Origin of the sequence: Streptomyces sp. NPDC056738 (assembly GCF_042790435.1) — a bacterium.
Taxonomy (GTDB): Bacteria; Actinomycetota; Actinomycetes; order Streptomycetales; family Streptomycetaceae; genus Streptomyces.
In genome coordinates, this window is record NZ_JBHTZF010000003.1 from 327,470 (window position 1) to 379,845 (window position 52,376).

65 protein-coding genes (2 of these 65 running past the window's edge) are annotated in these 52,376 nt (G+C 71.4%); 45 read left to right on the forward strand and 20 right to left on the reverse strand.

Annotated features, from left to right (window positions below; genetic code table 11):
- From ACFRIC_RS08910 to ACFRIC_RS08930, 5 genes are all read left to right on the forward strand, one after another.
- Nucleotides 1–514, forward strand: the final stretch of a protein-coding gene (locus tag ACFRIC_RS08910) for an energy-coupling factor transporter transmembrane component T (protein ID WP_382781647.1). It extends 815 nt beyond the left edge of the window; 514 of the gene's 1,329 nt are visible here — the last part of the coding sequence; its start codon lies off the left edge, out of view; the stop codon is at nucleotides 512–514.
- Nucleotides 511–2,259: an ABC transporter ATP-binding protein gene (locus ACFRIC_RS08915; protein ID WP_382781650.1), complete on the forward strand. Its 1,749-nt coding sequence runs from the start codon at nucleotides 511–513 to the stop codon at nucleotides 2,257–2,259. The genes ACFRIC_RS08910 and ACFRIC_RS08915 overlap by 4 nt, the downstream gene beginning before the upstream one ends.
- Complete coding sequence (locus tag ACFRIC_RS08920; RefSeq protein WP_382781653.1) at nucleotides 2,256–3,113, forward strand: ECF transporter S component; 858 nt, start codon at nucleotides 2,256–2,258, stop codon at nucleotides 3,111–3,113. Before ACFRIC_RS08915 ends, ACFRIC_RS08920 begins: the two co-directional genes overlap by 4 nt.
- Before the next feature lie 378 nt (nucleotides 3,114–3,491).
- Complete coding sequence (locus tag ACFRIC_RS08925) at nucleotides 3,492–3,911, forward strand: transglycosylase SLT domain-containing protein (RefSeq protein WP_382781656.1); 420 nt, start codon at nucleotides 3,492–3,494, stop codon at nucleotides 3,909–3,911.
- Nucleotides 3,912–4,559: 648 nt separating this feature from the next.
- Nucleotides 4,560–5,234, forward strand: a complete 675-nt coding sequence (locus ACFRIC_RS08930; protein WP_382781659.1) for a YoaK family protein — start codon at nucleotides 4,560–4,562, stop codon at nucleotides 5,232–5,234.
- A gap of 79 nt (nucleotides 5,235–5,313) precedes the next feature.
- Here ACFRIC_RS08930 and ACFRIC_RS08935 read toward each other — a convergent pair whose 3' ends face one another.
- Nucleotides 5,314–6,483, reverse strand: coding sequence for a steroid 3-ketoacyl-CoA thiolase (locus tag ACFRIC_RS08935; RefSeq protein ID WP_382781662.1), 1,170 nt, complete (start codon nucleotides 6,481–6,483; stop codon nucleotides 5,314–5,316).
- Nucleotides 6,484–6,790: 307 nt separating this feature from the next.
- Between ACFRIC_RS08935 and ACFRIC_RS08940 the strand changes: the two genes are divergently transcribed.
- Complete coding sequence (locus ACFRIC_RS08940; protein ID WP_382781665.1) at nucleotides 6,791–8,035, forward strand: cytochrome P450; 1,245 nt, start codon at nucleotides 6,791–6,793, stop codon at nucleotides 8,033–8,035.
- A 101-nt stretch (nucleotides 8,036–8,136) separates the two neighbouring features.
- On the opposite strand, the gene ACFRIC_RS08945 is transcribed toward ACFRIC_RS08940, so the two are convergent.
- The gene (locus tag ACFRIC_RS08945; protein WP_382781669.1) at nucleotides 8,137–10,182 is read right to left on the reverse strand and encodes a bifunctional glycosyltransferase 87/phosphatase PAP2 family protein; all 2,046 of its coding nucleotides are present in this window, start codon (nucleotides 10,180–10,182) and stop codon (nucleotides 8,137–8,139) included.
- 456 nt (nucleotides 10,183–10,638) lie between these two features.
- On the opposite strand from ACFRIC_RS08945, the gene proP reads away from it, so the two are divergent.
- The gene (proP, locus tag ACFRIC_RS08950; protein ID WP_382781672.1) at nucleotides 10,639–12,036 is read left to right on the forward strand and encodes a glycine betaine/L-proline transporter ProP; all 1,398 of its coding nucleotides are present in this window, start codon (nucleotides 10,639–10,641) and stop codon (nucleotides 12,034–12,036) included.
- Nucleotides 12,037–12,162: 126 nt separating this feature from the next.
- Entirely contained in the window at nucleotides 12,163–12,834 is a 672-nt protein-coding gene (locus ACFRIC_RS08955; protein ID WP_382781675.1) for an O-methyltransferase, read from the forward strand.
- Between the two features lie 44 nt (nucleotides 12,835–12,878).
- Here ACFRIC_RS08955 and ACFRIC_RS08960 read toward each other — a convergent pair whose 3' ends face one another.
- Nucleotides 12,879–13,274, reverse strand: a complete 396-nt coding sequence (locus ACFRIC_RS08960) for a hypothetical protein (RefSeq protein ID WP_382781678.1) — start codon at nucleotides 13,272–13,274, stop codon at nucleotides 12,879–12,881.
- Between the two features lie 120 nt (nucleotides 13,275–13,394).
- Here ACFRIC_RS08960 and ACFRIC_RS08965 point away from each other — a divergent pair, with 120 nt between their 5' ends.
- Nucleotides 13,395–13,823, forward strand: coding sequence for a DUF1992 domain-containing protein (locus ACFRIC_RS08965; protein ID WP_382781681.1), 429 nt, complete (start codon nucleotides 13,395–13,397; stop codon nucleotides 13,821–13,823).
- A 109-nt stretch (nucleotides 13,824–13,932) separates the two neighbouring features.
- Here ACFRIC_RS08965 and ACFRIC_RS08970 read toward each other — a convergent pair whose 3' ends face one another.
- On the reverse strand, nucleotides 13,933–14,796 hold the full coding sequence (locus ACFRIC_RS08970) for a hypothetical protein (protein ID WP_382781684.1): 864 nt from the start codon (nucleotides 14,794–14,796) through the stop codon (nucleotides 13,933–13,935).
- 14 nt (nucleotides 14,797–14,810) lie between these two features.
- Nucleotides 14,811–15,653 (reverse strand): hypothetical protein, encoded by an 843-nt coding sequence (locus ACFRIC_RS08975; protein WP_382781686.1) that lies wholly within the window; start codon nucleotides 15,651–15,653, stop codon nucleotides 14,811–14,813.
- Between the two features lie 178 nt (nucleotides 15,654–15,831).
- Here ACFRIC_RS08975 and ACFRIC_RS08980 point away from each other — a divergent pair, with 178 nt between their 5' ends.
- On the forward strand, nucleotides 15,832–16,353 hold the full coding sequence (locus tag ACFRIC_RS08980) for a GNAT family N-acetyltransferase (protein ID WP_382781689.1): 522 nt from the start codon (nucleotides 15,832–15,834) through the stop codon (nucleotides 16,351–16,353).
- 11 nt (nucleotides 16,354–16,364) lie between these two features.
- Here ACFRIC_RS08980 and ACFRIC_RS08985 read toward each other — a convergent pair whose 3' ends face one another.
- Nucleotides 16,365–18,539, reverse strand: coding sequence for an MDR family MFS transporter (locus ACFRIC_RS08985; protein ID WP_382781692.1), 2,175 nt, complete (start codon nucleotides 18,537–18,539; stop codon nucleotides 16,365–16,367).
- Between the two features lie 167 nt (nucleotides 18,540–18,706).
- Between ACFRIC_RS08985 and ACFRIC_RS08990 the strand changes: the two genes are divergently transcribed.
- Nucleotides 18,707–20,089, forward strand: coding sequence for a peptidoglycan-binding protein (locus ACFRIC_RS08990; RefSeq protein WP_382781694.1), 1,383 nt, complete (start codon nucleotides 18,707–18,709; stop codon nucleotides 20,087–20,089).
- A gap of 427 nt (nucleotides 20,090–20,516) precedes the next feature.
- Here the strand turns inward: ACFRIC_RS08990 and ACFRIC_RS08995 are convergent, their stop codons facing one another.
- The gene (locus ACFRIC_RS08995; protein ID WP_382781697.1) at nucleotides 20,517–21,185 is read right to left on the reverse strand and encodes an HAD-IA family hydrolase; all 669 of its coding nucleotides are present in this window, start codon (nucleotides 21,183–21,185) and stop codon (nucleotides 20,517–20,519) included.
- A gap of 647 nt (nucleotides 21,186–21,832) precedes the next feature.
- Nucleotides 21,833–22,414 (reverse strand): TMEM165/GDT1 family protein, encoded by a 582-nt coding sequence (locus tag ACFRIC_RS09000; RefSeq protein WP_382781699.1) that lies wholly within the window; start codon nucleotides 22,412–22,414, stop codon nucleotides 21,833–21,835.
- 481 nt (nucleotides 22,415–22,895) lie between these two features.
- Here ACFRIC_RS09000 and ACFRIC_RS09005 point away from each other — a divergent pair, with 481 nt between their 5' ends.
- The 3 genes from ACFRIC_RS09005 to ACFRIC_RS09015 all read left to right on the forward strand — a co-directional run bounded on the left by ACFRIC_RS09005 (nucleotide 22,896) and on the right by ACFRIC_RS09015 (nucleotide 26,186).
- Nucleotides 22,896–23,540, forward strand: coding sequence for an HNH endonuclease family protein (locus tag ACFRIC_RS09005; RefSeq protein ID WP_382781702.1), 645 nt, complete (start codon nucleotides 22,896–22,898; stop codon nucleotides 23,538–23,540).
- Nucleotides 23,541–23,685: 145 nt separating this feature from the next.
- Nucleotides 23,686–25,356, forward strand: a complete 1,671-nt coding sequence (locus tag ACFRIC_RS09010) for an alkaline phosphatase D family protein (protein WP_382781705.1) — start codon at nucleotides 23,686–23,688, stop codon at nucleotides 25,354–25,356.
- A gap of 200 nt (nucleotides 25,357–25,556) precedes the next feature.
- Nucleotides 25,557–26,186, forward strand: a complete 630-nt coding sequence (locus ACFRIC_RS09015) for a DedA family protein (protein WP_382781707.1) — start codon at nucleotides 25,557–25,559, stop codon at nucleotides 26,184–26,186.
- 225 nt (nucleotides 26,187–26,411) lie between these two features.
- On the opposite strand, the gene ACFRIC_RS09020 is transcribed toward ACFRIC_RS09015, so the two are convergent.
- Entirely contained in the window at nucleotides 26,412–26,642 is a 231-nt protein-coding gene (locus ACFRIC_RS09020) for a DUF2277 domain-containing protein (RefSeq protein ID WP_382781710.1), read from the reverse strand.
- A 103-nt stretch (nucleotides 26,643–26,745) separates the two neighbouring features.
- Here ACFRIC_RS09020 and ACFRIC_RS09025 point away from each other — a divergent pair, with 103 nt between their 5' ends.
- Both ACFRIC_RS09025 and ACFRIC_RS09030 read left to right on the forward strand, forming a co-directional pair.
- On the forward strand, nucleotides 26,746–27,519 hold the full coding sequence (locus ACFRIC_RS09025; RefSeq protein WP_382781712.1) for an MBL fold metallo-hydrolase: 774 nt from the start codon (nucleotides 26,746–26,748) through the stop codon (nucleotides 27,517–27,519).
- Nucleotides 27,520–27,662: 143 nt separating this feature from the next.
- The gene (locus ACFRIC_RS09030; protein ID WP_382781714.1) at nucleotides 27,663–28,577 is read left to right on the forward strand and encodes a ketopantoate reductase family protein; all 915 of its coding nucleotides are present in this window, start codon (nucleotides 27,663–27,665) and stop codon (nucleotides 28,575–28,577) included.
- Nucleotides 28,578–28,727: 150 nt separating this feature from the next.
- Here the strand turns inward: ACFRIC_RS09030 and ACFRIC_RS09035 are convergent, their stop codons facing one another.
- From ACFRIC_RS09035 to ACFRIC_RS09050, 4 genes are all read right to left on the reverse strand, one after another.
- The gene (locus ACFRIC_RS09035) at nucleotides 28,728–29,639 is read right to left on the reverse strand and encodes a LysR family transcriptional regulator (RefSeq protein ID WP_382781716.1); all 912 of its coding nucleotides are present in this window, start codon (nucleotides 29,637–29,639) and stop codon (nucleotides 28,728–28,730) included.
- A 37-nt stretch (nucleotides 29,640–29,676) separates the two neighbouring features.
- Nucleotides 29,677–30,264: a hydrolase gene (locus ACFRIC_RS09040; RefSeq protein WP_382781719.1), complete on the reverse strand. Its 588-nt coding sequence runs from the start codon at nucleotides 30,262–30,264 to the stop codon at nucleotides 29,677–29,679.
- Nucleotides 30,265–30,266: 2 nt separating this feature from the next.
- On the reverse strand, nucleotides 30,267–31,637 hold the full coding sequence (locus ACFRIC_RS09045) for an MFS transporter (RefSeq protein WP_382782746.1): 1,371 nt from the start codon (nucleotides 31,635–31,637) through the stop codon (nucleotides 30,267–30,269).
- A gap of 89 nt (nucleotides 31,638–31,726) precedes the next feature.
- Nucleotides 31,727–32,251, reverse strand: a complete 525-nt coding sequence (locus ACFRIC_RS09050; RefSeq protein ID WP_382781722.1) for a MarR family winged helix-turn-helix transcriptional regulator — start codon at nucleotides 32,249–32,251, stop codon at nucleotides 31,727–31,729.
- A 159-nt stretch (nucleotides 32,252–32,410) separates the two neighbouring features.
- On the opposite strand from ACFRIC_RS09050, the gene ACFRIC_RS09055 reads away from it, so the two are divergent.
- Nucleotides 32,411–32,743 carry a hypothetical protein gene (locus ACFRIC_RS09055; RefSeq protein ID WP_382781725.1) on the forward strand — a complete coding sequence of 111 codons (333 nt, stop codon included), beginning with the start codon at nucleotides 32,411–32,413 and terminating at the stop codon, nucleotides 32,741–32,743.
- A 15-nt stretch (nucleotides 32,744–32,758) separates the two neighbouring features.
- Here ACFRIC_RS09055 and ACFRIC_RS09060 read toward each other — a convergent pair whose 3' ends face one another.
- Complete coding sequence (locus ACFRIC_RS09060) at nucleotides 32,759–33,547, reverse strand: DUF3761 domain-containing protein (RefSeq protein WP_382781728.1); 789 nt, start codon at nucleotides 33,545–33,547, stop codon at nucleotides 32,759–32,761.
- Between the two features lie 343 nt (nucleotides 33,548–33,890).
- Here ACFRIC_RS09060 and ACFRIC_RS09065 point away from each other — a divergent pair, with 343 nt between their 5' ends.
- Nucleotides 33,891–34,121 (forward strand): hypothetical protein, encoded by a 231-nt coding sequence (locus ACFRIC_RS09065; protein WP_382781731.1) that lies wholly within the window; start codon nucleotides 33,891–33,893, stop codon nucleotides 34,119–34,121.
- A 257-nt stretch (nucleotides 34,122–34,378) separates the two neighbouring features.
- Here ACFRIC_RS09065 and ACFRIC_RS09070 read toward each other — a convergent pair whose 3' ends face one another.
- The gene (locus tag ACFRIC_RS09070) at nucleotides 34,379–35,269 is read right to left on the reverse strand and encodes a prohibitin family protein (protein WP_382781734.1); all 891 of its coding nucleotides are present in this window, start codon (nucleotides 35,267–35,269) and stop codon (nucleotides 34,379–34,381) included.
- A 297-nt stretch (nucleotides 35,270–35,566) separates the two neighbouring features.
- Between ACFRIC_RS09070 and ACFRIC_RS09075 the strand changes: the two genes are divergently transcribed.
- Entirely contained in the window at nucleotides 35,567–36,067 is a 501-nt protein-coding gene (locus tag ACFRIC_RS09075; RefSeq protein WP_382781736.1) for a hypothetical protein, read from the forward strand.
- Nucleotides 36,068–36,295: 228 nt separating this feature from the next.
- Here ACFRIC_RS09075 and ACFRIC_RS09080 read toward each other — a convergent pair whose 3' ends face one another.
- Entirely contained in the window at nucleotides 36,296–36,838 is a 543-nt protein-coding gene (locus ACFRIC_RS09080; protein WP_382782749.1) for a DinB family protein, read from the reverse strand.
- Nucleotides 36,839–37,287: 449 nt separating this feature from the next.
- On the opposite strand from ACFRIC_RS09080, the gene ACFRIC_RS09085 reads away from it, so the two are divergent.
- The 3 genes from ACFRIC_RS09085 to ACFRIC_RS09095 all read left to right on the forward strand — a co-directional run bounded on the left by ACFRIC_RS09085 (nucleotide 37,288) and on the right by ACFRIC_RS09095 (nucleotide 38,809).
- Nucleotides 37,288–37,497: a hypothetical protein gene (locus tag ACFRIC_RS09085; RefSeq protein ID WP_382781739.1), complete on the forward strand. Its 210-nt coding sequence runs from the start codon at nucleotides 37,288–37,290 to the stop codon at nucleotides 37,495–37,497.
- A gap of 388 nt (nucleotides 37,498–37,885) precedes the next feature.
- Nucleotides 37,886–38,092, forward strand: a complete 207-nt coding sequence (locus ACFRIC_RS09090; protein ID WP_382781742.1) for a hypothetical protein — start codon at nucleotides 37,886–37,888, stop codon at nucleotides 38,090–38,092.
- Nucleotides 38,093–38,335: 243 nt separating this feature from the next.
- Nucleotides 38,336–38,809: a hypothetical protein gene (locus tag ACFRIC_RS09095; RefSeq protein ID WP_382781744.1), complete on the forward strand. Its 474-nt coding sequence runs from the start codon at nucleotides 38,336–38,338 to the stop codon at nucleotides 38,807–38,809.
- Between the two features lie 168 nt (nucleotides 38,810–38,977).
- Here the strand turns inward: ACFRIC_RS09095 and ACFRIC_RS09100 are convergent, their stop codons facing one another.
- The 4 genes from ACFRIC_RS09100 to ACFRIC_RS09115 form a co-directional block, all read right to left on the reverse strand.
- On the reverse strand, nucleotides 38,978–39,184 hold the full coding sequence (locus tag ACFRIC_RS09100; protein ID WP_382781747.1) for a hypothetical protein: 207 nt from the start codon (nucleotides 39,182–39,184) through the stop codon (nucleotides 38,978–38,980).
- A gap of 610 nt (nucleotides 39,185–39,794) precedes the next feature.
- Complete coding sequence (locus tag ACFRIC_RS09105; RefSeq protein WP_382781750.1) at nucleotides 39,795–41,051, reverse strand: hypothetical protein; 1,257 nt, start codon at nucleotides 41,049–41,051, stop codon at nucleotides 39,795–39,797.
- A 21-nt stretch (nucleotides 41,052–41,072) separates the two neighbouring features.
- The gene (locus ACFRIC_RS09110; protein ID WP_382781753.1) at nucleotides 41,073–41,480 is read right to left on the reverse strand and encodes a hypothetical protein; all 408 of its coding nucleotides are present in this window, start codon (nucleotides 41,478–41,480) and stop codon (nucleotides 41,073–41,075) included.
- Nucleotides 41,481–41,577: 97 nt separating this feature from the next.
- Nucleotides 41,578–42,078 carry a helix-turn-helix transcriptional regulator gene (locus ACFRIC_RS09115; protein WP_382781756.1) on the reverse strand — a complete coding sequence of 167 codons (501 nt, stop codon included), beginning with the start codon at nucleotides 42,076–42,078 and terminating at the stop codon, nucleotides 41,578–41,580.
- Nucleotides 42,079–42,290: 212 nt separating this feature from the next.
- Between ACFRIC_RS09115 and ACFRIC_RS09120 the strand changes: the two genes are divergently transcribed.
- The 23 genes from ACFRIC_RS09120 to ACFRIC_RS09230 form a co-directional block, all read left to right on the forward strand.
- Entirely contained in the window at nucleotides 42,291–42,500 is a 210-nt protein-coding gene (locus ACFRIC_RS09120; RefSeq protein ID WP_382781759.1) for a helix-turn-helix domain-containing protein, read from the forward strand.
- Complete coding sequence (locus tag ACFRIC_RS09125; RefSeq protein ID WP_382781762.1) at nucleotides 42,497–42,751, forward strand: hypothetical protein; 255 nt, start codon at nucleotides 42,497–42,499, stop codon at nucleotides 42,749–42,751. The genes ACFRIC_RS09120 and ACFRIC_RS09125 overlap by 4 nt, the downstream gene beginning before the upstream one ends.
- An 86-nt stretch (nucleotides 42,752–42,837) precedes the next feature.
- Nucleotides 42,838–43,224 (forward strand): hypothetical protein, encoded by a 387-nt coding sequence (locus tag ACFRIC_RS09130; RefSeq protein WP_382781765.1) that lies wholly within the window; start codon nucleotides 42,838–42,840, stop codon nucleotides 43,222–43,224.
- Nucleotides 43,221–43,808: a hypothetical protein gene (locus tag ACFRIC_RS09135; RefSeq protein ID WP_382781767.1), complete on the forward strand. Its 588-nt coding sequence runs from the start codon at nucleotides 43,221–43,223 to the stop codon at nucleotides 43,806–43,808. The genes ACFRIC_RS09130 and ACFRIC_RS09135 overlap by 4 nt, the downstream gene beginning before the upstream one ends.
- The gene (locus ACFRIC_RS09140) at nucleotides 43,805–44,563 is read left to right on the forward strand and encodes a hypothetical protein (protein WP_382781770.1); all 759 of its coding nucleotides are present in this window, start codon (nucleotides 43,805–43,807) and stop codon (nucleotides 44,561–44,563) included. The genes ACFRIC_RS09135 and ACFRIC_RS09140 overlap by 4 nt, the downstream gene beginning before the upstream one ends.
- Complete coding sequence (locus ACFRIC_RS09145; RefSeq protein ID WP_382781773.1) at nucleotides 44,560–44,709, forward strand: hypothetical protein; 150 nt, start codon at nucleotides 44,560–44,562, stop codon at nucleotides 44,707–44,709. The genes ACFRIC_RS09140 and ACFRIC_RS09145 overlap by 4 nt, the downstream gene beginning before the upstream one ends.
- Nucleotides 44,706–44,897 (forward strand): hypothetical protein, encoded by a 192-nt coding sequence (locus ACFRIC_RS09150; protein ID WP_382781775.1) that lies wholly within the window; start codon nucleotides 44,706–44,708, stop codon nucleotides 44,895–44,897. The genes ACFRIC_RS09145 and ACFRIC_RS09150 overlap by 4 nt, the downstream gene beginning before the upstream one ends.
- Complete coding sequence (locus tag ACFRIC_RS09155) at nucleotides 44,894–45,046, forward strand: hypothetical protein (protein ID WP_382781778.1); 153 nt, start codon at nucleotides 44,894–44,896, stop codon at nucleotides 45,044–45,046. Before ACFRIC_RS09150 ends, ACFRIC_RS09155 begins: the two co-directional genes overlap by 4 nt.
- Before the next feature lie 165 nt (nucleotides 45,047–45,211).
- Nucleotides 45,212–46,039: a phiSA1p31-related protein gene (locus ACFRIC_RS09160; protein ID WP_382781781.1), complete on the forward strand. Its 828-nt coding sequence runs from the start codon at nucleotides 45,212–45,214 to the stop codon at nucleotides 46,037–46,039.
- A gap of 120 nt (nucleotides 46,040–46,159) precedes the next feature.
- Nucleotides 46,160–46,858, forward strand: coding sequence for an exonuclease domain-containing protein (locus tag ACFRIC_RS09165; protein WP_382781783.1), 699 nt, complete (start codon nucleotides 46,160–46,162; stop codon nucleotides 46,856–46,858).
- 146 nt (nucleotides 46,859–47,004) lie between these two features.
- Nucleotides 47,005–47,442 (forward strand): hypothetical protein, encoded by a 438-nt coding sequence (locus tag ACFRIC_RS09170; protein ID WP_382781786.1) that lies wholly within the window; start codon nucleotides 47,005–47,007, stop codon nucleotides 47,440–47,442.
- The gene (locus tag ACFRIC_RS09175; RefSeq protein WP_382781788.1) at nucleotides 47,439–47,810 is read left to right on the forward strand and encodes a hypothetical protein; all 372 of its coding nucleotides are present in this window, start codon (nucleotides 47,439–47,441) and stop codon (nucleotides 47,808–47,810) included. Before ACFRIC_RS09170 ends, ACFRIC_RS09175 begins: the two co-directional genes overlap by 4 nt.
- On the forward strand, nucleotides 47,807–48,079 hold the full coding sequence (locus ACFRIC_RS09180; protein WP_382781791.1) for a hypothetical protein: 273 nt from the start codon (nucleotides 47,807–47,809) through the stop codon (nucleotides 48,077–48,079). Before ACFRIC_RS09175 ends, ACFRIC_RS09180 begins: the two co-directional genes overlap by 4 nt.
- Nucleotides 48,076–48,576: a hypothetical protein gene (locus ACFRIC_RS09185; RefSeq protein WP_382781793.1), complete on the forward strand. Its 501-nt coding sequence runs from the start codon at nucleotides 48,076–48,078 to the stop codon at nucleotides 48,574–48,576. Before ACFRIC_RS09180 ends, ACFRIC_RS09185 begins: the two co-directional genes overlap by 4 nt.
- A gap of 17 nt (nucleotides 48,577–48,593) precedes the next feature.
- Entirely contained in the window at nucleotides 48,594–49,478 is an 885-nt protein-coding gene (locus ACFRIC_RS09190; protein WP_382781796.1) for a helix-turn-helix domain-containing protein, read from the forward strand.
- 193 nt (nucleotides 49,479–49,671) lie between these two features.
- Entirely contained in the window at nucleotides 49,672–50,013 is a 342-nt protein-coding gene (locus ACFRIC_RS09195; RefSeq protein WP_382781799.1) for a hypothetical protein, read from the forward strand.
- A 3-nt stretch (nucleotides 50,014–50,016) separates the two neighbouring features.
- Nucleotides 50,017–50,328 (forward strand): hypothetical protein, encoded by a 312-nt coding sequence (locus tag ACFRIC_RS09200; RefSeq protein WP_382781802.1) that lies wholly within the window; start codon nucleotides 50,017–50,019, stop codon nucleotides 50,326–50,328.
- The gene (locus tag ACFRIC_RS09205; protein ID WP_382781805.1) at nucleotides 50,325–50,516 is read left to right on the forward strand and encodes a hypothetical protein; all 192 of its coding nucleotides are present in this window, start codon (nucleotides 50,325–50,327) and stop codon (nucleotides 50,514–50,516) included. The genes ACFRIC_RS09200 and ACFRIC_RS09205 overlap by 4 nt, the downstream gene beginning before the upstream one ends.
- Nucleotides 50,513–50,815, forward strand: coding sequence for a DUF6011 domain-containing protein (locus ACFRIC_RS09210; protein WP_382781808.1), 303 nt, complete (start codon nucleotides 50,513–50,515; stop codon nucleotides 50,813–50,815). The genes ACFRIC_RS09205 and ACFRIC_RS09210 overlap by 4 nt, the downstream gene beginning before the upstream one ends.
- The gene (locus tag ACFRIC_RS09215; protein ID WP_382781811.1) at nucleotides 50,812–51,480 is read left to right on the forward strand and encodes a hypothetical protein; all 669 of its coding nucleotides are present in this window, start codon (nucleotides 50,812–50,814) and stop codon (nucleotides 51,478–51,480) included. The genes ACFRIC_RS09210 and ACFRIC_RS09215 overlap by 4 nt, the downstream gene beginning before the upstream one ends.
- Nucleotides 51,481–51,521: 41 nt before the next feature.
- A complete protein-coding gene (locus ACFRIC_RS09220; protein WP_382781813.1) occupies nucleotides 51,522–51,758 on the forward strand; it encodes a hypothetical protein in 237 nt (78 codons plus the stop codon).
- A gap of 103 nt (nucleotides 51,759–51,861) precedes the next feature.
- Entirely contained in the window at nucleotides 51,862–52,263 is a 402-nt protein-coding gene (locus ACFRIC_RS09225) for a hypothetical protein (RefSeq protein ID WP_382781815.1), read from the forward strand.
- Nucleotides 52,260–52,376: the 5' portion of a hypothetical protein gene (locus tag ACFRIC_RS09230; protein WP_382781818.1), read on the forward strand. 30 nt of this gene lie beyond the right edge of the window; only the first 117 of its 147 coding nucleotides appear in the window; the start codon lies at nucleotides 52,260–52,262; the stop codon falls past the right edge of the window. The genes ACFRIC_RS09225 and ACFRIC_RS09230 overlap by 4 nt, the downstream gene beginning before the upstream one ends.

Consider the following 52,376-nt stretch of genomic DNA (forward strand, 5'->3'; position numbering starts at 1 on the left):
CGTGGGACTCCCCGTCCTGGAGGGCGCGTTGGAGCGTTCGGTCGCACTGGCGGCGGCGATGGACGCACGCGGCTACGGGCGTACGGCACAGGTCCCGGCCGCCATCCGCCGGACCACCGGCGCCCTCACCCTGGGCGGCCTGCTCGGTGTCTGCGCCGGAACGTACGGACTGCTGACCGCGGCGGGCGACACCTACGGCCTTCCGGTCCTGCTGGCCGGGCTCGGCGCGGCGCTCGGCGGCCTGTGGCTGGGCGGCCGCCGCTCACCGCGCACGCGGTACCGGCCGGACCTCTGGGGCGTCCGGGCCTGGCTGGTCGCCGGGTCGGGCGTGGCGGTCGCGGCCCTGATGATCGTGGCCGCCTCCCAGGACCCCGTGGCGCTGCGCCCCGGCGTCATCCCCCTGGTCGCCCCCGACCTCCCGCTCCTGCCCGCCGCCGCGATCCTGCTCGGCCTGCTCCCCGCCTTCGCGGCCCCGGCCGCCCGGCGAACCCCTGCCCCCGAGGAGTCATCGTGATCCGCTTCGAGGATGTCTCCGTGACGTACGCGGGAGCGGCCGAACCCGCCGTCCGGGGCGTGGACTTCGAGGTGCCCGAGGGCGAACTGGTGCTGCTGGTCGGCCCGTCCGGGGTCGGCAAGTCGACGGTACTGGGCGCGGTGAGCGGGCTGGTCCCGCACTTCACGGGCGGAACGCTGCGCGGCCGGGTCACCGTCGCGGGGCGGGACACCCGGACCCACAAGCCGCGCGAACTCGCGGACGTGGTCGGCACGGTGGGCCAGGACCCGCTCTCCCACTTCGTGACGGACACGGTGGAGGACGAACTCGCCTACGGCATGGAGTCGCTGGGCCTCGCACCGGCCGTGATGCGCCGCCGGGTCGAGGAGACCCTCGACCTGCTCTCGCTGGCCGACCTCCGCGACCGCCCGATCGCCACGCTGTCCGGCGGCCAGCAGCAGCGGGTCGCGATCGGTTCGGTGCTCACCCCGCACCCGCGGGTCCTGGTCCTCGACGAGCCCACCTCGGCCCTGGACCCCGGCGCCGCCGAGGAGGTCCTGGCCGTCCTGCAGCGCCTGGTCCACGACCTCGGCACCACGGTCCTGATGGCCGAGCACCGCCTGGAACGGGTCGTCCAGTACGCCGACCGGATCGCCCTGCTGCCCGCTCCGGGAGCGCCGCTGACGCTCGGCACCCCGGCCGAGATCATGGCCGTCTCCCCGGTGTGCCCGCCGGTCGTGGAGCTCGGCCGCCTGGCCGGCTGGTCCCCGCTCCCCCTGACCGTGCGCGACGCACGCCGCAGGGCGGGAACCCTGCGCGAACGCCTCACCGCCACACCCTCACCCGAACCCACGCCCCCTTTCCCCCTCCCCCAGTCACAGTCACAGTCACAGTCACCGGCACCGAAACCCCCAGCCACCCCCACCCCCCTCCTCTCCCGCCTCTTCCGCGGACGGGGACGGGAACGCGGAGGAGGCGGGAGCGCGCCGACGACCACGCCCCCTCCCCCGCCGTCGGAGGTGGCCGTCGTCGAGTCGCTGGCGGTCCGGCGCGGGCGCGTCGAGGCGCTGCGGCGGGTCGACCTGACCGCGGGGCCGGGCGAGACCATCGCGCTGATGGGCCGCAACGGCGCAGGGAAGTCGACCCTGCTCGGAGCACTGGTCGGGCTCGTCGAACCGGCGGCGGGATCCGTCCGGGTCGGCGGGGCGACACCGCACCGCACGGCGCCGCGTGACCTCGTACGCCGCGTGGGACTCGTACCGCAGGAGCCGCGGGACCTGCTGTACGCGGACACGGTGGCCGCCGAGTGCGCGGCGGCCGACGAGGACGCCGGGGCCGCCGCCGGAACCTGCCGGGCGCTGGTGTCCGAGCTGCTGCCGGACATCGCGGACGACACGCACCCGCGTGATCTGTCGGAGGGGCAGCGGCTGGCGCTGGCGCTGGCCGTCGTCCTCACGGCGCGTCCCCCGCTGCTGCTGCTCGACGAGCCGACCCGGGGCCTCGACTACGCGGCCAAGGCCCGGCTGGTCTCCTTGCTGTGCGGGCTGGCCGCCGGCGGGCACGCCATCGTGCTGGCCACCCACGACGTGGAACTCGCCGCCGAACTGGCCGACCGTGTGGTGATCCTCGCGGACGGTGAGGTCGTCGCCGACGGTCCCACCGCCGAGGTGGTCGTCGCGTCCCCGTCGTTCGCCCCGCAGGTCGCCAAGATCCTGGCCCCCGAGCCGTGGCTCACCGTCGCCCAGGTCGGAAGGGCCCTCGCATGACCTCCACCGACCCCTCCGCCCGCCCCCGTTCCCGCCCTCAGCCCCAGGCCCAGGCCCGGGCCGTCCGTCTCGGCCCGCGTTCCGTCGCCGCCCTGGTCCTGGTCAGCGCGACCGGAGCGGCCGGATTCGGCTGGCCGCTCTTCGCGGGTCCCGGCTCGCAGGTCAGCGCGCACGCCCAGGACGCGCCCTGGCTGTTCGCGGGGCTCCTCGTCCTGCTGGTCGCGGTGGTCGCGGCGACGATCTCCGAATCGGGCCTCGGCCCTAAGGCGGTCGCCATGCTGGGTGTGCTGGCCGCGACCGGCGCCGCGCTGCGCCCGCTGGGGGCCGGGACAGCCGGGATCGAGCCCATGTTCTTCCTGATGGTGCTGAGCGGCCGGGTGCTCGGGCCGGGTTTCGGCTACGTCCTCGGGTCCGTGACCATGTTCGCGTCGGCGCTGCTGACGGGCGGGGTGGGGCCCTGGATGCCGTTCCAGATGCTGGCCATGGGCTGGTTCACGATGGGGGCCGGGCTCCTGCCGGGCCCGGACCGGCTGCGCGGCCGCGCGGAGCTGCTGATGCTCGCCGGGTACGGCTTCCTCGCCGCCTTCGCCTACGGCACCGTCATGAACCTGGCCGGCTGGCCCTTCATGGACGCGCTGGCCTCGAACATCGCCTTCGACCCGCACGCCGCCGTACCCGCCAACCTCGCCCGCTTCCTCGCATACTGCCTGGCGACCTCGCTCGGCTGGGACCTGGGGCGGGCGGTGGTCACGGTCGTCCTGACCCTGACGATCGGCACGGCCCTCCTCAAGGCGCTGCGCAGGGCCACGCGCCGGGCGGCTTTCGAGAGCCCGGTCACGTTCGACCCGCGGTGATCAGGGACCCACGTCACAGCGCCGGTCAGCACCGCGTGGCCTCCCCCGCACCGTCCGTCAGGGGCGGGGTGAACCGGCCCACAGGGCGCAGGTCACATACGAGGCGCCCTAGTAGACACAGCACCTGACATGCCCGCACCAATACACCCTCTGACCTGCACATTGAGATCCACGTCACACCGCACCCACTCCCCTCGAATGCGACCACAACTAGTAAAAAGGGTCATTGCGGACGGGCTCGGATCCTGTTTGTCTTGAGGACGTCGCCAGGCGCCACGAGCCCCCACGGGCCGCGGCGCCGACGTACGCCGCTCCTTCCACACACCACGTGGTCACGGCGCACCAGCGACTCCATGTCCCCGAGGAAACAGGTTCTCCGTGTCCGTCTCCGTCATCCGCCGCATCGTCTCTTCCCCGAAGAAGGCCCTCGCCGGTACCGCCGTGGCCGCCGCCACCGCCGGTATGGTCCTGGCCGCGGCGCCTGCCCAGGCCGCCACTCCGACCAGCGCCTCCGCCGCGAAGTCGATCGCCCACACGATGATTCCGGACGCCTCGCAGTTCAACGCCTTCAGCAAGATCGTCGAGCACGAGAGCGGCTGGAACGTCAGCGCGACCAACTCGTCCTCCGGTGCGTACGGCCTGGTCCAGGCGCTTCCCGGCTCCAAGATGGCCTCCGCCGGTTCCGACTGGAAGACCAACCCCAAGACCCAGATCAAGTGGGGTCTGGACTACATGAACTCCCGCTACGGCAGCCCGGCCGGTGCCTGGAGCTTCTGGCAGGCCAACGGCTGGTACTGATCAGCCCCGCAAACACAAGGCGGCACCCCGTTCCGGGGCTGCCGCCTTCGTCGTACCCCGGCCTTCCGCCCCCCTCTCCCCCCCCCGTCCGGCCACAACCTTCTTTCGCCCCCTCCGCCCCTACCCGACCCGAACCTGGGGCTCCGCCCCAGACCCCGCTCCTCAAACGCCGGAGGGGCTGAAACTTTCGCCGCCCGGAGCTGAAAGCGTTGGTGGACCGGGCTGAGAGCTTTGGCGGTCCGGGTTGGAGCTTCCCCCGACCGAGGCTGGAAGCCGTGACCGGCCGGGGTTGGAACTTTCGCCGACCGGGGCCGGAAGCCTTGCCCGGCCGGGGCCGGAAGCTTTGGCCGGCCGGGGCCGGAAGCTTTGGCCGGCCGGGGCCGGAAGCGTTGGCCGGCCGGGCTGGAAGCTCTGGCCGCCGGGGTTGGGACTTTCGTCGGCCGGGGTTGGAACCGTCTGGATCATGCACCCGCAGCCGGGATCGCGCCGTCGGGGACGTGCCGGTACATCAATGGCCGTCGCCACCGACGCCCACATCTCACCCAACGGCGACGGGCTGATGCACCGGCACGGCCCCGACCCACCCACCGGAGCGACACCGCGAACGCGGACACGACCGGGACCCGCCCCCGTGGTGGACTGGCCCGCATGACCCCGCCGCACGACCCCGAGTCAAGAGGCCTCCGCCTCGTGCCCGCGCTGTTGTCACTGACCGTCGTCAGCGGCCTCATCGACGCGGTGAGCTACCTCGGCCTGGGCCACGTCTTCACGGCCAACATGACCGGCAACGTGGTGGTCCTCGGCTTCGCCGCCGCCGGCGCCCCCGGCTTCTCCGTCCCGCACACCCTCACCTCCCTGTGCTGCTTCGTGGCCGGCGCCACAGCCGGCGGACGGACGACCGTCCGCCTGAGCGACGGCCCCCGCCGCACCTGGGCCCGCGCCGTCTTCGGAGCCGAGGCGATCCTGACGGCCGCCTGCGCGGCGGTGGCCTTCGCCGCCCCGCACGCGACCGCCACCACCTACACCGTGATCGCCGTCACGGCCTTCGCGATGGGCCTGCGCAACGCGACGGTCCGCAGGCTCGGCATCGCCGACCTGACGACCACCGTCCTGACGATGACCCTCACGGGCCTGGCCGCCGACAGCCGCGCCGGCGGCGGCGCGGGCCACCACTCCCCGCGCCGCACCGCCTCCGTCCTGGCGATGGCGGCCGGCGCCCTGCTCGGCGCGTGGCTGGTCCTGAACCACGGCCTCGCCCTCCCCCTGCTGATCGCGGCCCTGATCCCCGCAGCCCTGGCGGCAACCGTCTCCGGCCGGGAGTAGCGCCGCAAGCCCGCGGCAAACCCGCCGCAAGCCCGCGGCAAACCCGCCGCGAGCCCACGGCAAACGCACCGCGCCCCCCTCACACCCGCTGAATGATCGTCCCCGTCGCGAGCCCCCCACCCGCACACATCGTGATCAACGCGAACTCCTTGTCCGCCCGCTCCAGTTCATGCAGCGCGGTGGTGATGAGCCGCGCCCCCGTGGCCCCCACCGGATGCCCGAGCGCGATCCCGCCCCCGTTCACGTTCACCTTCTCCAGGTCCTGCTCGAAGACCTGGGCCCAGCTCAGCACCACGGACGCGAACGCCTCGTTGATCTCGACGAGGTCGATGTCCTTCAGCGACATCCCGGCCTTGCCGAGCACGGCCCGGGTCGCGTCGATCGGCCCGTCCAGGTGGAAGTGCGGGTCCGAACCCACCAGCGCCTGGGCCACGATCCGCGCCCGCGGCCGCAGCTTCAGCGCCCGCGCCATCCGCTTGGAGGCCCACAGGATGGCCGCCGAACCGTCGGAGATCTGGGAGGAGTTGCCGGCCGTGTGAACGGCCGTCGGCATCACCGGCTTCAGCTTCGCCAGCGCCTCCATGGACGTGTCGCGCAGCCCCTCGTCCCGGTCGACGAGCCGCCACATGCCCTGCCCGGCCCGCTGTTCGTCCTCGGTGGTGGGCACCTGCACGGCGAACGTCTCGCGCTTGAAGCGCTCCTCGGCCCAGGCCACGGCGGCCCGTTCCTGCGAGATGAGCCCGAGGGAGTCGACGTTCTCCCGGGTCAGTCCGCGGTGGCGCGCTATCCGTTCGGCCGCCTCGAACTGGTTCGGCAGATCGACGTTCCACTCGTCGGGGAACGGCTTGCCGGGCCCGTGCTTGGACCCCGAGCCCAGCGGCACCCGCGACATCGCCTCGACACCGCAACTGATCCCGACGTCGATGACACCCGCGGCGATCATGTTGGCGACCATGTGGGAGGCCTGCTGCGAGGACCCGCACTGGCAGTCGACGGTCGTCGCGGCCGTCTCGTAGGGCAATCCCACGGTCAGCCAGGCGGTGCGCGCGGGGTTCATGGACTGTTCGCCGGCGTGGGTCACCGTGCCGCCGACGATCTGCTCGACGCAGTCGGCGGGGATGCCGGTGCGGCCGAGGAGTTCACGGTAGGTCTCGCCCAGGAGATAGGCGGGGTGCAGATTGGCGAGCGCGCCTCCGCGCTTGCCGATGGGGGTCCGTACGGCTTCGACGATCACGGGTTCCGCGGCCATGGGGGCTCGTCCTCTCCTCAGGCCTGCCCGGCGGCCAGGCCCTGGCTGAACCGCGCAGCGCGGGGCGTCCCGGCCCACCCACCGCGCAGAACTAGAACGCGTACCAGTTCTGCGTGCAGTTTGCTGAGCGAACCCCCCGCGCCGCAAGGGTCGTGCAGCTCCCGAAGTCGTGATCTGCACCAATCCCGCACGGAATTGGGAGGGCCGCGCCTCTTGCCACTTGTAGAACCCGTTACTACCTTCACGGCGATTCCATGTTCCTGATGACCCGTCAGAATTACGTGCGAGAAAGAGCCGGGAGTTGCCGATGTCCTGTCCAGCGCTGCCCGACGGGTTCGACTTCACCGACCCCGACGTGCTGCACCACCGCGTGCCCCTCCCGGAGTTCGCCGAGCTGCGCCGGGCCGAGCCGGTCCACTGGGTCCCCCAACAGCCCGGTGTGGCGGGCTTCGAGGACGACGGCTACTGGGCCGTCACCCGGCACTCGGACGTCAAGTACGTCTCGACGCACCCCGAGTTGTTCTCCTCGTTCCTCAACACGGCCGTCATCCGCTTCAACGAGCACATCCAGCGCGAGCAGATCGAGGTCCAGCGCCTCATCATGCTGAACATGGACCCGCCCGAACACACCCGGGTCCGCCAGATCGTGCAGCGTGGCTTCACCCCGCGCGCCATCCGCTCACTGGAGGACGCGCTGCGCGCCCGGGCCGGTTCGATCGTCGCGAACGCGCTCGCGCAGGCCGCCCCCGACGGCTCCTTCGACTTCGTCACCCAGGTGGCCTGCGAACTGCCGCTCCAAGCCATAGCCGAGCTCATCGGCGTCCCGCAGGAGGACCGCGTCAAGATCTTCGACTGGTCCAACAAGATGGTGGCGTACGACGATCCGGAGTACGCGATCACCGAGGAGATCGGCGCCGAGTCGGCCACCGAACTCATCTCGTACGCGATGAACATGGCGGCGGACCGCAAGCAGTGCCCGGCCAAGGACATCGTCAGCACCCTGGTGGCGGCGGAGGACCAGGGGAATCTCGCCTCCGACGAGTTCGGCTTCTTCGTCCTGCTGCTGGCGGTCGCCGGCAACGAGACGACCCGCAACGCCATCACCCACGGGATGCACGCCCTGCTCACCCACCCCGATCAGTGGGATCTCTACAAGAGGGAGCGGCCGAAGACCACCGCCGAGGAGATCGTCCGCTGGGCGACCCCCGTCGTCGCCTTCCAGCGCACCGCGACCCAGGACACCGAACTGGGCGGGCAGCGGATCAGGAAGGGCGACCGCGTCGGCATCTTCTACTCCTCCGCGAACAACGACCCCGAGGTGTTCGAGAACCCCGAGGTCTTCGACATCACCCGTGACCCCAACCCGCACCTCGGCTTCGGCGGCGGCGGCCCGCACTTCTGCCTCGGCAAGTCCCTGGCCACGCTGGAGATCGACCTGATCTTCAACGCGATCGCCGACGCGATGCCGGAGCTGCGACTGGCGGGCGACCCCCGCCGCCTCCGCTCCGCCTGGCTGAACGGGGTCAAGGAGCTCCAGGTCCGTCACGCGTAGCGGGGCCGCGCACGCTCGGGCCGGCGGCCTCCCGGCACCGCCGGCCCGTCCCGAGGGAGGCAGGGGCACCCCCGCGTCCGCCTCTGCCTCCCCCGAGGTGATCAGCCCGGCGTACGGCCCGCCACGCCGACCGGTCGTCCCACCGCGGCCCCGGCCGGTGCCACGGCCGCCCGGACCCGCGGGCCGCTGACGAGATACGTGAGGCCGAAGCCCGCGGCGACGACAGCCGCTCCGCCGACGGCGTCCAGGACCCAGTGGTTTCCGGTCGCCACGATCGAGGAGACCGTGAGGAGCGGGTGCAGCAGGCCCAGTGCCTTCATCCACCACCTGGGCGCCAGCACGACGATGACGATCCCGCACCACAGGGACCAGCCGAAGTGCAGCGAGGGCATCGCCGCGTACTGGTTGGTCAGCTCGGTCAGCGTTCCGTAGTCGGGCTTGGAGAAGTCCTGCACCCCGTGCACGGTGTCGATCACGCCGAGGCCCGGCATCAGGCGCGGCGGGGCGAGCGGGTAGAGCCAGAAGCCGACGAGGGCGAGGAGGGTCGCGAAGCCGAGGGCGGAGCGCGCCCAGCGGTGGTCGGCGGGGCGGCGGACGTAGAGCACGGCGAGGATGGTGAGCGGGACACCGAAGTGGAACGACTGGTAGTAGAAGTCGAAGAAGTCCCGCAGGCCGGGGACCTGGACCACCGCGTGGTTGACCCAGCGCTCGATGTCCAGGTGCAGGAACCGCTCGACGGAGAGGACCTGCCGGCCGTGGTGCTCGGCGGTGGCCCGCCCGCCGGAGTTGGTGCCGCCCGTGGCGGCGAGCCTGACCTGCTGGTAGGCGGAGTAGCCGACGCGGATCAGGAGCAGTTCGAGGAGCAGGTTCGGGCGGGTGAGGATCCGGCCGGACGCCGACAGCGGGATCCGCCTCCACCGGGTGGGGGCGGGCGCCGCGTGGCGGGTGGGGACCGGGGCCCGGTAGTACGCGGACGTACGGGACAGGAACGGAACGGCCGTGGCGGCGGCCAGCGCGGCGATCAGCACCACGTTGTCGCGCACCGGTTCGAGGACCGGCATGTCCGGCAGCAGCATCGGGACGGGCAGCGTCATGACGAGGACGACCGCGACGGGCCACACATAGCGGTCGGAGGCCTTCCGGCCGACCCGGCCGACGAGCGCGAGCAGGACCCACAGGACCTGGTGCTGCCAGGTGGTGGGCGAGACGGCGACGGCGACGCAGCCGGTCACCGCGACGGCGAGCAGCAACTGCCCGTCCCGGGCGTAGCGCACCGCGCGGCGCAGTCCGAGGAAGGCGACGGCCGCGCCGAGCGCCAGGAAGAGGCCGACCTCCAGCGGCCCGGTGAGGCCGAGCCGCAGCAGGGCGCCGTGCAGGGACTGGTTGGCGAGGTCGTCGGCGGACCCGCCGAGGCCGACGCCGGCCAGGTGGTGCACCCAGTACGTGGTCGAGTCGTGCGGCATCGCGCCCCAGGCGAGCGCGGTGAGGGCGGCGAAGGTGACGCCGGTGGCGGTGGCGGCGCGGCGGCGGCCGGTGAACCAGAGCAGCGGGGCGAAGAGCAGCACGGTCGGCTGGAGGGCGGCGGCGAGCCCGATGAGGACGCCGCAGAGGCGTTCGCCGCGGACGACGAAGCAGCCGAGCAGGACGAACAGCACCGGGATGATGCTGGTCTGGCCGAGGTAGAGGGCGTTGCGCACGGGGAGCGACAGCATCAGCAGGCTGACGGCCACGGGCGCGGCGAGCAGTGACGTACGCCGGCTCACGGGCGGTGGCAGGGCGCGGGCGGCGATCAGGCCGAGCGCCACGACGAGCAGCAGGGTGCCGAAGGTCCAGCCCCAGCCCAGGGCCTGTTCGGCCGACCGGGTGAGGGGTTTGAGGACGAGGCCGCCGAACGGGGTGCCGGTGAACCGTGTCGAGTCGTACAGCGAGCCCTTCACGTGCAGGACGCCGTGCGGGCCGACCCAGGTCTCCAGGTCGGTCAGCCGCTCCGCCTTGGGGGTGCTGAGGACGGCGGCGAGCTGTCGTACGGCCAGTACGGCGGCGACGGCCCAGAGCCCGACGCGCAGCGCGCGCACCCGGGCCCGCACCGTCTCCGGTGCTCCCACGAGGCCCTCGCCCGGCCGTCCGCCGTGCTCCACGTTCGCCACGCCCTGTCGGCCCTCCGACCCGTTGATCGACCCGTGTCTCACAGATCCCTTATGTCAACCCATATCAGGATCCGGCGCGTCACGGCCACCGTCACCGGAGGGCGCGGCAGGCCCGGATCGGCCTGAACGCCCGCTCCGCTTTGTCCGAATATCGACGGTCCGCGAAAGGGCCGGTTCCCGGCCGGGCCCGCGACATGACTCACAGACGGCACCCCGCGAGGACGGCTCCGGTTCTCCCGTCGCGCCTGCATACGCCGCCTTTACGCACTCTGAGCGCAGGACCGCTTACCCCACGTGATGGGGGCAAAGGGCCCTAAGGTCGCTTTTCGGCCCGTCTTCGGACGGGCCGCCGGTCCGCCCCGGGTCACCCGCGGGTCACCTTCACGGGTCACCTGCGCGAGCCCCCGGGCCCGCTCCCGGGCGGACCCGTCCCTGTCCCCGGCGAAAGGAAGGCTCTTGCCGACCGCCACCCCGACCGCGACCCCGACGGCCCCCGCCGTCCGTGTCCCGGCTCCCGCCCGCCCCGGCTCCCCCGAGGTCACCGTCACCGACCCCGCGCTGGTCAGGCGCGCCGTGAAGGCGGCGGCGCTCGGCAACGCGATGGAATGGTTCGACTTCGGCGTCTACAGCTACATCGCGGTGACCCTGGGCAAGGTCTTCTTCCCCTCGGGCAACCCGACCGCCCAGCTCCTGTCGACGTTCGGCGCCTTCGCCGCGGCCTTCCTCGTCCGCCCGCTCGGCGGCATGGTCTTCGGTCCGCTCGGTGACCGGATCGGCCGCCAGAAGGTCCTCGCGCTCACCATGATCATGATGGCGGCGGGCACCTTCGCGATCGGTCTGATCCCGTCGTACGCCACGATCGGCGTCGGCGCTCCGATCCTGCTGCTCGTGGCCCGTCTGGTGCAGGGCTTCTCCACCGGCGGCGAGTACGCCGGCGCCACGACCTTCATCGCCGAGTACGCGCCGGACAAGAAGCGCGGCTTCCTCGGAAGCTGGCTGGAGTTCGGCACGCTGGCCGGATACATCGGCGGCGCGGGTCTGGTGACCCTCATGACCGCCCTGCTGTCCACCGACGACCTGCTGTCCTGGGGCTGGCGCGTCCCGTTCCTGATCGCGGGCCCGATGGGCATCATCGGCCTCTACCTGCGGATGCGCCTGGAGGAGACCCCGGCGTTCGCCGCGGAGCTGGAGAAGTCCGAGGCCGCCCGCCCCAAGGTGCCGCTGCGCGAGATGGTCACCGGCCAGTGGCGCACGCTGCTGCTGTGCATGGGCCTGGTGCTGGTCTTCAACGTCACCGACTACATGCTGCTGTCCTACATGCCCAGCTACCTGACCAGCGAGCTCAAGTACGACGAGACGCACGGTCTGCTCGTGGTCCTCGGCGTGATGGCGCTGATGATGGTCGTGCAGCCCTTCGCGGGCGCCCTGACCGACCGGGTCGGCCGCCGCCCGGTGATCGCCGCGGGCTGTGCCGGCTTCCTGGCGCTGTCCGTCCCGGCGCTGCTGCTGATCCGCCAGGGCAGTCTGCTCGCCGTCGCGCTCGGCATGGGCGCCCTGGGCCTGCTGCTGGTGTGCTTCACCGCCGCGATGCCCGCCGCGCTCCCGGCGCTCTTCCCGACCCGGGTCCGCTACGGCTCGCTCTCGATCGGCTTCAACGTCTCCGTCTCGCTCTTCGGCGGCACGACCCCGCTGGTCGTCACCGCCCTCATCGGGGCGACCGGGAACATGATGATGCCCGCGTACTACATGATGGCCGCGGCCGTGATCGGCGGTGCCGCCGTCTGGTTCATGACGGAGTCGGCGGGCCGGCCGCTGCCGGGCTCGGCGCCCGCCGTGGAACCCGCCCGACGTTGACGCCGGCGGGCCCCGCGCCACGTCGACGCGCGGGGCCCGAATCCTGCTGGCACGCGGAGGTGCCGGGGGTTAGGTTCGAGACGAAAGTCCTTAGCGCATCTAACTAGGCTATGAAAGGCCCGGTGCATGAGCGAGTCACAGCTCTGGAACGACGTCGACGACCACTTCACCAACCTCCTGGCCCCCGCCGACGAGATCCTCACCGCCGCGCTCCACGACAGCGACGCGGCCGGACTGCCCGCCATCAACGTCGCGCCGAACCAGGGCAAGCTGCTCCAGTTGCTCGCCGAGATCCAGGGCGCCCGCCGCATCCTGGAGATCGGCACGCTCGGCGGCTACAGCACGATCTGGCTGGGCCGCGCCCTGCCCGCCGACGGGACGCTGATCACGCTGGAGTACGACCCCCGGCACGCAGAGGTCGCCCGGGCCAACCTCGCGCGGGCCGGCCTCGACAAGATCACCGAGGTGCGGGTGGGCCCGGCCCTGGAGACCCTGCCGAAGCTGGCGGACGAGAACCCGGAGCCGTTCGACCTCGTCTTCGTCGACGCGGACAAGGTGAACAACCCCCACTACATCGAGTGGGCGGTCCGGCTCACCCGGCCCGGCAGCGTGATCGTCCTCGACAACGTGGTCCGCGGCGGCGCGGTGACCGACGGGACGAGCACCGACCCGAGCGTGCGGGGCACCCGGGCCGCGCTCGAACTGATCGCCACCCACCCGAAGTTGGACGGCACGGCGGTGCAGACGGTGGGCAGCAAGGGGTACGACGGCTTCGCGCTGGCCCGCGTACGGGCCTGACCGCCCGGTCCCGCACCACCGCGCCGCCGCACCCCGCGCCGCTCTCAGACCTCGTGGTAGAAGCCCACGTTCACGGTGTGGGGCCCGGTGCGGTCCTGGATGACCAGTTCGCCGGAGCCGCCCGCCGGGAGCCGGGCCGTCCCGCCGTACGGAAGCGGCTGGGGCTGCAGTCCCGTGAGGATCAGCCGGACCTCGGAGGACGGCTCCGGGTGCGAACCCCGCAGCCAGGTGACCTGCCAGGAGCCGTCGGGGCCGCACAGGAACTCCAGGTGGACCCGGGAGACGAACAGCCAGTCGTCGGGGGTCGCGAGACGGCACACGGCCCGGTCCCGGCCCACCCGCAGCATGGCTCCTGGGTCGCTGGGCGCGTCGGCCATCTGCATCCCGGCCGTCGCTCCGGCGTCCCCTCCGGTCACCGAGGCCATGGTGAGTTCGAGCAACGCGCGCTCCTTCGTGAGGTGCTGGTCCAATTGTCCCGCCGGGGAACGAGGTTGCCCCGCCGCCGCCGCATGATAATTCGACCTTTACCGTCGCCGCGTGACCTCCGGCACAATGGACTCATGACCGAGCGCAAGCCACCGGGCGTCAGCTTCGAGTCCTGGGTCGACCGGCAGATCCGCCAGGCGGAGGCCCGCGGCGAATTCACGGAACTCCCGGGCGCGGGCAAACCGCTGCCCGAGGTCACCGACACCCCGTACGACGAACTCTGGTGGATCAAACGGAAGATGGCCCGCGAGGGTCTGTCGGTCCTGCCGCCCACGCTGGCCCTGCGCAAGGAGGCGGAGGACGTGCTCGCGGCGGTTCCCGCGCTTCCCTCCGAGCGTGCGGTGCGGCGGGCCGTCGAGGAGATCAACGCCAAGATCCGCGAGATGATGTTCAAGCCGCCGCCCGGACCTCCGCTCGGTCTCAAGCCGTACGACGTGGAGAAGATCGTCCAGGAGTGGCACACGACCCGCGAGAACCCGGCCCCGGACGGCCCGCCGTCCTAGGGCGTGTCCGGCCGCACCCGAACTGCGAAGAATCCCGGACGCGGTGAGGCCGCGTCCCGGGCCATGATCCGGGACGCGGCCTGTTTCACCGGGGAAGGTCCGGGTGGGCTCAGATCCGCAGGAGCCGCTCGGTCATCTCGCGGTAGTCCCGCAGGGCGAGCCGCAGCCGCTCGGTGTCCTCGCCGCCCGCCTTGTCCTCGTCGCCCGACTGCCAGGACGTCCGCAGGTCGCGCCGCCGCCGGGTCACCGCTTCCGTGAACCGGCCCGCGAGCTCCTCCAGCACGTGGTCGGCCTCTTCCACGGAGGCCTGCGGCCCGTCGATGAACCCGCCGACCGCGTGCCGCATCCGCAGCGAGAACTTGTCGTGCTCGTCCAGCGAGAGCATCCGCTCGTCCCGCCCGGCGGACTCCTCCGCACGGTCCTCGGTGTCCGCCGGACCGCCCCCGGGCCGCGCTCCCGCGGCATCCCGGGACACCGGACGCGGACCGGGTCCGTCGTCGGTGCCGCCGGACGTGCGGGACACGGGGGCCACGGGACCGTCGTCCGGACGCCCCGCGCGTCCGTCGGCCGGGGCGGCACCCCGCCCGTCGGCACCGGCACCCGCCGTCGCGCGGGACGACGTCGTACCGGTTCCGGCCGGACGGACCGGGGAGTCGGCACCGTCGGCCGTCCGGGTCCCGGCCGGGCGGACGGCCGAGCCCCCGCCGTCGGCCTTGCCGGTCCCGGCCGCACCGGCGCCGGCCCTGGCGCGGTCGCCGTTCCGGTCCGGGGCGCCGGTCCCGCTCGGGGCGGGCTCGGTGGACACGGGGTCCACCCGGCCCTTGAGGGCCTCACGACGCGACACGTCCTCGGCCTCACCGTGGTCGCCGTCCGCCCGGTCGTCCGGGGAACGCTCAGGGGGTACGGGGGTCACGCGGCCCTTCATGGTGGCCTCGCGCGCCGGGGTCCGCTCGGGATCCTGCTCTGGCTTCATGGTGCTCACCTTCTTCAACTCCCCTTCGCCTGACGCCTGGTGAAGGACCAGGGAAGGTGGGAGCGAGTATCGGGGGTGGACGTCCTGGTGCTGCTCTCGCCGTTCTCGGCGCTCTCGCCGTTCTCGGCACGCCCGGCGCTCTCCGCCGGCTCCGCGCGCCCGTCGTTCCCCGTCGTCCGCGCCTGCTCGGCGCGCCGGGTGTCCTTGGTCAGGGCGAACCGCCCGTTGCGCTCCTGGCGGGCGGCCGGGGTCCCGCTCACGTCCTCCGTGTTCCGCGCCCTGGCCGGCGAGGTGTCCTCGCGGGTCGTGGTCAGCAGCTCGTCGAAGAGGTCGCGGGCCTCCAGCATCGCCTCGCGCAGCTTCTCGGTTTCGCCGCCGCCGTTCCCGCCCCCGCCGGTACGGGCCAACGCGGCCCGGTGCACACGGCGATACCCGTGGACGTGGTGTCCGTGGTGGACGGACAGCGCCGACACCTGCTCCTCGTAACGGTCCCCGCCCGGGAATCCGCGCTCTCCGGCCAGCTCGCCGAGCAGACGGTCGGCCTCGGCCACCGCCTCCTGGGGCGAGTCGACGAACCGTTCCTGGGCGGCCGTCCAGCCGGCCGCGTACCGTTCCCTGGCCGCGGGCTCGAGCGGCCGCGCACTCAGCGCGCCGTGCTTCTTCACGCGCTCGTTCAGGTCGCGTTCGGCGGCCTGGGTGTCGCCGTCGTGCCGGGCGACGGTCCGGTCGTACTCCGGTCCGAAGCGCCGCCGCAGGGCGCGCCCGCCCGGCGGCCTTCGGGCGCGGAGGGTCAGGGCGGCCGCGACAACGGCAACGGCCGCCACGATGATCAGAGCGATGATCACGGCTGTGGACATGGGTGCCTTCCCGGTTCTCGACCCAACGGGCCGGTTCCCGGACCGGGTTGCCCGGAACCCGCTCCTCAAACGGCCCCAGGACGGCACGGACGTCAACACCCCCTCCCCGTCCCGCCGTTCGGCCGCGGCCCCATATCCGGTTGCGCGCCCGGGGTGGCACCGGCCGACAATGGCCCGCATGACCCGACCGCCGTCCGCCGCGCGAGGCTCCTGGAGCGTGGCCCCCGAACCCTTCGACTCCCCTGCCGCCGCGACCCTTTGGCGGGCGTACTACACCGAGGTCAGCGACCGGTGGTACGAGCTGCACGAGGGACGTACGACGGATCCCGACGAGCTGGAGCGGGAGATCGCCGCGCGGACGGGCGCCGAGTTCGCGCCGCCCGCGGGTGTGCTGCTCCTCGCGCGCCACGACGGTGAGCCCGGCGGGACGGCGGGGGTGCGGATGCTCGACGCCGGCACGGGCGAGCTGAGCCGGGTCTTCGTCCGCGCGGACCTGCGCGGCAAGGGCGCGGCTCCGCTCCTGCTGGCGGCCGCCGAGGCCGCGGCGCGCGGCCTGGGCGCCCGGCAGCTCGTCCTCGACACTCGCTCCGACCTGGTCGAGGCGCGGGCCCTGTACGCCCGGCACGGCTACGAGGAGACCGCGCCGCACAACGACGAGGTCTACGCCGAGCACTGGTTCCGGAAGGACCTGGCCGGCTGACGGTCGGGCCGTCAGGCCGGTTCCCCCCGCGGGCGGGCGGTGGAGGCGCTCTCGTGCGGGCGTTCCGCGTCGGAACCGCACATCTCCTCGTTCAGCTCCGCCACCAGCTGGGTGAGGTCGGTCGGACGGTCCGGCGTCCACCAGTCGCCCAGCAGTTCGGCGAAGGACTCCTCGCGGGCCCGGGACAGATTCCCGGCGGCGACCCGGCCCTCGTCGGTCAGGACCAGGTCCACGCCCTCGCGGCGGGCCAGCCGGCGCTCCTCGATCTGGCGGGCGGCGGCCAGGACGACGTCCAGGGGGACCGCGCTGCGCTCGGCCAGGAGCGCGGGCTCCGCCCACCCGTACTTCTTGATCCGCAGCAGCAGCCAGCTCGCCGCCGGCAACAGGTCGTAGCCCGCGCGCGCGGTGATCGTCTCGTAGACCTCGCGGCGCCCCTCACGGGTGCCGAGCACGGACAGCGCCCGGCACACCTCGTCGTACGACGACCGCTCGACCGGGTTGCTCGCCAGTGTCTCCGTGACGTCGGGTGCCGTGACGGAGCCGCGCAGTCTGTCCTCGCGCAGGAACCAGGCCAGCACGAACCCGAGCAGGGCGACCGGGGCCGCGTACAGGAAGACGTCGGTGATCGAGGTCGCGAACGCGTGCAGGACGGGCTGGCGCAGGTCGGCCGGCAACTGGCCGATCCCCTTCGGGTCCGCCTTCAGGGAGTCCGTCGTGACGCCGGGTGGAAGCTGCTGTCCGGCCAGCGCCTTCGTCAGGTTGTCGCCGAGACGGCCCGCGAAGACCGTGCCGAAGATCGCGACGCCGAACGAGGCGCCGATGGACCGGAAGAAGGTCGCCCCGGAGGTGGCGACGCCCAGATCCTCGTACGACACCGCGTTCTGCACGATCAGCACGAGCACCTGCATGACGAGGCCGAGGCCCAGGCCGAACACGAAGAAGTACGTGCTCATGATCCCGGTGCCGCTGTTCTCGTCCAGTTGGTGCAGCAGGAGCAGCCCGAGGGCGGTGATCCCGGTGCCCGCGACCGGGAACACCTTCCAGCGGCCGGTACGGCTGACGATCTGGCCGGAGACCGTGGACGACAGCAGCAGCCCGAACACCATCGGCAGCATGTGCACACCGGACATGGTGGGCGAGACGCCCTGCACGACCTGGAGGAACGTCGGCAGGTAGGTCATCGCGCCGAACATCGCGAAGCCCACGATGAAGCTGATGATCGCGGACAGCGTGAAGGTGTGGACCCGGAACAGCTTGAGCGGCAGCACGGGTTCGGCCGCGCGCCGCTCCACCGCGACGAACGCGACCGCGAGGACCACGCCGAGGACCACGAGCCCGATGACCTGCGGCGAGCCCCAGTCCCAGGTGGTGCCGCCCAGCGAGGCCACCAGGACCAGGCAGGTGGCGACCGCGGCGATCAGGAACGTGCCGGCGTAGTCGATGACGTGCCGTGCCGACTTCTTCGGGATGTGCAGCACCGCGGCGATCACCACGAGCGCCACGACGCCGACGGGCAGGTTGATGTAGAAGACCCAGCGCCAGCTCAGATGTTCCGTGAACAGCCCGCCGAGCAGCGGTCCCAGCACACTCGTCGCGCCGAACACCGCACCGAACAGCCCCTGGTACTTGCCCCGTTCACGCGGCGGGACGAGGTCGCCGACGATCGCCATCGACAGCACCATCAGACCGCCGCCGCCCAGTCCCTGTACCGCCCGGAAGGCGATCAGCTCGCCCATGTTCTGCGACATGCCGCACAGCGCCGAGCCGACCAGGAAGATCACGATCGCCGTCTGGAACAGTCTCTTGCGGCCGTACTGGTCGCCGAGCTTGCCCCACAGCGGGGTCGCCGCCGTCGACGCGAGCAGGTACGCCGTCACCACCCAGGACAGGTGCTCCAGACCGCCGAGGTCGCTCACGATGGTCGGCAGCGCGGTGGACACGATCGTCTGGTCCAGGGCGGCCAGCAGCATGCCGAGCAGCAGGGCGCCGATGGAGACGAAGACACTGCCGTGCACCGAGTCCTTGGCGTCGGTCTCCGCGGCGCTGCGGCGGCGCACCGCCGACTCGCTGACCGCGACCGAGTCTTGCAGTCCGGGCGGCTCGCCCCTGTCGCCGCCGGTCGGCGCCTCCACCCCTTCCGGCCCCTGGCCGGTCGGTGTGTCGGAACCGTGCGCGTCCCCGGTCATGCGGCCTCCCTGAGCACCTGGGGTCCAGGTCACCCTCCATCCTGATCGGTGTGTCCGGTTATGGCCTGTCGAGGCAACCGGAATCTTCTCTTCCGGGGGGCTGCTTGAAGATTGCATGAAGGTCGTCCGCATAATCACTGGAGCTTTCAGGGGGGAGGGACCCACGCGTGACTGAATCGAACGGCCATGTCTGCCCCGAGTGCGCCGCACACCGGGCGCAGGACGGCACCCCGTCCTGCGCCTGCACCCGCAGGGCGTCCGACGCCCTGCGCGACGAGCGCTCGGCCGAGGCCGCGGCGGCGGAGGACTTCAACCCGCTGCGCATACGGCCCTACGTGGAACTGGGCACGGAGAACTCCGGGCACACCGGGGCGGGCCTGGGACCGGCCGACGGCACCGGCGTCCCGTACCCGGCCGGAACGGGCTCCTGGCAGGCCGCGCCGACGGCCGGTGAGGCCTGGGCCGGCGCGGAGGCGGGTGCCTGGACGGCTGCGCCGGAGGGGGCGTGGGTGCAGCAGGGGACGTGGGTGCCGGAAGCTGTCCACGGCGTCTCCCCCGCCGGCGGAGGAGAGCCGACGGGCGCGGGCGCCCCGGCGGTCGGCGGGGTGCCGATGCCTCCGCCCGCCAACGGGGAGGACCCGGCCGCCTCGACCATGCAGCTCGCCGCGATCCCGGCGGAGGCGCACCCCGGCCCGGCGCCGGCTCCGGTCCCCGCCGACGCGACCATGCGACTGGCCCCGGTACCGGCGGACACGGCCCCCCGCTCGGCACCGCTGCCGCCGGAGGTGACCGCGCCGCCCACGCCGATGCCGGCCGACGCGACCATGCGGCTGAAGGCGCTCCCCTCGGAGGCGCGGGCCACCGACGTCCGCCTCTTCCACGACAACGCGCGCCCGCCGGAGCCCGGAGGGGACGCCTCGTCCTCGGGCCGGCGCGGGCGGCGCCGGCGCACCGGTGTCCTCGCCGTCGCCGGAGTCGTGGCGACCGTGGCGGCCGCGGCCGGAGTCGCGAGCGGACTGCTCTCCTACGACCCTCCCTCACGCGACGAAGCCCAGCCGAAGGACGTCAGGGCGAGCGCGCCGGACGTCCTGTCGGACACGGCCTCCGCGGTGCCGTCTGCGAGCGCGTCCTCGACGAAGTCCGCCTCGTCGTCCCCGTCGGCCTCGCTCAGCGAGAGCCCGTCGCCGTCGGTGTCCGCCTCGGAGACGTCGGCCACCCCGTCCTCGTCCGCCACGGCGTCACCGACGTCCGCCCGGCCGAGCGCGACGGCGACCGCGACGGGGTCCGTGGCGTCCACGGGGGGCGGCGGCGCGAACACGGTGGCCGGACCCACCCTGCGGCGCGGCGACAGCGGCTCCGAGGTGACCGAGCTCCAGCTTCGGCTGAGCCAGCTCAGGATGTACATGCACAGGGCCGACGGCCAGTTCGACCGCCACCTCGAGGACGCCGTGCGCTGGTACCAGTGGGCACGGGGCATCTCGGGCGACGACCCCGGGGTGTACGGCCCGGCCACCCGGGCGAGCCTGGAGGCGGAGACGTCCCAGCCGTGACTCGCCGAGGGCGTTCACCGGTCACCGGTGCGGGTCGGCCGTCGCGGGCCCGGTCCGGTGGGGGGTCGGGGCCGCGCCGGTACATCCGCCCGTCGCCGTTGGGTGAGGTGTGAACGTCGGTGGCGACGGGCATTTGATGTACCGGCCCGGCCCCTCCCGCACGTCGCCGGGTACGGGCGCGCCGTGGCGACCGCTCCACCTTCCAGCCCCGGCCGGCGATCGTTTCAGCCCCTCCGGCGTTCGAGGAGCGGGGTCTGGGGCGGAGCCCCAGGTGCGATGGGGGTCCCCCCTGGTCGAGCGAAGCCGAGACCTTGGGGGAGGGTAGGGGCGGAGGGGGCGAAATCCCATCGCCCAGCCCCACCCACCTCAGCCTTCACCCCTCGCCAGAGGGATCCGCACCCAGAGAGACCTCTCCCCCGGGAGCCCCTCAGCCGATGTGAAGCCGGACGGCTCCGGTTCCGTCCCCGACAACCTCGACCCGCACCTCGGTCAGATCCCGAACAAGCACATCCGGCCCATGGAACCCGGCCCGAGGCCCAACCCCCACGACCCGCATCCCAGCCGCCCGCCCCGCGGCGATCCCGGCCCCGGAGTCCTCGAAGACGACACAGTCCTCAGGAGCGATCCCCAGCTCGGCCGCCCCCTTGAGGAACCCCTCGGGATCGGGCTTGCTGGCACCGACGCTCTCGGCGGTGACCCGCACATCGGGAAGCCCGAGCCCCGCCGCGGCCATGCGCCCAGTGGACAGCGCCACGTCCGCCGAGGTGACGAGGGCGTGCGGCACCCCCGCGAGGGAGGCGAGGAACTCCGGCGCACCCGGGATCGCGACGACGCCCTCCATGTCGGCGGTCTCCTCGGCCAGCATCCGCGCGTTGTCCGCGTAGTTCTGCTCCATGGGACGGTCCGGCAACAGCACCGCCATCGAGGCGTACCCCTGCCGCCCGTGGACGACCTTCATGACCTCGTCGCCGTCCAGCCCGTGCCGGTCGGCCCAGCCACGCCAGCAGCGCTCGACGACGACGTCGGAGTTGACGAGGGTCCCGTCCATGTCGAGCAGGAAGGCACGGGCGGTCAGAACGGTGGTGGCCGTCGTCATCGATGCTCCAAAGCACAGGTAGGGGGGACCAATACACCCCCGGGAAACAAGGCGGCCCCGCCCGCCGGTCAGGGAGATGCGGACGGGAACCACTTTGTTCCTACAACATACAAAACAACCCCGCCGAGCGCCACTCACACGGCCCACAGAGCCACTCGCGCGGCCCGCAGAGCCACTCGCACAGCCCACAGAGAGGACAGCCGCGCCGACCGAAGGATCTTTTAGCCCCCTCCGCCCCTACCCGCTCCACCCCTGGGGCTCCACCCCAACCCCCGCCCACTCCTCAATCACCGGAGGGGCTGAAGCTTTCGCCTGCCCGAGCTGAGACTTGCTCCGCACCCGAAAAGGCAGCCCGGAGTGGCCGAAACTCACGCCCGAACCCCAGCGAACGCGGACCCGCAGCCGGGATCCGGCGGAAGGGGCCGTGCCGGTACATCAATGGCCGTCGCCACCAACGGCCACATCTCCGCCCAACGGCGACGGGCTGATGCACCGGCACGGCCCCGACCCCCACCGGCCGGGACCCGCGAACACGCCGGGAACCGCGAACACACAGCACCGCACCGAACAACCACCAATGCCCGGCACCAACCCCAGACGCCGACACAGCCAACGCCCACCGGCAAAAACGCCAGAGGCGAGCGAATTCAGCCCGCCACAGCCTCGTACAGGCTCCAGACCCCCAGCCCCATCATCAGCACAGCCGCCACCTTGGTGATCAACGACAACGGGACCCGCTTCATCAGCGCCTTGCCGCCCACGATCCCCAGCCCCGCCACGGCCCACAGCCCCAGCACCGCACCGAGCCCCACCGACAGCGGGTCGTCGTAGCGCGCCGCGAGGTTCGCCGTCATGATCTGCGTGAGGTCGCCGAACTCGGCGACGAGGATGAGCATGAAGCCCGCCCCGGACACCTTCCAGAACGTCTGGTTCGCCGGCTTGCGCACCTCTTCCTCGTCCTCGCCCTTCTTCATCAGCAGCACCGCGGCCCCGCCGAGGAACAGCACACCGGTGACGGCGTGCACGATCTGCTGCGGCAGCAGGGTCAGCACGCTGCCCGCCGCGACGGCGAGCACCACATGGACGGCGAAGGCGGCGGCGACACCGACGAAAACGTACGAGGCGCGGTAGCGAGTGCCGAGGACGAGCCCGGCGAGCGCGGTCTTGTCCGGCAGCTCGGCAAGGAAGACGACACCGAAGACGAGCGCCATCACGCTGAAGCTGATCAAAATCCCTCAATCGGTCGGGCTGCCCCGCCGAGAGTGTTGCGATTGCGCGTGCTGTGACTGCGCGACACCTCGGCACGGCAGCACACAGCAACACCCGCGCCGGGAGGCACGGGCACAAGCACCCACACCGGAAAGGCCCGGCAGGGCAAGTGCACTGCTTGCCGAAGGTCTCGCTGGCCGGCCTCGTGATCGAGGCCTGCCTCCGGGCGCCGGCTCAGACGAGCTGAGCAGTATGTCGACGGTCCGGCGAAGAGCTACTCCCCTTCTGCGCCGTCCATAGTACGCGACCAGCGAGCCGGCTCCCCAGGGCCGAAAGTCCCCCGACCCGGACACCCGCCCGCCGGAGAAAGTTCTGTCATGAACCTTGTCATGTCATGAACGCGTCATTATTTTCTAACCGCGCACTTACCTCACGGCAACACGACGCCGCGAGCATTCGTTCGCCCGCACCCCAACACCCCCACACCACAAGGGAGTTCGCATGCCCAAGGTCTACGCGCGTCGACGGCTGAGCATACTCGCAGGCATCACGGGTCTGATAGCCATGGCCGGTGTCTTCACCGGCCCGACCGCCTCCGCCGCCCTCCCCACCCCGGTCAGCGCGGCCACCGCCCGCACCTACCTCGCGTCCCTCACCGTCGCGACCGAGAACCGCACCGGCTACTCCCGCGACCTCTTCCCGACCTGGATCACGATCAGCGGCACGTGCAACACCCGCGAGTACATCCTGAAGCGCGACGGCTCCAACGTGACCACCGACTCCGCCTGTGTGGCCACGAGCGGTAGCTGGTACTCGGTCTACGACGGCGCCACCTGGACCGCCGCCTCCGACGTCGACATCGACCACCTCGTCCCGCTCGCCGAGGCCTGGGACTCCGGCGCCAGCGCCTGGACCACGGCCCAGCGCCAGGCCTTCGCCAACGACGTGACCCGCCCGCAGCTCCTCGCCGTCACGGACAACGTCAACCAGTCCAAGGGCGACAAGGACCCGGCCGAGTGGATGCCCTCGCGCACCGCGTACGCCTGCACCTACGTCCGCGCCTGGGTCCAGGTGAAGTACTACTACAACCTCAAGATCGACTCCGCCGAGAAGACCAAGCTCAGCTCGGTCCTCGCCGGCTGCTGACCCGCACCCGGGGCATGGACCGGCGGCCACGAGCCGCCAGGGTTCCGGACACTGTCCCCCCACGGTGTTTCCCACGGTCTCCGGAACCTCCCCACAGGCCTCCGTCGTTCCGTACCGTACGGGGCGACGGAGGAGGGGGATCACCATGGCCGAGCTGCGCCTGGGACCGCTGCTGAGGTACGTGGACGGCTCGTCGGCGACCTTTTGGGTCGAGGCGAGCCGCCCGTGCACCGCCGAGGTGCGCTGCGCGGACGGCACCCGCGGACAGGCCCGCACCTTCCAGGTGGCCGGCCATCACTACGCGCTGGTGCCGGTGGACGGGCTGACACCGGGCACGACCACCTCGTACGAGATCCTGCTGGACGGCACGACCGTGTGGCCGCTGCCCGACTCGCGTTTCCCGCCCTCGGTCGTGCGCACCTCCGGGAGCGAGGACGAGGCCGTCCGTGTCACCTTCGGTTCCTGCCGGTGGGCGTCGCCGCCAGCGGACGAGAAGGACCCGGTGGGCCCCGACGCGCTGGACACCCTCGCCGCCCGGATCGCCTCGGCCCCCGACACCGAACGCCCGGACGTACTGCTGCTGTTGGGCGACCAGGTGTACGCGGACGAGGTGTCCGGGGCGACCCGCGCCTGGATCGCCGCGCGCCGGGGTCTCGCGGACCCCCCGGGCCACCAGGTCGCCGACTACGAGGAGTACACCCGCCTCTACTACGAGTCCTGGCTCGACCCCGAGATCCGCTGGCTGCTGTCGACCGTGCCGAGCTGCATGATCTTCGACGACCACGACGTCATCGACGACTGGAACACCAGCGCGTCCTGGGTCACGGAGATCCGGGCGACCCCGTGGTGGCGCGAGCGGGTGCTCAGCGGGCTGATGTCGTACTGGGTCCACCAGCACCTCGGCAACCTCTCCCCCGCCGAGCTCTCCGACGACCTGCTGTACGCGGCCGTGCGCGAGACCCCCGACGGCACGGACGTGCTGCGGGCCTTCGCCTCCCAGGCCGACGCCGACCCCGCCTCGGTCCGCTGGAGCTACCGCCGCGACTTCGGCCGCACCCGCGTCCTGATGCTCGACACCCGCGCGGCCCGCGTCCTGGAGGAGAAGGACCGCGCGATGCTCGATCCCGGGGAGGCGGCCTGGCTGCGCGAGCAGGCCCTGGAGACGCCCGAATCCCGGGACCACCTGCTGATCGGCACCTCACTGCCCTGGCTGCTGCCCCCGCTGATCCATCACGTGGAGACGTGGGACGCCGCCCTGTGCCGAGGCGATCGGGGCGGGCGCTGGGCCCGGTTCGGCGAGCGGCTGCGCCGCGCGGCCGACCTGGAGCACTGGGCGGCCTTCCCGGAGTCGTTCGTGGAACTGGCGGAGCTGATCGCCGAGGTCGGCTCGGCGGAGCGGGCACCGGCGACGGTGTGCGTGCTCTCGGGGGACGTGCACCACGCCTACGTCGCCGATCCGGTCTGGGCCGACCCCACCCGGCAGCCCTCGGCCCGCGTTCTCCAACTGACCTGCTCCCCCGTGCACAACTCCATCCCGCGCTCCGTGCGGCTCGGCTTCCGGTTCGGTTGGAGCCGTCCGGCCCGGCTGCTCGGCACCCTCCTGTCCCGGCACGGCGGTTGCGCGCGGCCGCCGGTCGACTGGCGGAAAACCGGCGGTCCTTGGTTCGGCAATCAGCTCATGACCCTCACCCTGCGCGGCCGTTCGGCCTCCCTGCGTCTCGAACAGGCACGGCGGGGGCGCGGCGGCGGCCCCGGCCGGGCGGCCGGAGGTGCCCGGCTGACGACGGTGGCGGAGTCCCGGATCACCCCGGAATAGGCCCATTCCACGCGGTCGTCGACGCCCTCCCGCGTACCGGAGCGTGCGGGCGTGTGAACGTGATGTCACCGACACATGCGTCCCCGGAGGATCATCCGACCCATCCGCGGCGTACGCTGTGTGGCGGTCACAGACCGCACGCCACTCCGTCGCGAGGAGTGGCAGGGTCGGGCTCACGGGGTGGTCGGGGGAGAGTTTCGGTGCTGGAGAGTGTGGGGTCGCTGACAGGCAGCCCATGGATCTACGCGGTGATCGCCGTGTCCATCGTTCTCGATGTCTTCCTGCCCGTCCTGCCGAGTGGAGTCCTGGTCATCACGGCGGCGACGGCCGCGGCCGGCTCCGCCACGGCGACGGGCAACGTCCCGCACTCCGTGCCCGACATCCTGGTGCTCACCCTCTGCGCGGCCACGGCCTCGGTCCTCGGCGACCTGGTGGCGTACCGCGTCGCCTGGCGGGGTGGCGACCGTCTGGTTCGCGCCATCGCCCGCTCCCGCCGCCTGACGCGGGCGCAGGAACGTCTCGGCCAGGTCCTGGCGAGCGGCGGCGGCGTGCTCGTGATCGTGGCCCGTTTCGCTCCGGCCGGCCGCTCGGTGGTCTCGCTCGGCGCGGGCGCCGCGCACCGCCGGGTCCGCGACTTCCTGCCCTGGTCGGTCCTCGCCGGCCTGGCCTGGGCCGGCTACAGCGTCGCCCTCGGCTACTACGGCGGCCAGTGGCTGGGCGCCACATGGCTCACGGCGGCCGTCTCGGTCGGGGCCCTGTTCATCGCGGGTGCGGGCGCGGCCTACGTCGTACGCCGTCCCGCCGTGCGGGAGCGGGAAGCGGGCGCCTGAGCCCCTGGCCCGGGGCCCGTGACGGCACACGGGCACACGGGCACACGGGGACGCCACGCGGGCACACCGGCCTCCGTACGGCCCGTACGCCCGTACGCCCATACCCGTGACGCCCGTACGGGCTCAGAGCACGTACGGGTGACGGATACCCTCACGCGAGGTCCACGGCCACGCCCGCCTACGGACGACACCCACGACCGTGCGCCGGGCCGACCGTCCGGCCGGTCATCCGGCGCGCTGGGCCGCCGCCCCACGCACCTCCAGGTGGTCCAGCAGTTCGGCCGTGGCCGCCGCGACCGCCTCGACGGCGCGGTCGAAGGCCTCACGGTTGTGGGCGGCCGGGGCACGGAACCCGGACACCTTGCGGACGTACTGCAGAGCGGCGGCGCGGATCTCCTCCTCGGTCGCTTCCTCGGGGATCGCGGGCGGACGAAGTGTCTTGATGCTGCGGCACATGGGTCCAGTCTCGCGCGTTCGGTGCCGTCGTGGTCACCGCTCGCGGAAGGCGGCCCGCCCGGGCCGGGGAATACCGTCACCGGCCCGGCGGATTGAGCGGAACATGACCTCAGTGGAGATCACCTACGTCGGCGGCCCCACCGCCGTCATCGCGATCGGCGGCCTGCGGCTCCTGACCGATCCGACCTTCGACGCCCCCGGCGAGTACCCCGTCGGTTCGCGGAAGCTGGTGAAGACCGCGGGACCCGCGCTCCCGGCCGAGCGGATCGGCCCGGTCGACGCCGTCCTGCTCTCGCACGACCAGCACCCCGACAACCTGGACGCGTCCGGGCGCGAGTTTCTCCAGGGCGCCCCGGTGGCCCTGTCGACGGCATCGGCGTACGAGCGGATCGGCGCCCCCGTTCGCGCCCTCGGCCCCTGGGAGTCCGCCGAGCTGGCGCGTCCGGACGGCGGAACCCTGCGCGTGACGGCCGTTCCGGCGCAGCACGGGCCCGACGGCTCGCTGCCCCTCGTGGGCGAGGTGACCGGCTTCGTGCTGTCCGGTGAGGGGCTGCCCAAGGTGTACGTGAGCGGTGACAACGCGTCCCTGGACGTCGTACGGGAGATCGCGGACCGGGAGGGCCCCTTCGATGTGGCCGTGCTCTTCGCGGGCGCGGCGCGCACCTCGCTGGTGCCGGACGCCCCGCTCACCCTGACCAGCGAGGACGCGGCACGGGCCGCGGAGATCCTGGGCGCCGTCCGGGTGGTCCCGCTGCACTTCGAGCACTGGGGTCACTTCACGCAGGACGGTTCTACGCTGGCGAAGGCGTTCGCGCGGGCGGGTCTCACGGACCGGCTGCGACTGCCGGAGCCCGGGGCCTCGGTACGGGTGCCGTAGCGGCCCCGCGCGGCCCGATCCGCACAACACCCGAGCGATCCCTTGGAGTTCGGCAAGGTTCTCCGAGGATTGACTCGGGTCGCCGCGTCTTGTGACCATCTCCGGGGCCCGTTCCGGGGTCCCGTGGAGAGGAGCGGGGATCTATGGCGAACGACGTGCTGACAGTGGCCGTGCTGGGTCCGGGCGGGGTCGGCGGGCTGCTCGCGGCGCTCCTGTCCCGTGCCGGCCACCGGGTCGTCTGCCTCGCCGGGGACGAGACCGCGCGGAAGCTGGCCGCGGACGGCATCGAGGTGCGCAGCGGGCACTTCGGCGATTTCACGGCGCGGGTGGAGGCGGACACCGAACTGCGCGAGCCGGCCGACGTGTGCCTGATCGCGGTCAAGGCGACGGCACTGGAGGCGGCGCTGGAGCGTCTTCCGGCGAAGGCTCTGGGCGAGGAGGGACTGGTCGTCCCGCTCCTGAACGGTGTCGAGCACCCGGCGCTGCTGCGCGAGCGCTACCGCCCCGGGCAGGTGGCCCCCGCGGTGATCCGCGTGGAGTCGACGCGGATCGCCCCGGGAGTGATCGAGCACGGCAGCCCGTTCGCCGAACTCGACCTGACCGCCGACACGGCACCGCGGGCGCGGGTGGAGGCGTTCGCCGGGGCGCTGGAGTGGGCCGGACTGCACGCCCGGGTCCGGGACGACGAGTCGGCGACACTCTGGGCGAAGATGGCGTTCCTCGCGCCGTTCGCCCTGCTGACGACCCGGTACGGGGTGCCCGTGGGCGACGTACGCACGCTGCACCGCGCGGAGTTGACCGCTCTCGTGGAGGAGACGGCCGCGGTGGGCCGCGCGTGCGGAGCCGCCACCGATCCGGCGACCGCTCTGGCCCGTTACGACGCCTTCCCGGCGGCCACCAGGTCCTCGATGCAGCGGGACGCCGAGGCGGGCCGCGCCCTCGAACTCGACGCGATCGGCGGCGCGTTGCTGCGTGCGGCGGAGCGGACCGGGGTGCCGGTCCCGGTGGCGGGCGAACTGGTCCGGCATCTGACGCCGCCCGCCGGGACGGGGAGCTGAGGGTCGACGTGCCGGGTCCGGCTCCCCTGGACCCGGCCCGAACCGCCCGGCTGTACAAGGGTGTTCGCCCGGCTGGGTACGGGGTTTGCCCGATCGCGTACGAGCGTCACGGGGCCGGAGTCGGTGCCGGTCCTCGGCACCGGGCCGGGGTCAGTCCCCCGCCGCCGTGCCGGGGTCCGAGCAGTGCCGGGCCACCGTGTCGGCGAAGGCGTGCGCCGCGGGTGACAGGGCGTCCCAGCGGCGGACCGCCCAGCCGACGGCGAGCGGCGGCAGGGCCGGTACGGGGAGGAAGCGCAGGCGGGGGTGGCCGGGCCCGGGCAGACCGGGCAGGGCCGGGACCACGGCGTGGCCGAGGCCGAGTTCGGCGAGCAGGATCGCGGTGTCCCAGTCGGCGACGCTGGTGTCGGAGGTGCTCGCCGGTATCCCCAACTCCCGGTAGGCGGAGTCGAGATGGGCGCGAGAGGTGGACCGCTCGGGAAGTCCCACGATCCTCAGTCCGGCCAGCTCCTCCGCCTCGATCCGTTCCCGCGTGGCGAGTTCGTCGTCGGCGCGCACGGCGAGCACCCAGGGGAGTTCGACCACGGCCCGCTGCTCGACCCCGCGCACGGGTGGGCCGAGGGTGACCCAGGCGAGGTCGAGTCCGTGGTCGGCGAGCGCGTCGAAGCAGCTCCGGCTGGAGTTCTCGGTCTGGAACTCCAGGCTGACCTTGGGGTACCGCCCCCGGAACTCGACCACGGCCTCGGCCATGAAGTGCCGCACGGTGGTGCCGCCGGTGGCGATCCGCACCGTACCGCCGCCCCCGCGTGCCAGTTCGTCGAGCCCGCGGAGTGCGAGGTCGAGACCGGCGATGCCGTCGGCGGCGGCCCGTTCGAGGAGCCGCCCGGCGCGGGTGGGCACCACGCCCCGGGCCTGCCGTTCGACGAGTCCGAGCCCGACCTCGCGTTCCAGCCGGCGGACGTGCTGGCTCACCGCCGACTGCGTGCAGCCCAGTTCCCGGGCCACGGCACTGAGGCTTCCGGCCCGGCAGACGCCGACGAACACGCGAAGATCATCCAGGGTCACGGCCCCAAGGTACTCGCGGGCCTGGTGAGTTGGCCGGTCAGACCCGGGTCTTGTCGAGCAGCTCGACGATCTCCTCGGTCGTGCCGGTCTCGCCGAGGCGGGGGAAGATCCGCTCGACGCTGTTGCGGTGCGTCTCGGCGTCGAGGTCGGACATGGCGTCGGTGGCGAGGGTGACGTGGTAGCCGTGCTCGTGGGCGGCGCGTGCCGAGGACTCGACGCCGATGCTGGTGGCGATGCCGGCCAGCACGATCTGGGTGATCCCGCGGCGGCGCAGGTGCAGGTCGAGGTCGGTGCCGTAGAAGGCGCCCCAGTTCCGCTTGGTCACGTGGATGTCCTCGGGGTGCCCGGTCAGGTCGTCGACGATGACGTCCCAGCCCTCGGGGAACGTGCGGGTGCGGCTCGGGCCGTCGATCCGGCCGCGTACGGCGTCGGCACCGTCGGCGGCGGCGGTGACCCGGACGAGGACGACCGGGAGGTCGTGGCCGCGGAACGCGTCCGCGAGCCGGACGGAGCGCTCCACGACGTCGGCGCCGGTGTGCGGGGCGACGGCCGGGTTCCCGACGATGCCGTGCTGAAGGTCGATGAGGACGAGCGCGGTGCGGGGGTCGAGCGTGGTGACTGCCATGGTCAGGCCTTTCGGGGGGTGGGATCGCGAAGGGATCGGTCGATGAGGGTCACCGCCAGGAGCAGTACGGCTCCGGCGAGCATGAAGAGGGCCAGGTGGTGCAGGCCGCCGGTGTCGGCGCCGTGCGTGAAGAAGGCGGCGTCGGCGGCGGAGGCGGCCATCGCGCCGAGGTACATGAACGTGCGCAGCAGCCCGGCGGCCGAGCCGATCCGGGCGGGGTCGGCCTGCCGGTAGAGGGCGTTCTGATTGGCCAGGCCATTGAGTCCCTGGGGCACACCCATCAGCGCGCCGACGGCGGCGAGGGCCCAGATCGCGCTGCCCGCGTCCAGGGTCAGCATCGCCAGACACCCGGCGACCTGGACGAGACTGCCGACCACCAGCTTGCCGCGGACGGACTCCCGCCGTCCGGTCAGGCCGGAGACGACGAGTCCGCTCAACGACAGCGGCAGCAGGACCAGTCCGGCGCCGGCCGCGTGCAGCCCGCGCCCCTCCTCCATCCACTGCGTGAACCCGTAGAGGAAGGCGTAGGCGGTGGCGTAGCTGAGGAACTGGCGCAGGAAGGTGGCCAGCATGGGTGCGTTGCCGCCGAGCACCCGCAGGTCGACGAACGGGGCGGGGACCCGGAGTTCCCACCGCGCGAAGGCGGTCCCGGCGGCGAGCGCGAGCACCGGCAGGTACCAGTCCGCGGCCCGCGGTCTCATCAGGAACAGCATCAGCGAGACGAGCAGGGCGGTGAACAGGGCCATGCCGACGAGGTCGACACCGCGCGCGCCGGACGCGGACGGCCGGGACGCCTCCGGGTCGGCGGGGTCGGCGGGGCGGGCCGTCGGCGCGGGCTTCGCGGCCTTCGGCAGCCGCAGGGCTCCGAGGACCAGACAGGCCAGGGACAGCGGCACATTGACGAGGAAGATGGTGCGCCAGCCGCCGACGCCGATGAGCAGGCCGCCCAGGGTGGGCCCGACCACGGCGACGGTCTGCGCGGAGACGGCGAGCGCGGTCAGCACGCCGGCCGGGCTGCTCTGCCCGGTGCGCTCCGCCTCGCTGCGGGTCAGGTTCATGGCGGCGGGGTACGCGGCCGAGGTGCCGAATCCGAGCAGCACCCGGGCGGCAACGAGCACGCCGAGGTTCGGGGAGAGGGCGCCCAGGAGTCCGGCGACGCCCACCATGGCCGTACCGATGAGGTACAGGCGGCGTGGTCCGTACAGGTCGACGAGCCGTCCGATGACGGGCTGTCCGACGGCGGTGGCGAGATAGAGCCCGGAGACCAGCCACGCGGTGTCCGCCGGGGACGCGCCGAGCGCCCTGCCGATGGGCACCAGCGCCACGGCGATCATGGAGGAGTTGACGGGGTTCAGTACGGTCCCGAGGACCATCGGGGCGATCAGCCGGCGGTCGAAACGGTCGGGCGGGCGGTGACGCGTGGGGGTGAGCCGGTGCTGGACCCAGTCGCGGAGCGTGGGTATCACGAGCGGGTGAGCCGTTCCAGCAGCGCCATCGCCGCGATGACGGTCTGCCGCTCGTCCTCCGTGCAGCGCTCCTCGAAGGCCCGGGCGAGCCACTCCGAACGGGCCTGCCGGGTGCCTTCGACGCGCTCACGCCCGGCGTCCGTGAGCGTCACGAGCTGACGTCGGCCGTCCCCGGGGTCGGGGTTGCGCTGGATGAGCCCGAACTGGTCGAGGGCCGCGAGCGTGGCGGCCATCGACTGCGGGCGCACCCCTTCGACCGCCGCCAGCGCGCTGGCCGTGGCGGCCCCGCTCTTGCTCACCAGCGTGAGCGCGGAGATCTGGGAGGGGGTGAGGTCCTGCGCCGGGTCCTGAGCCGGATCTTGAGCCGACCCCTGCGCCGGACCCTGTGCGGGGTCCCGCGTCTCGGAAACCTCGCGGATCCGCCGCCTGAGCAGGCTGAACGCGACGCGCAGATCCTGCGCGGCACGCGCCGCGGAATCCGATACGCCCGCTTCGTTCGGCGGGTTGCCGCTGTGATCCATGCGCCCACCGTAAATCGCCCAGCTCAAACTGTCCAGTTCAAACTGCGCAGTCCAACCTGCCTATCTTGTTCACTTTCGAACCCCCGTTCGGAACACCCGTTCGCGTGAAGTCCCGGAAGGAACTCGCACCACAAAATCGAACAGGCGTAGCATTGCCGTGTGGCTGCGACCTATGACTTTCCAAGCGACCTCCTCGCCGGTCAGGAGGAGCTGCACCAGGTCCGGGCCGAGCTGCTGGCCCTGCTGAAACGACTCCCCTGGTCGGTGGAGCCCCTGGACGGCTTCAGCGACACCGGCGGCTGGCGCAAGGTGGAGCGCCCGGCCTCCCCCGGCTGGACCGACGACGAACAGGCCGAGGTCGAGAAGCTCCGCCGACGCGAGCTCGAACTCACCGTGTTCGTCTCCGGCCACCGGTTCTGGTCGGAGATAGCCCCTCCGGAGAAGGTCGACGCCCGGATGCGCCTGAAGCACACGGACGACGAGCCCTCGTAGGCGATGCGGCTTCTCCTACGAGGGCGCGCCGGCAAGCCAGTCGGCCACGCCCCCGTGATGCGAGCACGTACCCCGCCGGTGCGCGGAGTAGCTGTACGTACCGTCGTCGCACAGGGCGGTGGCGCCGGCGGGGGCCTGCTGCGAGCCGCCCGAGGACGTGGAGGCACGGGAGTCACCGGGATCACCGTCGGACGCGTCGGAGCCGCCCGCCGACGAACCCGAGCCGTCGCCGGAGGAGTTGTCGCCGTCGTCGCTCGCGGCACCGGCGGCGGCGGACGAACTGTCGTCGCCATAGGCGTCCTCCGCGCCGGAGACATCGGCGGTGCCGGCTTCGCCGTAGTCGTCACCAGTGCCGTCCGCCCCCGCGAGGTCGTCGCAGGTCTCGCCCTCGCTGGACTTGACGGTGTCGAACGTCAGCGTGTCGTCGGTGCTCATCGTGTCGCCGGCCGCGGGCGTCTGGGCGCAGACCGTCCAGTTGCGGTCCAGGAGCTGCATACGGCCCTGGCCGGTGGCGTCGGTCGAGTCCAGGTCGTAGATACCGGCGCCCTGCGCGGCGTCCTGGGCCGCCTGGAGCTCCATGCCGACGAAGTCCCCGACCGTGACGATGTCCGGCTCGTCGCCAGAGCCGGACGACCCGTCGTACACAGACGACGAGGACGACGAACTGGACGACGCGTCACCGTCGTTGTCGATCAGGGCGTTGCATCCGCCGACCACCAGAAGCGCGGCGAGCACGATGCCGCAGCCGAGTCGAGCATTCTTCCCGTCCTCCGCCGTCGGCCCAGGTCTCTGATCGCGTGCCACGAAATGGCCCCCCTTTGCTGCTTGTCACTGCGCGCTCCCCTGCGCGCATGGCCCCGCTCGCCGCCACGAAGGGGCGCTCACGCATCGCGAGGGGCAGGGGCCGTGAGGGCGCTGACGTTAGCCGCGTACCGCCCGATAGATGACCGTTCAAGGAAAGGGGTGAGCGGATGGTGTCGGTACGGGTACGGTGAGTCATGATCCCTGCCCGAAGGATCTCCTCCGTGGGAGCCCCTTCTCGGGCCCACCCCCCTTCCTCCCTTCCTCACTTCCTCCTTGCGACAATGCCGCGAAGCCGGCGCCGAAGCCGATGCCGGCGCCGATCGTGGAGGGGGAGGGAAGCAGCGTGCTTCTTCGTGGAGTGCTCGCGCTGGTCGCGGGCGGTGCTCTCCTCGTGGTGGCCGGTGGCTACCGTGGCGTGGACGTGTGGGTGTGGGACTGGGCGGACGTGACGTTCTCGCCGCGCTGCCGGACCCGTTGGGGGACGCCCTGGAAGAGCCTGGGGCGCATGAGGCTCCAATGCGGTTTCGTGGGAGCCGGGTTGGCGATCGTCGGGCTGGTCGCCCTGACCCGCTGAACGGGTATCGGCCCCGGGGAGCGCCCTTGGCCGATGCTGCGTTGGTCGTCGCCGGCGCCACCCGCGGAGGTGGGCCGGAACGGCGTGCGACTGGAACGGTGTGCGGTCGTAGCGGCGTGCGGTCGTAGCGGCGTGCGGTCGGAAAGACCGAGGCCCAGGCCGCCCGGCTGCTCGCGCCGGTTGACCTGGGCCCGTGTCATGTCGGGTCGTGTCGTGTCGCCCTGAAGGCTAGGCAAGCCGTGATGCCCGCGGTGGCGTCACTTCTTGCGGCCGTCCACGATGACCGGCGTTCCGCCCGAGTCCGTACCGCACGGCACCGCGTACACCGGGTTGGCCTTCGCGGCTTCCTTGTAGGCCTCGATGCACTGGTTGTACAGCACCTTGTCGCTCAGCGACTGCTCGATGATCTTGTTGGCGCGGGCGATGCCCTCCGCCTCGATCCGCTTACGCTCCGCCTCCGCCTTCGCCGTACGCGCAGCCTCGGTGGCCCGCTCGGTGGCCTGCTCCTGCTGGATCTTCTTGTCGATCTGGTCCTGCAGCTTCGAGGAAGGCCTCACATTGCGCAGGTTGACGGAGGTGACGTCGATGCCGCGGGGCGCCAGGCGTTCCTTGACGAGGGCGGCGATCTCCGAGCTGATCTGCTCGCGCGCGGACGCGTACCCCTCCTCACTGGTGTGCTTGGCGAAGACGTTGCGGATGATCTCGCGGCTGTCCGGCAGCACCAGCCGCTCCTCGACCGCGTCCTCGCTGCCCGCCAGCCGGTACAGCTCGACCGCCTTGGTCGGCGCCACGGCCCACTTGATGGTGACGTCCGCGTAGAGCACACCGCCCTGGGAGGAACGGACCTCGACGACGTCCTTGCCGTTGAGGTCGAGATCCACCGGACGGGTGGAGAAGGACGTGACGTCGGTGAACGGGGACTTGAAGTGGATGCCCGAGACCAGCGGGGTACCGGTCTTGCCGAACGTCACCGGCACGCCGACCTCGGAGGCGCTCACGACGTGGACGCAGGCGAAGAGACCCGCCAACAGGCCCGCCACGGCACTGAGCACCGCGCCGAGCTTCCAGTTGCCCGCGGCGGTGCGGCCGCGGCCGACGAAGAAGAGAACCAAGGCAGTTATGAGCAGCAGAATGGACAGGACGAGCACAGGTATCCCCCTCGGAAACGTTTCCGCGCCTCATGGGGCGCGGAGCCGCGCGCATCGTAGCGATCTACGGTGACAGGCTCGGGTACGGCCAGGGCCGGGCAAGAACACTGACGGCGTGAGGGGTTGCCGTGGTTGCGCCCCTTCGCCGCCACATGCGACGCAACTGGCCCAGAGAGCAGGCGAGTTCGCGCGTGCACGCGCGCCGGGAGGGGTACGTCGACTGCGGCAGGGGCGACAACGGAAACGTGCCCAACTACATGCCGCACCGCATCCGTCGGACCACCCAGGAGCCGTCACTTGTCGCACCGAACAACCGTGGGGCTGAGCGTCGCGTGCGTCGCCGCGCTCCTCACGGTCGCTGCCTGCACGTCGGATCACGCCGATGCCGGGCGGCCCAGCCGGCCCACGCACTCGTCCGCTCCGAGCGCGGCCGTCACCACCCCGCCGAGCACCACTGAGCCTCCCGCCCAGAAGCCCCCGGGGCTGGACAGCGGCGAAACGCTCGCCGGCCACCAGGACGTGACCAGCGGGAGTGCCAGTATCGCGTTCAGCGAGGGCAGGAAGAGCGACGCGCTGATCGTCGCGGTGAACTGTCGGGGCACGGGGACGATCAAGGTCGCGGTGCAGTCCGTCAAGGTCTCGTTCCCGCTGGACTGCGTCGCAGACGAGGTGAACACCACCTACAACGAGGTGGCGGTCAAAGGCGCGGACCGCGCCGGAGTCGTATCCGTCCAGGCCCCGTCGGGCGTGCGCTGGTCGATGACCATAGGCCGAGGCACACCGGCCCAGGAGGAATAGCCCGGAGACGGATCGCACGCGGCATGAGGTGAGACCGGGAGCGGACGCTTCCGACCGTCGAGGTCCGCTCCCGTAGATGTCGGTCGCCCGCCCAACCGCTTGGGGTCTTGAGGCCTTGGGGTCTTGAGGCCTTGGGGTCTTGAGGCCTTGGGGTCTTGAGGCCTTGGGGTCTTGAGGCCTTGGAGCCTTGGAGCCTTGGGACCGATACGACCCACCGAACGCCGCCACCTACCCCATGGTCTTGGCGCCGTCCAGGGACTCGCGGATGATGTCGGCGTGGCCGGCGTGCTGGGCCGTCTCGGCGATGATGTGCATGAGCGCGCGGCGGGCCGACCATCGCCCACCCGGCTCGGACCACGGGGCCTCCGGCAGCGGTTGCGTGGCACCCAGGTCGGGCAGTGAGCCAACCAACTCGTCCGTCCGACGGGCCACTTCGGCGTAGTCGGCGAGGACGCCGGCCAGCGTCTCACCGGGCAGCATCCGGAACTCGTCGGCCCGCCGGGCCCAGTCGGCCTCGGTCATGTTGGTGAAGTCGGGCATCGCGGACGGCCCGTCCAGGATGAACTGCGCCCAGGACCGCTCGACCGAGGTGACATGCTTGACCAAGCCGCCCAGACAAAGCTGACTGGCGGTGGTACGAATCCCGGCCTGCTCGTCGGTGAGGTCACGGGTGGTGAAGATCAGGAAGCGCCGGTGCTTGGCCAGTACGTCCAACAGGTCGGCACGCTCACCACTGACGCTCGGCTCCTTGGCCGGGTCGCAGGTCGCCAGTCACGGTCTCACTCATGATCGCTGCCTTCCATGGTTCAAGTTCCGCCGGACAAGAAGAACGCTATGAGCCATAGAGGTCAGATTCTGACCTAGATGAGAACGGATCAGGCGCGAGCGCCGAGAAGGAGACCTGCCCGGGCGGGTAATCCCGTGGCCGCGGCGGCATGTCCTGCCTGATGATCGAGCCCATGGATGCTGTCGTTCAGCGGGTGCTCACGTCGTGGACCAAGAAGTCCCGCGGCGGCGCTGAAGCTGCCCGGAGGAACGCCGCTCCGACGGCCTTCTTGCTGCCTCAGGGGTTGAGTTCTGCCCTGCACGAGGTCGCCATGCGGGAGTCCGAAGCCTTCGCGCCTCGCATGCGAGTGCGGGATCTCTCAAGTCCCGGGACAGTCCTTCGCGAGATGGACGGGCTCCTGCGCGTGGATCCACCAGAGGTGACCATGTTCGGCATGCCTCGACGCAACCGACGCCCGCCTGCCGTTCGCCTGGCTCCCGGTCAGTGGCTGCAGTGGCAGATCAACTACCGGTTGGTAGGGAGCTGCGGCGGTGAATGGTCGTACCGACTGGAGACGTTCAACATCTTCTACGGCTCCACGGAGCCCGGCACGTTCCTGGGAGACCCACCACGCCGTGTGGACGAACGCCGCTCACTGCGCTGAACAACACGCGCTCTGGCCGCATTGGTTCGCCGAGTTCAGACCGATGGAAGCGGTCCGGCGTTGACGACCGTACCGGTCCACGAGTCCGGTAGATCGGATGCATGTCCCCGGTGCAGTTGGGGGCTGTTGGTGTCAGCCCTTGATGTCAGAAGCCCGGCTCCCTTGGCGTGGCCTCCCGAGGATCTGAAGCACAGCGCCACTAACGAAGAGGATCAACCCGAGCCCCTGCCCCTCTGAGGTCTGACAGGCACGTCATTCGGCTGCTTGGGCCTGGTGACGGTCGTTCGGAAGCGCGGAGGTTGCTGTACTTCGCCGCTGTACAGCACCCCTAGATGGTCCGCCTGGACGGGACAGCATCGACGGCTGGCGCTTGCGCGATCATCAGCACATGGAACCGTGGACGATCAAACACTTCTCCCAGGCCAACCCGGAGGGAACCGGGCAGGATGACGTGCCTGCGCTGCTCCGCAGAGTCGCAGACTCCATCGAAAGCCTTGGCTCGGTCGAGGTTCAGGATCTCGTCATGCATACGGAGATCACCGCGGACGGCTATCGGCCAAGCCTTACAGTCTACTACCACGACGCCGAAGACTGATCCGGGCTGCACACGGACGCTTTGCACTGGGTCCGCTTCCTCATCAGGTCGATCACAGCGGACTGTCGACATCGGTGAACCTGGCCTGCGCCTAAGCCGGTCGCCCACTGAGGTCCACCGCCGAGTGCTGCTGTTCGTGCTTGTTGGTGTCAGCAGCTGATGTCAGCCGCCACACGCAATTTTGCAGGGGGCGACGCTGTTGAGCGATCGGGGCTGTCCCTGGTGTGGCGGAGGATGGTGCGCATGTGCGCTCTTTTCGACCTCCCCGATCCCCGCCGCGTCTCGCCGGGCGAATACCCCGTGTGGGACCAGGCTCTCGCCCTTCTGAACCGGGACCTGGCGGTGACGCTTCCCCAGCTGGAACCCCTGCAACTGCTGGCCCTTCCGTCCTACGATGCGGATGAGCCGGAGAACGTCTACGTCGCCATGGCCAACGGCGAGTGGCACGGCAATCACCTGGACCCGGACTCACAGGACAGCCTTGCCTCTGCACTGGCGAGCGTCGCCGATGCCGCGCAGGAGACCGTCATAGAGCTTCTGTGGCAGGCGTGGCCCCTGTGCCCCGAGCATGGCCTGGGCGTGCATCCAAGGGAGGATGCACAGGAGCGACTGTTCTGGTGGTGTGCGGGAGAACGATTGCGTCGCGGCCCGGCTCATATCCACACAGCCGTGGGCGCACTCGACGCCTTGGGGGCGTCGATCCGTACACGGTCTTGAAAACCGTCATGGCGCGAGTCACCGCGGGTCCAAGTCCCACACCCACCGCCAGCAGGAACGGCGCTTGACCAGGTGACACGGTCAAGGGCCGTTTTGCGGCTCGGTGCCTGACGGCGACTGCGGTTCCCCGTGCTTCCCCGCCCGAACGGGCACGCGAGGGCACGGCCCCTAGTCAGGTAGTTCTACGACTGTGACGCCTGCAGCAAGCATTCCCGCGATCACTTGGTCTGCCAGGTCGTCATCGCAGATGGCTTCGGCTATCGGTGGATCACCTTTCAAGATCGGCAGGTAGCCCAGGCCCGTGCGCCAAAGCTCCCAGCGATCACGTTCAGTGGTCCACATCGGCTCGAATTCGAGCAGGTCCCGGTCGTTCATGCCCACCCCCTGGGTGCACGGTAGCGCGCGGTCGGTGGAACGGCTTTGGGCGGGAGCTGCCATGGGGCGAGTGATCATGGCCTCTTAAGCTTCCGGCGAGTCGGGCAGTCTCAGCCACGACGGGTTCTGACCTGATGCCGCCGGCCAACCCATCTCAGGGCGCGCGTCGGCGCAGCCCGCGCGGAGCGGGCCGAAGGCAGGAGCGTCGCGCGGAGCAGAACCGGGAGCGCGCCCGGCGGAGCGGAGCGCAGCCGGGGCTTGATCAAGTAGAGAAAGTCCTACCGCGCTGCGCACTCCTGGGGTGCTCTTCCACGGCGGAGTCGAAGCTCAGTCGTCAGAAGGCAGTGAGCCACGGACCGGAAGAGGGAACCGGCCACAGCCGGGTTGCCCGGCTGCGGCCAGTCCGCGGTCGGCTGTGTGCCATGCGAGATCCACTGATGCCAGATCTGGATGTCAAAGGCCCCCAGCCATGATCGGCTGGGGGCCTTTTTCCTGGTGGGCGCGGACGGTTTCGAACCGCCGACATCCGCCTTGTAAGAGTGGATGTCGATTGGTCCCTGACCTGCTGTCACACCCTGCGGGGTAGATCATTTAGGAGAGATTCAGGAGATCAACTCTCCCAGATCCTCTCCCACCCGAGATGACCCATCGCCCGCTCATAGATCTGCTGAAGCCCCTCCAGCCTATCCCTGCGCATGGCCGGAGTGGGGTGCTGGTACACGGCCTTGATGCCGGGCCGCTTGTGCCCGGCCTGTTCGTAGGCGAGCGACGGCTTGACGCCGATCTGGTCCTGGTATGTGTCGTGCGTGTGCCGCAGCGCGCGCATCGTCACCCCCCGCATGATCGGCTCCCAGCCGTCCCGGGGCGCGTGCCCCTTCGTGGCCGCGAGCTTCTTCCGCCCGTCGAACACGGGCCGGGTCACCTGCCGGCCGAAGTTGTTCCGCCGCCAGTGCAGACCGCCCACCGTGCAGAACAGCCACTCGTACCGGTGGCGTTCGGCGTGCGCGGCCAGCAGCTCGGCGAGGAAGGGCGGCAGGTCGATGTCCCGCTTCGACTCCGCGGTCTTCAGCGGTTCGAGGACCAGGACCTGCCCGAGCTTCGTCCCGTCCTTGTCCCGCGGCTGGTACTCCGCCACCTCCTGGACGACCGACAGCGTCGGGCAGACGAACTCCGCCCCGTCCGCCCGCTCCCGTCGCTCTGTCAGCGACTCGGCCCGCAGCGCGAGGCTCTCGCCCCAGCGCACTCCGGCGAAGGCCGTCGTCACCAGGTGCAGCCCGTTGACGGGCCCGGCCCGCCGGGCCGCGCGGAGCACGGCCTCGGGCGGCGCCCACAGTTCGGACGTCGGCGCCTTCTCGCGGTCCCGCTCCTTGGCTTCCGCCGTCCGGCTCCGCCGCCGGTTCGCGAGCGGATTGACCAGCAGGTGCTGCGCGTCGACGGCCCCCGTCAGGATCATCGACATGATGGTCAGGCACTGCGTGGCCGTACTGTCGTCGCACTCCAGGGAGTTCGCCCAGTTCTCCGCGTCGAACCAGGTGATGGCGCCCAGCGGCACGTGCTCCCACCGCGGCAGAATGTGCCGCTCCAGACGCTCCCACCGCGTCTCGGTCGTCCGACCGCGCGGCGACTTCGCCGCCATCCACTCGCGCGCCCACGTCCCGAACGGCTTGCGCACCAGGTCCGGGTCCGTCCACCGGCCCGCCCTGATCGCCGCTTCCTGCTCTTCCCCCCAGTCCTCCGCCACTTTCTTCGTCGGAAACCCGGGCTCGCTCCCCCACGACCCATCGGGCTTCTTGTACCGGGAGCGCCACGTGAACTGCTTGGTGGTCCTGCCCGCCCGTACCTTGTAGACCTTCTCCGCGTAGGCCATCGGCCCCCCTCCCCTCGCCCGCTATCCGACCCGAAGGCCGGCCAGTACGCGGGCAGGTACACGCTCCCAGTAGGGCGACCGCTCGGACTGGGCGCGGGCGATGCTCTCCGCCGCGCGCGCCGAGATGAGATCGGCACGCACCGCGTAAGCGACGCGGTCCGCGCGGTCGTGTACGAGCAGAGCTTCACGCCTGTCCATCACGGCGCGCCGTTCCACGGTAACGGGAATGCGCGGGCCCAGCGGACTGCCGGGCAGACGCGGGCGCCATCGCAGAACCTGCAAGTTGTAGGCCGTACTGAAGGCGTCACAGCCTTCGTCGCTGATGTCGTCCCAGTGGAAGTGGAACGTGCAGCCGTTGTCGTGTTCCTCGATCCAGGGCTCGAAGTAACTCTCGCCCTTCCTGTGCCGCCTGACCTCGATCGTGAGCATGACTGCCCCCGTTTCGCCGAGCGGTGCCCCCTCCCGGTGACGGTCTGTGTATGCAACCACACTCAATGGCGTAATGCACGTACCTGGACAGGACTAGTCAGGAGTCTGCAACCGCATCATCCGTGGCGAGTCCTTGCAGGTAGCGGCGCGCCTTCCGGTATCGGGCGGCGATGCGTGCCACCTCCTCTGGCCCGACACCCTTCTTCCCCTGCAGCACGACGATGACGTGCCCGTCCTCTTCGTCCGGACCAAGGGGGATCACGGCCGAGTCGAGGGTCTCGGCCGAGCGGAGTTCGTACTCGACTGCCGGCGGGAGCGGCAGCCCCTCGGCTTCGTCGGCCGGGCTTGCGTCCCGGCCAGGGGCGAGGACCGGGCCACCCTCAAGCACTCGGTCGACGGCATCGTCCGGCCAGCCCAGCAGGGTGGCGTAGCTGCGGACCGTGCTGGTGGGCTTGGCGAACTTCCCGGCCTCGATGTTCTGGACCGTGGAGCGCCCGACGCCGAGCAGCTCGGCAGCCTCGGGCTGGGTGAGCTTGGGCCGGCGCCCCTCGCGCGCAGCCTGCAGCGCTGAGCCCAAACGCTGGGTCTTGTCATCCATAGTCCGCATCCTGACACATGCGGTTGCAAGCCGATAGCTCAGATCCGGCTTGTTGACCTGCGCGTTATCCGAGCTTTGCGCCCCATGTGCGCCCGGCGGTTGCATCATGCGCGCCGCATATCCACCCCACATGAGCCGTCGGCTCAAAATCTACGCCCAAAATGTAGGCAGCCTGCTTGCATGCGTAGCCAAGCTGTGCCCAGAATGTAGGCGTGAAGCCCAACGGAGTCATGATCAGAGGCGTTCGTCACGGCCGAAAGATGAGCCTGCGTGAGCTTGAAGCTCAGACCGGCTTGAACCGTGGCTACCTGTCCCGCTTGGAAAACGAGCAGCTTGAGGACGTCGGCTCTGAGCAGGTCCGCAGGGTGGCCGCCGCTCTCCGAGTCCCGGAGAGCCTGATCGTCGAGGAGACGACGCCGTGACCGCGAAGGCCACGAAGACCCGCACCCCCCACCGCCAGGCACCCGAGGCGAGCGAGGCCGAATTCCGTCGCTGGACGCCGGAAGAGGTCGTCCGCCTCCAGCTGCTGCCCTACCGCAGCGTCCGCTCGGTCCGCGAGAAGTGCTACCGCCGCGAGCTGTTCTGCCACCGCGACGGCGGGCGCATCACGTTCACCGCCGAAGACCTGCGCCGCAACAACGAGGCCGGCGCCCAGGTCCCGCTCACCGCCTGACCCCAGACGCGCCGAAGGGCCGCCCGACTTGCCCGTCCCGGCGACCCCCGACCGGCGCCTCCACCATCCAGAAAGCAGAGGTCACCGTGACCACCCAGATTACCGGTCCCATCGGACTCGGCCACCAGGCCGCAGCGTTCAAGCTGCTTCACCAGATGGCCGTCCTGTACCCGGACTTGCCCGGCGCCTACGTCGTCGTCCATGACGTCTTCGATGTGCCCGGCAGCGTGGCGTCGCTCCCCGCGAAGATCAACATTCAGCTCGACGTTCAGGACTTTGAGGACTGGCGCGTCAAGCTCGGTATCTGCCCCGCGACCGTCACGCTGCATGCGACGCCGTCTTACACGTGGGTCGCCGCCGACGCCGTCGTGCACGACGTACTCGTTCACCTCGCCGGTTACCTGTCCACGACGCTCACCAGCGAGCAGCTCGAAGCCCCGCGCGTCATCGAGGCCGCCGAGGTGCCGGCATGAAGTGTGGCGAGCCGAAGCCCGGCAGCAGCTATCAGACGTGCGACGAGGAACTGAAGCACCGGGGCGACCACGGCTACCTCGGCCAGCGCTGGCCGCGCCCTCAGCGCCCTCAACCCAACTGGGAGGTCAACGAGCTCCTCGACAACGAGACCCCCCGCGAGGCGTGGGGCGTGCTGGAGCGCAGCTTCCCGATCATCGTCACCGAGACCGTCACCCGCGTGATCTGGGTCGCGGCGGAGAGCGAGGACGAGGCGCTCGCCTACTGGGGCGAGGACCCCACCGATCTGAGCCTCGACGGCACCGAAGTACTGGATGGCTCGCTGGAGTTCGAGCGGCCGGATAAGTGGCAGCGGCAGGCAGCGTTCCGGGCGAACCGCTTCGAGTCGAAGATCGGCCCGCTGATCGCCTGTCCGGAATGCGGTGCTGAAGCCTTCCGGCGTGAGTGGAGCCACAACCCGATGCGGAAGTGCTACGGCCCGATCGAGTGGCGCGAGACCAACTCGCCGAACCCGCGGTACCGGTGGCGTCGCGAGTTCAAGTCGGCGCCCGTCTACTCCGCTACGTCCGCGGCGGTGTCGGCATGAGCGCCCCGGTGACACACGACCCGCTGGTCGTCTCGACTCAGGACGGATCGAGCTGGATGCGCCGTGCGATCACTCGCGACGGCCACGGCCTGTACGCCCTCGCCGGTTCGGTGGCCGGCGCTCCCACCGAGGTCCTGTCCACGATTCCGGAGCTGGCTGCCGACCACGGTCTGCGCGGCATGGCGTTCGCGCTACCCATGCCGGTCGGTACAGTGCCGCGCACGCTCGATCAGGTCGAGGAAGAACTGACCGGCGCGAACCTCTCCCTCTACGAGGAGCAGTTGGAGACTGCGCGGCTTCGGCTCGCGCTGGCCTCGGCGCAGCGCGGGCGACGGCAGCAGCGGGACCAGGTCGTCGCGCTGTTGGGGGAGCGGCACTCGACGAACGAGTCTCTGACGCTCGCGGCTGAGGCTCTGCGGGAGAACCGGGACCGGCTCGCCAAGCTGGAGTCCGCACACCCGGTCATGTTCCGGGCCGCGCACGACTCGATCGTCATGGGCTACTACACCTCGGCCGCCGAGGCGCGGAAGCACTGCGAGGCTTACGTCCGACGCGAGCACGCCAAGACGACTGAGCTTCAACTCTGGTGGCGCGAGGACGAGGACACCCTCGACCAGCCCGAGTTCGGCGAAGCGGAACTCATCGAGCGGACGAAGTCCACGATCGTGCCCGGCCCCGGGATGACCCGGCCGACGGGGTACATGGTGACGCCGATCGAGGTCTCCTCAGCCTTCGACCCGGACGCCGACGAGTGAGCGCCACCGAGTGGCTGGTCCAGATCGGCGCAGCCTGGGCCGTCTTCCTGGCCTTCGCCTACATCGACCTGCCCACCATCCTCGATCGGACCGTCAGCCAGCTGCGGCAGCAGCTCGCGCCGCCGGCCGACGGGGTCGAGCGGTGACCGGCCGGGCCCGGGGCTCCGACCGCTTCGCTACCGCAGGCCGCAAGACCACCGAGGACGAACGCTCGGCCGCCGCCCGCCTCGTCACCCGCATCGCCCGTGACAACGCCGACCGCGAGCAGCTGCTCGAAGCGCTCGGTCTCAGCCCACAGAGCAGCGACCACACCACACCAGGGGGAACCCGATGACCGAGTACGACGACGCCGAGCCGTGCGGTGAGGGCATGTGCCAGTGCCACTGCGACGGCAGCCACGTCTGCGGTTGTGACTGCCCGCGCTGCCCTTACTGCCAGCAGATCCCCGAGAACTGCGACTGCGACGAGGACGGCTCCTACTGACCACCTGACAGGCCGTTGTCGCCTCCCCCATGCAGGGCGCCGCGACCGGCCGGGCCCGCCCGACGACTTCCCCCCAGCGGGCGGGCCCGGCACCCCACACCCGAACGCAGAACCCCGCCCGGGGTCATCGGGCGGGGGATCGCACAAGCATCCCACGGAGAAGTAATGATCAGCATTGAGGCGAGCAGCATTCGCCGCATGTTCGAGCAGGTCACCCCGCACATGGAAGACGCGGAGGATGGCATCCCCGTCATCTCGTCCGTGCGGCTCGAAGCCCGGAACGGCTGGCTGTACGCGGCCGCTACCGACCGGTTCACCTTCGCGGTCTCCCGCCGCCCCGTCGTCGTCGTCGAAGACGGCAACCGGGCCGGACACCTCCCGGGCGGTTTCGTGGCCGCCGTCTCCGCCTGGCTCGACGCAGCGGCCGAGGCCGGCCTCGCCGTCACCCTGTCACTTCCGCTCGAAGGGCGATCCGCGCCTCTCACCTTCGAGGCGCCCGGCCGCGGCAAGCTCACGGTCGACTACGACGCGGGAGACTTCAAGAACTTCCCGAACTGGCGGACGTTCCTTCGTCCCACCCTCACTGCCGAACCCGTCAGCGTCCCGGTGACGGGCTTCACCACCAGGTTCCTCGCCCGCTGGCAGCACGCAGCCGAGAGGCTCACCGCCTGGCAGCAGGGACCGAACAAGCCTGTCGTCCTGCTAGACGAACTCGGCTACTTCGCCGGCCTGCACATGCCTGTCCGTCAGGAAGGCCTGACGCGTGAGGGCGTCGCGGACGAATGGATCGAAGCCACCGCGCACACCGCCACGGTCGACGGCATTACCTACGACCTCAGCAAGACGTGGGAAGACCGGGACGGCGACTCGTGGACGTACTCGGGTGACGACACCCCGGACGGCATGCCGCTGATGGTCATCGACGGCATTGAGGAAAACCCGTACCCCCTGGACCGCCTGATCGCCCAGTACGGCCCGCTGCACGCCGTCTGACCTGACCACCTGACAGGCCGTTGTCGCCTCCCCCATGCAGGGCGCCGCGACCGGCCGGGCCCGCCCGACGACTTCCCCCCAGCGGGCGGGCCCGGCACCCCACACCCCAGAAGGAATCCCATGAGCACCAACCGTCCCGCCAAGAAGCCCGCGCTCCTGGCGTTCGTCGACACCGAGACCACCGGTCTGGACCCGATGCTCCACGACCCGTGGGAGATCGCCGTGATCCTTCGCCACGACCACCAGGACGAAGAGCACGTCTTCCGCATCGCACCCGACCTGACGATGGCGACCGCTGAGGCGCTGCGCATCAACCGCTACTACGAGCGGACCTCCGCCGAGGGATGGACGTGGGACGACCCGCACATGGTGGCGGCACACCTGCGGTCGCTGCTGGACGGAGCCGTCATCATCGGCTCCAACCCGGCGTTCGACGTCGAGATGCTCGCCAACGTGCTCGGCCGCTACTACACGCAGCCGCGCCCGTGGCACTACCGCGCTGTCGACGTCGTTACCCTCGCGGCCGGTTCCTTGTATGGCCGGGCCAGCGAGTGGACCCGGAAGGACCTCGACGCCACCTGGTTCGCCCGTGTCGGCAAGGCAATTGGATGGCCGTGGCAGACGCACGACGTATCCCGGAACGTCGAGGTTCAGCCCCCGACCCCGGACGTCGCGCACACCGCGCTCGGTGACGCCCGCTGGGCGCGCGACGTCTACGACGCCGTCACCATGCCGGACGCGGAGCACGCCGTGTCGGACGACGAGCTGGCCCAGATGGTCGGCATCGCCTTCCCGCACCAGCGCGGGGGGCGACCGTGACGGTTCCGCTCCTTCCGCCGGCCACGCACAGCGATGTCAGCCTGGACATCGAGGCCCTCACCGAAGGGCCGCGGTTCGTTCGTACTCGGGGTATGAGCCGCTGGCATCGGCCGCGGTCCGGCGCCCGGTACCCGCGCGATCGTGTCGTGTACGGCGCTTGGTGCGGCTACGGCATCGGCGGCAGCGAGCGCGCGGGCGCGTTCCTCGCGGCCGATGAACCACCGGCCGGTGAACCGGTGTGCGGCACCTGCGAGGGCCGCGCGGCCGGGGCCGGGCAGGACGGCAGCCCAACCGGTCGACTCCTTCTCTTCTCGCCCCGCGACGTCGCCCCGCCGAAGAACTGTCCCGCCTCCCGCAGCTCGATGTACCAGGAGCTGCCCGGCGGGCGCGTCGGCCGCTGCCTCGCCTGCGGCGACATGCAGCCGCTGCGCGCCATGGGCGGCCCCTACAACCCCCGCTACGCCATCGTCCAGCACCCCACCGGTCAGGCCCTCGTGGACCCCTGCCCGTTCCACCGCTGGCGCCAACTCACCGCGCGAGACGGCCGCGTTCTCTGCGCCTGCGGAAGGGAGATCAGCCAGTGACCCAACAGCTTCAGTTCTCCGAGCCCGTCGAGGGCACCGTCAACCCGGCCGCCGGGGACACGGCGAAGGCCGACGGCATGGCCATCGCCCTTGCCAACACCCCGACCGACTGGGGCGACCGGTGCGCCGACGCCATCAAGGAGATGGCCCGCCGAGGCGTCGAGTTCCAGGCCGCCGACCTGATCGCCGAGGGCCTGGTCGACGAGCCCGACAGCCCGAACCGTTGGGGACCCGCGTTCCTGCGGGCCGCCTCGGCCGGGGTCATCGAGGCGTTCGGCTACGCGCAGTCGAAGCGAGCCACCGTCCACCGCAGCATCTGCCGCACCTGGCAGGGCACCACGACCTACCGCAACAGGACTGCGGCATGAGCCCCGTGGGCCCGGTCCCCGGGCAACTCATCATCGGCACTGCAGCCGTCGCGCTCTTCCTCCTGCTCGGAGCCGCCACGTTCCTGCTGATCGTCATCGTCGCGCGCATCGCCCGCTGGAGCCGCCGCCGTTCGCACGCCCGGCGGCTCCTCGAGGACCTTGCCGCCGACATGGACAGCTATCTCCTGGACCACCCCGACGTGAAGGCCGGCCTTGACCGGCTGCACGCCGCGGTCCGCGACGAGCAGCAGAAGGGCGGCACGTCATGACCGAGCAGACGGCCGAAGCGACCGACGTAATCATGGTGTCCGCGGCAGGCTCAATCCGCCGCCTCCAGGCCCTGGCTGTGGCGGGTTGGCCGATCGCGCGGCTGGCCCGCGAAACCGGCCTCACGCCCTACCGCCTGGCCCGGCTCATGGCGGCGACCGCGATCCCCGTGGAGACGGCCCGCACGGTGGCCGCCGTCTACGCCCGCCTCGCCACGGCCAGCCCCGGCCTGTGCGGCGTCTCCCACATCTACGCCCGGGCAGCCCGCGAGCGCGCGGCGGCCGCCCGGTGGGCGCCGCACGGCGCGTGGGACGACGACACGATCGACGACCCCGACGCCCGCCCCGAGTGGACCGGGCACTGCGGCACCACCCGCGGCGCCGACCTCCACGAGCGGGACGGCATCCCGCTGTGCCCGCCCTGCGAGGACGCCCTGTACCGCCGACGCCTGCGCAACGAGGCCCGCGCCCTCCGCCAGGCCTCCGCCACCACCTCCTGAACGGACGAGAGATCCCGGTGAGCAACGACGACGACCGCGTGCAGAGCGCCCGCAACGCGTGGGTCAACGCCCTCAGGGCGGAGACCTTGCGCGTGGGCCGACGCATCCCCGAGGTGGCGCGCGTCGCGACCGTGGGCATGTGGATCGCCACCTACGCGGACGCCGACGGCAGCAACGCATTCCCGGGCCGCGACACCCTCGCGACGCTGTCCGGCTGCTCGCAGGAGACCGTGACCCGCGCGGTGAAGGTCCTCATGGGCGTCGGCCTGCTGGCCCGCAGGCGCCGGCCGAACGCCTCCTCCATGTACCAGCTGCTCATGCCACTCGGTGGCGGCGTGGACTGGGCCCCGCACATGCACCACATGACCGACACCCGGCAGCGGAAGGCACACGCGAAGAAGAAGGCCGCGGACATCGCGCAGGCCCTCGGCGAATCCCGGACAGCGTCCACGGACGCTGTGGAAAACCCTTCGGACAGCGTCCGTGGCTACGTTCCGGACAGCGTCCGCAGCGGGGGTTCCGAACTCTCCAGACAGGACCCGGACCGCGTCCATGGACGCCCCCGGAAAGCGTCCGTGGACGCGGTCCGGACAGCGTCCGTGGCGGGGGTCTACCAGTACACCCCTACCTCCGGTAGGGACCCCATCCCCGACCACACCCTGGCTGGCCTTTCACCTCAGCCACAGCCGCGCGCGGGCGAGGCCGTGAAAGACGAGTCATCGACCGGGCAGAGAAGCGGGCCAGGTGCCGGCCGAAGCGCTGCGCTCGCCGCGGTCCGGAACCGCGAGCCGCTCGCCCGCTGCACCGAACCCGACTGCGGGATCCAACTGCCCTACGGCGCCAGCGGCCGGTGCGCCGGCTGCACCGACTACCTCGCCTCAACCGAAAGGCACAGCGCATGACCAAGCCCGTCTGCCTCGCCTGCCCACGACCTCGAAGCGCTGGCCAGTACCTGTGCCGCGCCTGCTGGGGCCGCATTCCAGGGGCCACCCGAAGCCGCCTGAACCAGCGTGACAGCCAGGCATTCGCCAGGCTCCGCGAGCTGCACGCCCAGCTCGTCGCCCACGTTCCGCTCGCAGACATCGAGGTGACTCCATGACCCAGCCCCTCCACCCGACGGACCGCCTGACCGCATCCACCATCAACGACGAGCAGCTCGAAGCGCTGTACCAGCGAGCGGAGGACGCGGAGGCCGAGCGCGTCCGCTGGCTCGCCTTCATCGAGCGCGGCATGGACACCCACATGCAGTTCTCCGTGCTCCGCCCGGACGGCACCACGGAACAACTGCCGTGCGCGGACTGGTGCTACGCCTGCCGCATCGAGCGGGCCGACACCGTCATCGGCCGCGTCCAGGCGCTCGCCAAGGAGTACCCGGTCTGGATCTCCACCCCGCTGCTCGACGCCGCGCTCGACACCGCCGTGCCGAGGGAGGCGTGAGCCATGGGACACCACCAAGGCGCCCCGATGCCCGCCGGCATCCGTCACGGCTTCCGCGCCCGCGCCCATCCCGCCCGGTCCGTGCCCTGCCCGCACGAGCCCTGCCACGCACGCGCCCACCAGGCGTGCATCGTCCGCGTCAACGGCCGCACCCTCGCCAAGCTGCACCCGTCGCGCATCGCCGCCTGGGCGGCCTCCATCGCCTGCTGCCCCGAGTGCCAGGTCACGCCCGGCACCCCGTGCCACGTCAACGGCCAGCAGATGGCTGGTGTCCACCCCCGCCGCATCCAGGAAGCGCAGGTGACCCTCGCATGAACCCGTTGGAGCGCCTTCTCCTCGAGGAGGTTCCCGTTCGCCCCGACCGTCCCGTCGATGCCCACAGCCTGTGGACACAGCAGGAGCAGGACCGGCACTGGGACGAACTGGCCGCCGCTGTCGGCAGGACTGGCGAGAAGCGACCGAGCCCGCCGGCCCCCGACGTCGACACCGAGGCCGCAGCGTGACGGGCCGGGGCGGCGCGACCGGAGAGGCCGCCTCCTGTATGGCGTGCGGCCGCCTCCTGCGCGATCAGGAGTCCCGGCGGCTCCGCCTCGGCCCCACCTGCCGCAAGCGCCTGCAGGCCGCCCTGGCGCCCCGCCCTCGCCGCGTCGTCGGTACGCACACCGCCGGGCCCCATCCCCTGGCCATCCCGGCACACCGCACCACGCAACTGGAGATCTGGGACGACGAAGACGACGAGGACGAAGACGACCTGTACCGGCCCCGAGCCGTCACCGACGTACCAACCGGAGTCCTGCTGTGAACGACCCCCGACCCTGCGCACTCTGCGGGCGAGAGTGCAGCCCGCTGTACCTGTGCGAGTGGGACGCCCGCTCCCTCGCCAAGCTCTTGGCCGAGCTGCCCGCTCTCTACGCCGAGGCCGCCCAGTGCCTGGTCCCCCGCAACTCCGGCTGGGGTGAGATCGTCGCGACCCGCGGGGCGGCCGGCCCCAAGTCGCCGATCGACGAGGGCGTGCTCGACGAGATGACCGACGCCACCACCCTGCGGGTCATGCACTCGTGGCGGGTGGACGTGCAGCGGGTGCGTTGGCCGCAGCACACCGAGCCGCCCCTCGACACGCTCGCCGCGATCTGCCGGTGGCTCGCCACCGAACTGGAATGGATCGTCGCCCACTACCCGGCGGTCGGGGAGATGGCGCGCGAGGTGCGCACCCTGACGAACCAGGCCCGGGGCACCGTCGGCGACCCGGCACCCCGACCGAAGGTGATCGGTACGTGCGTGGCCGTGACCGACGACGAGGGCACGGTGTGCGGAGCCGAGCTCACGCACACCGCCGGCCAGACCAGCATCCGCTGCCGCCAGTGCCGCACCGCGTACCGCAGCGAGCAGGACCTGCTCCTGCTGCTGCACTACCAGGCCCCGGCCAAGCCGAAGCCCCGGCTCAAGGACAGCGACACGGCGGCCTGAACCACTTGCATCCAATACCGGTGTTGGATATCGTCTAGGGGATGGAACCGAAGCCCTGGCGGCAACGGTTGGCTGAGGAAGAACGGCTGTTGGAGCAGCTGCGCGACCTCACCTCCGAGTCCGCCGCACGACGAGCCCAGGCCCTGCGCGATGGCGTAGCGGAACTGGGCACCGTCGCTGAGGTAGCCCGGGACCGTGGCCGCAGTTGGCAGGCGGTCGACCAGGCACTGAAGCGCGACGCGAAGAGAAGCAAGAAGGGCGCCACCACAACCGAATAGACAGCGAGGGCCGGACAGCAGCTCTCCGCGGTGTTGGAGCACCGAGGAGGCGCGCGCGCCGTCCGACCCTCTACCGAACATCCTGATCTCAGCAGGAGTCGGCATGACCGATCTTTCCATGCCCGCAACCATGGGCACCACCAGCGCGTCCCGGCCTCTCGCCGGGGCCAACATCCCCAAGTCCGCTCGCCTCGCCGAGCTGCACCGCCTGTGCGACGAGGACTACTCCCGCAACGCCCACCGGCGCGGTGCGCCCGGCCAGCTGCTCGCCGCAGAGCCGTCCGGCCGCCGCTGCCCCGCCGCGTACCCCAGCGACCCCACCCCCTGCCGGGGCCCGGTCGCCGTCACCGTCCTCGACGCGGCCAACCACGGGGCCAGCGGCTGCGAGTACCACGCCGCCCGCCTCCTCGCCGCCCTCGACGGCGGCCGCGTCTACGCCCTGTCGGACGCCCCCGACGGTGCCGCGATCCGCGTGTTCCAGGCCTCCGCCGGCGGTGCGCGATGAAGCACAACCCGCGCGACTGCCACCTCTGCGCCAGCCTCCACCACCCCGGCCTCGCCAAGCAGGGCCGCGCCCTCACCGCGCACCTCGCCGAGCACCCGCTGCCCAAGCAGGAC

What these genes read in the sequence shown, in the direction of transcription:
- ACFRIC_RS09095 (WP_382781744.1), top strand. Translation starts at nt 38,336, where the DNA reads ATGTGCGCTCTTTTCGACCTCCCCGATCCCCGCCGCGTCTCGCCGGGC.
- ACFRIC_RS09025 (WP_382781712.1), top strand. Translation starts at nt 26,746, where the DNA reads ATGACCTCAGTGGAGATCACCTACGTCGGCGGCCCCACCGCCGTCATC.
- ACFRIC_RS09020 (WP_382781710.1), bottom strand. Translation starts at nt 26,642, where the DNA reads ATGTGCCGCAGCATCAAGACACTTCGTCCGCCCGCGATCCCCGAGGAA.
- ACFRIC_RS08955 (WP_382781675.1), top strand. Translation starts at nt 12,163, where the DNA reads ATGAGCGAGTCACAGCTCTGGAACGACGTCGACGACCACTTCACCAAC.
- ACFRIC_RS09225 (WP_382781815.1), top strand. Translation starts at nt 51,862, where the DNA reads ATGACCGATCTTTCCATGCCCGCAACCATGGGCACCACCAGCGCGTCC.
- ACFRIC_RS08980 (WP_382781689.1), top strand. Translation starts at nt 15,832, where the DNA reads ATGACCCGACCGCCGTCCGCCGCGCGAGGCTCCTGGAGCGTGGCCCCC.
- ACFRIC_RS09155 (WP_382781778.1), top strand. Translation starts at nt 44,894, where the DNA reads ATGACCGAGTACGACGACGCCGAGCCGTGCGGTGAGGGCATGTGCCAG.
- ACFRIC_RS08940 (WP_382781665.1), top strand. Translation starts at nt 6,791, where the DNA reads ATGTCCTGTCCAGCGCTGCCCGACGGGTTCGACTTCACCGACCCCGAC.
- ACFRIC_RS08935 (WP_382781662.1), bottom strand. Translation starts at nt 6,483, where the DNA reads ATGGCCGCGGAACCCGTGATCGTCGAAGCCGTACGGACCCCCATCGGC.
- ACFRIC_RS08995 (WP_382781697.1), bottom strand. Translation starts at nt 21,185, where the DNA reads ATGACGACGGCCACCACCGTTCTGACCGCCCGTGCCTTCCTGCTCGAC.
- ACFRIC_RS08970 (WP_382781684.1), bottom strand. Translation starts at nt 14,796, where the DNA reads ATGAAGCCAGAGCAGGATCCCGAGCGGACCCCGGCGCGCGAGGCCACC.
- ACFRIC_RS09160 (WP_382781781.1), top strand. Translation starts at nt 45,212, where the DNA reads ATGATCAGCATTGAGGCGAGCAGCATTCGCCGCATGTTCGAGCAGGTC.
- ACFRIC_RS09040 (WP_382781719.1), bottom strand. Translation starts at nt 30,264, where the DNA reads ATGGCAGTCACCACGCTCGACCCCCGCACCGCGCTCGTCCTCATCGAC.
- ACFRIC_RS09050 (WP_382781722.1), bottom strand. Translation starts at nt 32,251, where the DNA reads ATGGATCACAGCGGCAACCCGCCGAACGAAGCGGGCGTATCGGATTCC.
- ACFRIC_RS08920 (WP_382781653.1), top strand. Translation starts at nt 2,256, where the DNA reads ATGACCTCCACCGACCCCTCCGCCCGCCCCCGTTCCCGCCCTCAGCCC.
- ACFRIC_RS09140 (WP_382781770.1), top strand. Translation starts at nt 43,805, where the DNA reads ATGAGCGCCCCGGTGACACACGACCCGCTGGTCGTCTCGACTCAGGAC.
- ACFRIC_RS09090 (WP_382781742.1), top strand. Translation starts at nt 37,886, where the DNA reads ATGGAACCGTGGACGATCAAACACTTCTCCCAGGCCAACCCGGAGGGA.
- ACFRIC_RS09135 (WP_382781767.1), top strand. Translation starts at nt 43,221, where the DNA reads ATGAAGTGTGGCGAGCCGAAGCCCGGCAGCAGCTATCAGACGTGCGAC.
- ACFRIC_RS08965 (WP_382781681.1), top strand. Translation starts at nt 13,395, where the DNA reads ATGACCGAGCGCAAGCCACCGGGCGTCAGCTTCGAGTCCTGGGTCGAC.
- ACFRIC_RS09180 (WP_382781791.1), top strand. Translation starts at nt 47,807, where the DNA reads ATGAGCCCCGTGGGCCCGGTCCCCGGGCAACTCATCATCGGCACTGCA.
- ACFRIC_RS09195 (WP_382781799.1), top strand. Translation starts at nt 49,672, where the DNA reads ATGACCCAGCCCCTCCACCCGACGGACCGCCTGACCGCATCCACCATC.
- ACFRIC_RS09110 (WP_382781753.1), bottom strand. Translation starts at nt 41,480, where the DNA reads ATGCTCACGATCGAGGTCAGGCGGCACAGGAAGGGCGAGAGTTACTTC.
- ACFRIC_RS09220 (WP_382781813.1), top strand. Translation starts at nt 51,522, where the DNA reads ATGGAACCGAAGCCCTGGCGGCAACGGTTGGCTGAGGAAGAACGGCTG.
- ACFRIC_RS09005 (WP_382781702.1), top strand. Translation starts at nt 22,896, where the DNA reads ATGCCCAAGGTCTACGCGCGTCGACGGCTGAGCATACTCGCAGGCATC.
- ACFRIC_RS09200 (WP_382781802.1), top strand. Translation starts at nt 50,017, where the DNA reads ATGGGACACCACCAAGGCGCCCCGATGCCCGCCGGCATCCGTCACGGC.
- ACFRIC_RS08975 (WP_382781686.1), bottom strand. Translation starts at nt 15,653, where the DNA reads ATGTCCACAGCCGTGATCATCGCTCTGATCATCGTGGCGGCCGTTGCC.
- ACFRIC_RS09115 (WP_382781756.1), bottom strand. Translation starts at nt 42,078, where the DNA reads ATGGATGACAAGACCCAGCGTTTGGGCTCAGCGCTGCAGGCTGCGCGC.
- ACFRIC_RS09030 (WP_382781714.1), top strand. Translation starts at nt 27,663, where the DNA reads ATGGCGAACGACGTGCTGACAGTGGCCGTGCTGGGTCCGGGCGGGGTC.
- ACFRIC_RS09085 (WP_382781739.1), top strand. Translation starts at nt 37,288, where the DNA reads ATGCCTCGACGCAACCGACGCCCGCCTGCCGTTCGCCTGGCTCCCGGT.
- ACFRIC_RS09100 (WP_382781747.1), bottom strand. Translation starts at nt 39,184, where the DNA reads ATGAACGACCGGGACCTGCTCGAATTCGAGCCGATGTGGACCACTGAA.
- ACFRIC_RS09010 (WP_382781705.1), top strand. Translation starts at nt 23,686, where the DNA reads ATGGCCGAGCTGCGCCTGGGACCGCTGCTGAGGTACGTGGACGGCTCG.
- ACFRIC_RS08930 (WP_382781659.1), top strand. Translation starts at nt 4,560, where the DNA reads ATGACCCCGCCGCACGACCCCGAGTCAAGAGGCCTCCGCCTCGTGCCC.
- ACFRIC_RS09205 (WP_382781805.1), top strand. Translation starts at nt 50,325, where the DNA reads ATGAACCCGTTGGAGCGCCTTCTCCTCGAGGAGGTTCCCGTTCGCCCC.
- ACFRIC_RS09105 (WP_382781750.1), bottom strand. Translation starts at nt 41,051, where the DNA reads ATGGCCTACGCGGAGAAGGTCTACAAGGTACGGGCGGGCAGGACCACC.
- ACFRIC_RS09165 (WP_382781783.1), top strand. Translation starts at nt 46,160, where the DNA reads ATGAGCACCAACCGTCCCGCCAAGAAGCCCGCGCTCCTGGCGTTCGTC.
- ACFRIC_RS08985 (WP_382781692.1), bottom strand. Translation starts at nt 18,539, where the DNA reads ATGACCGGGGACGCGCACGGTTCCGACACACCGACCGGCCAGGGGCCG.
- ACFRIC_RS09185 (WP_382781793.1), top strand. Translation starts at nt 48,076, where the DNA reads ATGACCGAGCAGACGGCCGAAGCGACCGACGTAATCATGGTGTCCGCG.
- ACFRIC_RS09045 (WP_382782746.1), bottom strand. Translation starts at nt 31,637, where the DNA reads ATGGTCCTCGGGACCGTACTGAACCCCGTCAACTCCTCCATGATCGCC.